Annotated in this window: 54 protein-coding genes and 1 riboswitch (2 of these 55 cut by a window edge); of the genes, 12 read left to right on the top strand and 42 right to left on the bottom strand. The window is 66.6% G+C overall.

Annotated elements, in window-relative coordinates; all coding sequences use genetic code 11:
- From MRBLMC3_RS21715 to MRBLMC3_RS21690, 6 genes are all read right to left on the bottom strand, one after another.
- Positions 1-150 carry the 5' portion of a BolA/IbaG family iron-sulfur metabolism protein gene (locus MRBLMC3_RS21715; RefSeq protein WP_056683730.1) on the bottom strand. Its footprint begins 84 nt before the window's first position, so only the first 150 of its 234 coding nucleotides appear in the window; its start codon is at positions 148-150; its stop codon lies off the left edge, out of view.
- 19 nt (positions 151-169) lie between these two features.
- A complete protein-coding gene (locus MRBLMC3_RS21710) occupies positions 170-493 on the bottom strand; it encodes a DUF1476 domain-containing protein (protein WP_025546988.1) in 324 nt (107 codons plus the stop codon).
- Between the two features lie 59 nt (positions 494-552).
- Positions 553-1,146 carry a 3-isopropylmalate dehydratase small subunit gene (leuD, locus tag MRBLMC3_RS21705; protein ID WP_363832268.1) on the bottom strand — a complete coding sequence of 198 codons (594 nt, stop codon included), beginning with the start codon at positions 1,144-1,146 and terminating at the stop codon, positions 553-555.
- Positions 1,147-1,255: 109 nt separating this feature from the next.
- Positions 1,256-2,710, bottom strand: coding sequence for a 3-isopropylmalate dehydratase large subunit (gene leuC / locus MRBLMC3_RS21700; RefSeq protein WP_363832266.1), 1,455 nt, complete (start codon positions 2,708-2,710; stop codon positions 1,256-1,258).
- A 119-nt stretch (positions 2,711-2,829) separates the two neighbouring features.
- On the bottom strand, positions 2,830-3,516 hold the full coding sequence (locus tag MRBLMC3_RS21695; RefSeq protein WP_363832263.1) for a glutathione S-transferase family protein: 687 nt from the start codon (positions 3,514-3,516) through the stop codon (positions 2,830-2,832).
- A 186-nt stretch (positions 3,517-3,702) separates the two neighbouring features.
- A complete protein-coding gene (locus tag MRBLMC3_RS21690) occupies positions 3,703-5,295 on the bottom strand; it encodes an isocitrate lyase (RefSeq protein WP_363739148.1) in 1,593 nt (530 codons plus the stop codon).
- A gap of 149 nt (positions 5,296-5,444) precedes the next feature.
- Between MRBLMC3_RS21690 and MRBLMC3_RS21685 the strand changes: the two genes are divergently transcribed.
- A complete protein-coding gene (locus tag MRBLMC3_RS21685; protein WP_363832260.1) occupies positions 5,445-6,854 on the top strand; it encodes a helix-turn-helix domain-containing protein in 1,410 nt (469 codons plus the stop codon).
- A gap of 12 nt (positions 6,855-6,866) precedes the next feature.
- Here the strand turns inward: MRBLMC3_RS21685 and MRBLMC3_RS21680 are convergent, their stop codons facing one another.
- Together MRBLMC3_RS21680 and MRBLMC3_RS21675 are read right to left on the bottom strand one after the other, a co-directional pair.
- Complete coding sequence (locus MRBLMC3_RS21680; RefSeq protein WP_133653675.1) at positions 6,867-7,070, bottom strand: hypothetical protein; 204 nt, start codon at positions 7,068-7,070, stop codon at positions 6,867-6,869.
- A gap of 98 nt (positions 7,071-7,168) precedes the next feature.
- Positions 7,169-8,107, bottom strand: coding sequence for a right-handed parallel beta-helix repeat-containing protein (locus tag MRBLMC3_RS21675; protein ID WP_363832257.1), 939 nt, complete (start codon positions 8,105-8,107; stop codon positions 7,169-7,171).
- A 231-nt stretch (positions 8,108-8,338) separates the two neighbouring features.
- On the opposite strand from MRBLMC3_RS21675, the gene MRBLMC3_RS21670 reads away from it, so the two are divergent.
- Together MRBLMC3_RS21670 and MRBLMC3_RS21665 are read left to right on the top strand one after the other, a co-directional pair.
- The gene (locus tag MRBLMC3_RS21670) at positions 8,339-9,853 is read left to right on the top strand and encodes an ABC transporter substrate-binding protein (protein ID WP_414714676.1); all 1,515 of its coding nucleotides are present in this window, start codon (positions 8,339-8,341) and stop codon (positions 9,851-9,853) included.
- A gap of 34 nt (positions 9,854-9,887) precedes the next feature.
- Positions 9,888-10,310: a DUF4112 domain-containing protein gene (locus MRBLMC3_RS21665; RefSeq protein ID WP_363739142.1), complete on the top strand. Its 423-nt coding sequence runs from the start codon at positions 9,888-9,890 to the stop codon at positions 10,308-10,310.
- On the opposite strand, the gene MRBLMC3_RS21660 is transcribed toward MRBLMC3_RS21665, so the two are convergent.
- Genes MRBLMC3_RS21660 through MRBLMC3_RS21640 form a run of 5 tightly spaced genes read right to left on the bottom strand, consistent with a single transcriptional unit; the run spans position 10,307 to position 14,609 of the window.
- Complete coding sequence (locus tag MRBLMC3_RS21660; protein ID WP_363832397.1) at positions 10,307-11,107, bottom strand: ribonuclease T2 family protein; 801 nt, start codon at positions 11,105-11,107, stop codon at positions 10,307-10,309. The two genes, MRBLMC3_RS21665 and MRBLMC3_RS21660, sit on opposite strands and share 4 nt — an antisense overlap.
- Positions 11,108-11,117: 10 nt before the next feature.
- Positions 11,118-11,966 (bottom strand): carboxylating nicotinate-nucleotide diphosphorylase, encoded by an 849-nt coding sequence (gene nadC, locus MRBLMC3_RS21655; RefSeq protein ID WP_363832394.1) that lies wholly within the window; start codon positions 11,964-11,966, stop codon positions 11,118-11,120.
- A gap of 32 nt (positions 11,967-11,998) precedes the next feature.
- Positions 11,999-12,985, bottom strand: coding sequence for a quinolinate synthase NadA (gene nadA, locus MRBLMC3_RS21650; protein ID WP_363832255.1), 987 nt, complete (start codon positions 12,983-12,985; stop codon positions 11,999-12,001).
- Between the two features lie 41 nt (positions 12,986-13,026).
- Positions 13,027-13,746 carry a DUF4230 domain-containing protein gene (locus MRBLMC3_RS21645; RefSeq protein WP_363832252.1) on the bottom strand — a complete coding sequence of 240 codons (720 nt, stop codon included), beginning with the start codon at positions 13,744-13,746 and terminating at the stop codon, positions 13,027-13,029.
- Entirely contained in the window at positions 13,731-14,609 is an 879-nt protein-coding gene (locus MRBLMC3_RS21640; protein WP_363832250.1) for an MBL fold metallo-hydrolase, read from the bottom strand. Before MRBLMC3_RS21640 ends, MRBLMC3_RS21645 begins: the two co-directional genes overlap by 16 nt.
- A gap of 168 nt (positions 14,610-14,777) precedes the next feature.
- Here MRBLMC3_RS21640 and MRBLMC3_RS21635 point away from each other — a divergent pair, with 168 nt between their 5' ends.
- Positions 14,778-15,674 carry a tyrosine recombinase XerC gene (locus MRBLMC3_RS21635; RefSeq protein WP_363832392.1) on the top strand — a complete coding sequence of 299 codons (897 nt, stop codon included), beginning with the start codon at positions 14,778-14,780 and terminating at the stop codon, positions 15,672-15,674.
- A gap of 55 nt (positions 15,675-15,729) precedes the next feature.
- Here the strand turns inward: MRBLMC3_RS21635 and MRBLMC3_RS21630 are convergent, their stop codons facing one another.
- The 4 genes from MRBLMC3_RS21630 to rsmI all read right to left on the bottom strand — a co-directional run bounded on the left by MRBLMC3_RS21630 (position 15,730) and on the right by rsmI (position 18,662).
- Positions 15,730-16,329 (bottom strand): DedA family protein, encoded by a 600-nt coding sequence (locus tag MRBLMC3_RS21630; RefSeq protein WP_363832247.1) that lies wholly within the window; start codon positions 16,327-16,329, stop codon positions 15,730-15,732.
- Positions 16,330-16,345: 16 nt separating this feature from the next.
- Positions 16,346-17,323 (bottom strand): glutathione synthase, encoded by a 978-nt coding sequence (gene gshB / locus MRBLMC3_RS21625; protein WP_363756637.1) that lies wholly within the window; start codon positions 17,321-17,323, stop codon positions 16,346-16,348.
- 113 nt (positions 17,324-17,436) lie between these two features.
- Positions 17,437-17,811: a YraN family protein gene (locus tag MRBLMC3_RS21620; protein ID WP_363832244.1), complete on the bottom strand. Its 375-nt coding sequence runs from the start codon at positions 17,809-17,811 to the stop codon at positions 17,437-17,439.
- On the bottom strand, positions 17,808-18,662 hold the full coding sequence (rsmI, locus tag MRBLMC3_RS21615; protein ID WP_363832242.1) for a 16S rRNA (cytidine(1402)-2'-O)-methyltransferase: 855 nt from the start codon (positions 18,660-18,662) through the stop codon (positions 17,808-17,810). Before rsmI ends, MRBLMC3_RS21620 begins: the two co-directional genes overlap by 4 nt.
- Positions 18,663-18,673: 11 nt before the next feature.
- On the opposite strand from rsmI, the gene MRBLMC3_RS21610 reads away from it, so the two are divergent.
- The gene (locus tag MRBLMC3_RS21610) at positions 18,674-19,891 is read left to right on the top strand and encodes a penicillin-binding protein activator (RefSeq protein ID WP_414714675.1); all 1,218 of its coding nucleotides are present in this window, start codon (positions 18,674-18,676) and stop codon (positions 19,889-19,891) included.
- Between the two features lie 46 nt (positions 19,892-19,937).
- Here MRBLMC3_RS21610 and MRBLMC3_RS21605 read toward each other — a convergent pair whose 3' ends face one another.
- Positions 19,938-20,717 (bottom strand): ABC transporter ATP-binding protein, encoded by a 780-nt coding sequence (locus MRBLMC3_RS21605; protein WP_133653663.1) that lies wholly within the window; start codon positions 20,715-20,717, stop codon positions 19,938-19,940.
- On the bottom strand, positions 20,711-21,706 hold the full coding sequence (locus MRBLMC3_RS21600) for a FecCD family ABC transporter permease (protein WP_363832239.1): 996 nt from the start codon (positions 21,704-21,706) through the stop codon (positions 20,711-20,713). Before MRBLMC3_RS21600 ends, MRBLMC3_RS21605 begins: the two co-directional genes overlap by 7 nt.
- A 110-nt stretch (positions 21,707-21,816) precedes the next feature.
- Here MRBLMC3_RS21600 and MRBLMC3_RS21595 point away from each other — a divergent pair, with 110 nt between their 5' ends.
- Complete coding sequence (locus MRBLMC3_RS21595; RefSeq protein ID WP_363832236.1) at positions 21,817-22,644, top strand: ABC transporter substrate-binding protein; 828 nt, start codon at positions 21,817-21,819, stop codon at positions 22,642-22,644.
- Between the two features lie 4 nt (positions 22,645-22,648).
- On the opposite strand, the gene MRBLMC3_RS21590 is transcribed toward MRBLMC3_RS21595, so the two are convergent.
- Positions 22,649-24,463 carry a TonB-dependent receptor plug domain-containing protein gene (locus MRBLMC3_RS21590; protein WP_363832234.1) on the bottom strand — a complete coding sequence of 605 codons (1,815 nt, stop codon included), beginning with the start codon at positions 24,461-24,463 and terminating at the stop codon, positions 22,649-22,651.
- Positions 24,464-24,632: 169 nt separating this feature from the next.
- A riboswitch (cobalamin riboswitch) is annotated at positions 24,633-24,846 on the bottom strand.
- Between the two features lie 83 nt (positions 24,847-24,929).
- Between MRBLMC3_RS21590 and MRBLMC3_RS21585 the strand changes: the two genes are divergently transcribed.
- Both MRBLMC3_RS21585 and mobA read left to right on the top strand, forming a co-directional pair.
- Positions 24,930-25,913, top strand: a complete 984-nt coding sequence (locus MRBLMC3_RS21585; protein ID WP_363832231.1) for a threonine ammonia-lyase — start codon at positions 24,930-24,932, stop codon at positions 25,911-25,913.
- Positions 25,913-26,449 (top strand): molybdenum cofactor guanylyltransferase, encoded by a 537-nt coding sequence (gene mobA / locus MRBLMC3_RS21580; protein WP_363832387.1) that lies wholly within the window; start codon positions 25,913-25,915, stop codon positions 26,447-26,449. Before MRBLMC3_RS21585 ends, mobA begins: the two co-directional genes overlap by 1 nt.
- A gap of 104 nt (positions 26,450-26,553) precedes the next feature.
- Here the strand turns inward: mobA and cobA are convergent, their stop codons facing one another.
- The 10 genes from cobA to MRBLMC3_RS21530 all read right to left on the bottom strand — a co-directional run bounded on the left by cobA (position 26,554) and on the right by MRBLMC3_RS21530 (position 40,812).
- Complete coding sequence (gene cobA, locus MRBLMC3_RS21575) at positions 26,554-27,348, bottom strand: uroporphyrinogen-III C-methyltransferase (protein ID WP_363832228.1); 795 nt, start codon at positions 27,346-27,348, stop codon at positions 26,554-26,556.
- Complete coding sequence (locus MRBLMC3_RS21570; protein WP_363832226.1) at positions 27,335-29,956, bottom strand: molybdopterin-dependent oxidoreductase; 2,622 nt, start codon at positions 29,954-29,956, stop codon at positions 27,335-27,337. The genes cobA and MRBLMC3_RS21570 overlap by 14 nt, the downstream gene beginning before the upstream one ends.
- The gene (gene nirD, locus MRBLMC3_RS21565) at positions 29,956-30,291 is read right to left on the bottom strand and encodes a nitrite reductase small subunit NirD (RefSeq protein ID WP_133653656.1); all 336 of its coding nucleotides are present in this window, start codon (positions 30,289-30,291) and stop codon (positions 29,956-29,958) included. The genes MRBLMC3_RS21570 and nirD overlap by 1 nt, the downstream gene beginning before the upstream one ends.
- Positions 30,292-30,296: 5 nt before the next feature.
- Entirely contained in the window at positions 30,297-32,822 is a 2,526-nt protein-coding gene (gene nirB, locus MRBLMC3_RS21560; RefSeq protein WP_363832223.1) for a nitrite reductase large subunit NirB, read from the bottom strand.
- A 297-nt stretch (positions 32,823-33,119) separates the two neighbouring features.
- Positions 33,120-34,376, bottom strand: a complete 1,257-nt coding sequence (locus tag MRBLMC3_RS21555; protein WP_363739113.1) for a nitrate/nitrite transporter — start codon at positions 34,374-34,376, stop codon at positions 33,120-33,122.
- 225 nt (positions 34,377-34,601) lie between these two features.
- Positions 34,602-35,804: an ABC transporter substrate-binding protein gene (locus tag MRBLMC3_RS21550; RefSeq protein ID WP_133653653.1), complete on the bottom strand. Its 1,203-nt coding sequence runs from the start codon at positions 35,802-35,804 to the stop codon at positions 34,602-34,604.
- A complete protein-coding gene (locus MRBLMC3_RS21545; RefSeq protein ID WP_133653652.1) occupies positions 35,804-36,382 on the bottom strand; it encodes an ANTAR domain-containing response regulator in 579 nt (192 codons plus the stop codon). The genes MRBLMC3_RS21550 and MRBLMC3_RS21545 overlap by 1 nt, the downstream gene beginning before the upstream one ends.
- 191 nt (positions 36,383-36,573) lie before the next feature.
- Complete coding sequence (locus MRBLMC3_RS21540; protein ID WP_133653651.1) at positions 36,574-38,103, bottom strand: DHA2 family efflux MFS transporter permease subunit; 1,530 nt, start codon at positions 38,101-38,103, stop codon at positions 36,574-36,576.
- 11 nt (positions 38,104-38,114) lie between these two features.
- The gene (locus MRBLMC3_RS21535; RefSeq protein ID WP_363832220.1) at positions 38,115-39,278 is read right to left on the bottom strand and encodes an EmrA/EmrK family multidrug efflux transporter periplasmic adaptor subunit; all 1,164 of its coding nucleotides are present in this window, start codon (positions 39,276-39,278) and stop codon (positions 38,115-38,117) included.
- Entirely contained in the window at positions 39,271-40,812 is a 1,542-nt protein-coding gene (locus tag MRBLMC3_RS21530) for an efflux transporter outer membrane subunit (RefSeq protein ID WP_363832217.1), read from the bottom strand. The genes MRBLMC3_RS21535 and MRBLMC3_RS21530 overlap by 8 nt, the downstream gene beginning before the upstream one ends.
- Positions 40,813-40,899: 87 nt before the next feature.
- Between MRBLMC3_RS21530 and MRBLMC3_RS21525 the strand changes: the two genes are divergently transcribed.
- Complete coding sequence (locus tag MRBLMC3_RS21525; RefSeq protein ID WP_363739104.1) at positions 40,900-41,565, top strand: TetR/AcrR family transcriptional regulator; 666 nt, start codon at positions 40,900-40,902, stop codon at positions 41,563-41,565.
- 53 nt (positions 41,566-41,618) lie between these two features.
- Positions 41,619-42,242 (top strand): response regulator transcription factor, encoded by a 624-nt coding sequence (locus MRBLMC3_RS21520; RefSeq protein WP_208108089.1) that lies wholly within the window; start codon positions 41,619-41,621, stop codon positions 42,240-42,242.
- A gap of 52 nt (positions 42,243-42,294) precedes the next feature.
- Here the strand turns inward: MRBLMC3_RS21520 and MRBLMC3_RS21515 are convergent, their stop codons facing one another.
- From MRBLMC3_RS21515 to argH, 5 genes are read right to left on the bottom strand one after another with little or no spacing between them, the layout of a single operon-like run.
- On the bottom strand, positions 42,295-43,248 hold the full coding sequence (locus tag MRBLMC3_RS21515) for a zinc transporter ZntB (RefSeq protein ID WP_414714679.1): 954 nt from the start codon (positions 43,246-43,248) through the stop codon (positions 42,295-42,297).
- Positions 43,245-44,003 carry a precorrin-2 dehydrogenase/sirohydrochlorin ferrochelatase family protein gene (locus MRBLMC3_RS21510; protein ID WP_363832212.1) on the bottom strand — a complete coding sequence of 253 codons (759 nt, stop codon included), beginning with the start codon at positions 44,001-44,003 and terminating at the stop codon, positions 43,245-43,247. The genes MRBLMC3_RS21515 and MRBLMC3_RS21510 overlap by 4 nt, the downstream gene beginning before the upstream one ends.
- Complete coding sequence (gene lysA / locus MRBLMC3_RS21505; RefSeq protein ID WP_363739099.1) at positions 44,003-45,280, bottom strand: diaminopimelate decarboxylase; 1,278 nt, start codon at positions 45,278-45,280, stop codon at positions 44,003-44,005. Before lysA ends, MRBLMC3_RS21510 begins: the two co-directional genes overlap by 1 nt.
- A 47-nt stretch (positions 45,281-45,327) precedes the next feature.
- Positions 45,328-45,594: a hypothetical protein gene (locus MRBLMC3_RS21500; protein WP_363832209.1), complete on the bottom strand. Its 267-nt coding sequence runs from the start codon at positions 45,592-45,594 to the stop codon at positions 45,328-45,330.
- Positions 45,591-46,970, bottom strand: a complete 1,380-nt coding sequence (argH, locus tag MRBLMC3_RS21495) for an argininosuccinate lyase (RefSeq protein ID WP_363832207.1) — start codon at positions 46,968-46,970, stop codon at positions 45,591-45,593. The genes MRBLMC3_RS21500 and argH overlap by 4 nt, the downstream gene beginning before the upstream one ends.
- A 58-nt stretch (positions 46,971-47,028) precedes the next feature.
- On the opposite strand from argH, the gene MRBLMC3_RS21490 reads away from it, so the two are divergent.
- Together MRBLMC3_RS21490 and MRBLMC3_RS21485 are read left to right on the top strand one after the other, a co-directional pair.
- On the top strand, positions 47,029-47,613 hold the full coding sequence (locus tag MRBLMC3_RS21490; RefSeq protein WP_363832204.1) for a TlpA family protein disulfide reductase: 585 nt from the start codon (positions 47,029-47,031) through the stop codon (positions 47,611-47,613).
- Between the two features lie 235 nt (positions 47,614-47,848).
- On the top strand, positions 47,849-50,470 hold the full coding sequence (locus tag MRBLMC3_RS21485; protein ID WP_363832202.1) for a TonB-dependent receptor plug domain-containing protein: 2,622 nt from the start codon (positions 47,849-47,851) through the stop codon (positions 50,468-50,470).
- Positions 50,471-50,553: 83 nt separating this feature from the next.
- On the opposite strand, the gene MRBLMC3_RS21480 is transcribed toward MRBLMC3_RS21485, so the two are convergent.
- From MRBLMC3_RS21480 to MRBLMC3_RS21450, 7 genes are all read right to left on the bottom strand, one after another.
- Positions 50,554-50,949: a hypothetical protein gene (locus MRBLMC3_RS21480; RefSeq protein ID WP_363739092.1), complete on the bottom strand. Its 396-nt coding sequence runs from the start codon at positions 50,947-50,949 to the stop codon at positions 50,554-50,556.
- A 95-nt stretch (positions 50,950-51,044) separates the two neighbouring features.
- Positions 51,045-51,629: a hypothetical protein gene (locus MRBLMC3_RS21475; protein WP_363739090.1), complete on the bottom strand. Its 585-nt coding sequence runs from the start codon at positions 51,627-51,629 to the stop codon at positions 51,045-51,047.
- Positions 51,630-51,637: 8 nt separating this feature from the next.
- Positions 51,638-52,189, bottom strand: a complete 552-nt coding sequence (locus MRBLMC3_RS21470) for a demethoxyubiquinone hydroxylase family protein (RefSeq protein WP_363739088.1) — start codon at positions 52,187-52,189, stop codon at positions 51,638-51,640.
- On the bottom strand, positions 52,186-52,671 hold the full coding sequence (locus MRBLMC3_RS21465) for a disulfide bond formation protein B (RefSeq protein WP_363739087.1): 486 nt from the start codon (positions 52,669-52,671) through the stop codon (positions 52,186-52,188). The genes MRBLMC3_RS21470 and MRBLMC3_RS21465 overlap by 4 nt, the downstream gene beginning before the upstream one ends.
- A gap of 134 nt (positions 52,672-52,805) precedes the next feature.
- Complete coding sequence (locus MRBLMC3_RS21460; RefSeq protein ID WP_363739085.1) at positions 52,806-54,155, bottom strand: S41 family peptidase; 1,350 nt, start codon at positions 54,153-54,155, stop codon at positions 52,806-52,808.
- Between the two features lie 78 nt (positions 54,156-54,233).
- Positions 54,234-55,223, bottom strand: a complete 990-nt coding sequence (locus MRBLMC3_RS21455) for a nucleotidyltransferase domain-containing protein (RefSeq protein WP_363832200.1) — start codon at positions 55,221-55,223, stop codon at positions 54,234-54,236.
- A protein-coding gene (locus tag MRBLMC3_RS21450; protein ID WP_363832197.1) for an HprK-related kinase A crosses the window boundary here: on the bottom strand, positions 55,220-55,470 show its 3' portion. It continues 613 nt past the right edge of the window; only the last 251 of its 864 coding nucleotides appear in the window; the start codon falls outside the window, past its right edge; it ends in the stop codon at positions 55,220-55,222. Before MRBLMC3_RS21450 ends, MRBLMC3_RS21455 begins: the two co-directional genes overlap by 4 nt.

Genomic DNA, 55,470 nt, shown 5'->3' with positions numbered 1-55,470 from the left:
CTGCGCGACGCGGCTCATGCCCCGAAAGCTCTCTGCCACGACCTTCGCCGCATAATGGTCCCCGTCGCCCGCAAGATCGGTGATCTCCACCTGCGCATCGGGGATGGCGGCGCGGATCATGTCGGCAATGTCATCGGCGGCCATCGGCATGGCGAAAGGTTCCTGACGCTTATTGGGCTTCGATGAACATGCGGCGGGCAATGACCTGCTGCTCGTCCAGCGCGGCGCGAACGCCCGCTTCGTCGATGTCGATGCCGGCCTGGGTCATGTCGCCCAGCAGCTTGCGGATCACATCCTCGTCGCCCGCCTCTTCGAAATCGGCCTGCACGACGGCCTTGGCATAGGCGTCCGTTTCTTCGGGCGTCAGGCCCATCTTCGCCGCCGCCCATTCGCCCAGCAGCCGGTTGCGCCGCGCCTGGATGCGGAACTGCATCTCCTGGTCATGCGCAAACATGTTTTCAAAGGCCTTTTCGCGGTCGTCGAAGGTGGTCATGCCTGTACCCTGTAAGAGGTGAAATGGATCATCGATCCGAAATAGGAAGATCGGGACGCTTACGCAACGGCGGGGACGAGCCAGGGACGCCTTCCGGCGTCCTTTGCCTCGAATGCGCTGATGGTGTCCGCCTGTCCCAGCGTCAGCCCGATTTCGTCCAGACCGCCAAGCAGGCAGTGTTTGCGAAACGGGTCGATCTCGAACTGGAAGCGATCCTGGAACTGCGTCGTGACCGTCTGATGTTCCAGGTCGACATGGATGGGGTCGGTGCGGGCAACATCCATCAACCGGTCGATTGCCTCCTGCGGCAGGACCACCGTCAAAATGCCGTTCTTGAATGCGTTGCCGGAGAAAATATCGGAGAAGCTGGGCGCGATCACGACCTTGATGCCCAGGTCGGCGAGCGCCCAGGCGGCATGTTCGCGGCTGGACCCGCACCCGAAATTGTCGCCCGCGATCAGGATCGGGCTGCCCGCATATTCAGGATCATCGAAGACATTGCCCGGCTCCTTGCGCAACACCTCGAAAGCGCCCCTGCCCAGGCCCGCCCGCGAAATGGTCTTGAGCCAATGCGCCGGGATGACGATGTCGGTGTCGACATTCTTCATCCCGAACGGATAGGCCCGGCCGTCGACGATCGTCAGCTTTTCCATCAATCCGCCTGTTTGCTCGCCGGGCGCGGCGTATCTTCCGCGCGTCCCAGGGTCGCCGCCATGGCGGCACTCGCCAGCGCGCCCAGCGCCAGCAGCCAGAATACCTTCTTCATGCGACCGCCTCTCCCCTTTTTTCACTCATCAGTTCGCGTACGTCCGTGAGATGTCCGGTGACGGCGGCGGCAGCGGCCATGACGGGCGAGACGAGATGCGTCCGCGACCCCGGCCCCTGCCGACCCATGAAATTGCGATTGCTGGTGGAGGCGCAGCGCTCCCCGGCCGGCACCTTGTCCGGGTTCATGCCAAGGCAAGCGGAGCAGCCCGGCTCCCGCCATTCGAACCCGGCCTCGGTGAATATGCGGTCGAGACCTTCGGCCTCCGCCTGACGCTTGACCAGCCCGGAGCCGGGAACCACCATCGCATGCTTGATGCCGCTGGCGATGCGGCGCCCCTTGAGCAGGTCCGCTGCGGCGCGCAGATCCTCGATACGGCTGTTGGTGCAACTGCCGATGAAGACATGCTCGATCGCGACATCTTCCATCCGCTGTCCGGCGGAAAGGCCCATATAATCAAGCGATTTCTGCGCGGCCGCCCGCTTGGACGCGTCCACGAAACTCTCCGGATCGGGCACCACGCCGGTCACCGGCACGACATCCTCCGGGCTGGTGCCCCAGGTGACGTTCGGCACGATGTCGGCGGCATCGATGACGACGCTCTTGTCGAATACGGCGCCTTCATCGGTCGCCAGCGTCTTCCAATAGGCGACGGCAGCATCCCAGTCGGCACCTTTGGGCGCCAGCGGCCGGCCCTTCAGATAGGCAAAGGTCTTTTCATCGGGCGCGAACAGGCCGGATCGCGCGCCGGCCTCGATCGACATGTTGGCGACGGTCAGCCGTCCCTCGATCGACATGTCGCGGAACACCGATCCGCGATATTCCATGACATAGCCGGTGCCGCCGGCAGTCCCGATCCGCCCGCAAATAGCCAGCGCAACGTCCTTGGGCGTGACGCCATAGCCCAACTCGCCCTCGACGACGACTTCCATCGTCTTCGACTGCTTGAGCAGCAGCGTCTGGGTGGCCAGCACATGTTCCACCTCCGACGTGCCGATCCCGAAGGCCAGCGCGCCCAGCGCACCGTGCGAGCTGGTGTGGCTGTCACCGCAGACCAGGGTGGTGCCAGGCAGGGTGAAGCCCTGTTCCGGCCCGACGACATGGACGATGCCCTGTTCGGGATCCGCGTCGCCGATCAGGCGGACGCCGAATTCCGGGGCGTTCCGTTCCAGCGCCGCCAACTGCTGCGCGCTTTCCGGATCGGCAATGGGAATGCGGTGGCCCGCCGCGTCGCGTCGCGCTGTGGTGGGCAGATTGTGATCCGGCACCGCCAGCGTCAGGTCAGGCCGCCGCACCTTGCGACCGGCAAGCCGAAGCCCCTCGAACGCCTGGGGACTCGTCACCTCATGCACGAGATGGCGATCGATATAGATCAGGCAGGTTCCATCGGGACGGCGTTCGACGACATGCGCGTCCCAAATCTTCTCGTAAAGGGTGCTGGGCTTGACCATAATGATTTCCCCTAGACCCAGACAGGGGAAGGGAAAAGGGTAAAAGCAGCCAATTTTTGCTGTTGTGGGAGATAATCGGCCGCGCCCTGCGTCCAGCCCGGCTCTCGGCCAGTCGCAGCTCAGGCGGCGCGATGGTCCGCCACGATGCGCCCGGCCGCTCCAAGCTCCGCTTCATGGCTTTCCTCGCGCCATGTTTCGGCAAGCGCCGCGCTTTCCCATTCCCGCATGGCGGGCAGCGCCAGCATATGCCCGACCCAGCCCAGCGCCGTCTGGCCGATGTTGAGGCCATAGGTCCGCACCCGAAAAGCGACCGGCGCATAAAAGGCGTCAACGGCTGTAAAGGCGGGTCCTGCCAGGAATGGTCCGCCGAAACGGGACAGTCCTTCCTCCCACAATTCGGTCAGCCGGGCGATGTTGCGGTTCAGTGCGGGCGAAGGCAAATGCGGCTCCACTCGCACGCCGACATTCATCGGGCAATCATTGCGCAGGGTGGCGAAGCCGCCATGCATTTCCGCCACGGCCGATTGCGCCCAGGCCCTCGCCGCCTCCTGCCTTGGCCAGACCTCCGCATGCCTGTCCGCCAGGTAAAGGGTGATGCCCAGCGAATCCCACACCGTCCTGTCCCCATCGATCAGGACCGGCACCTGGCCCGTGGGAGAAAATTCACGGAAAGCGACGTAGTTTTCGGCAGCGGCAAAAGGCTCCATCCGGTCGCTGAAGGGAATGGCCAGCGCCTTCATCAGCACCCAGGGGCGCAGCGACCAGCTCGAATAATTCCGGTTGGCGGTGACAAGGGTGTAGGGCATTGGCTCCTCCGGTGAACGTGGAACCGCAATAGCCCCGCCCGCCCGAATGCGAAACCCGGAACCGGCGAGGGTTTCACAAGCTGGCCATATAAAAAAACGACCCGGAGCACGAAGCTCCGGGTCGTCAAGTCCTTCCACCCTGATCGCGGGAACTGCACCCCCGCGACCCGGAGCGTTCAGCAGCCTTCAGGCTGCAAACTGATTCATCGTGTTGTGGGTGCCGCCCGCCTTCAGCGCCGCTTCACCCGCGAAATATTCCTTATGGTCGTCGCCAATGTCCGAACCGGCCATGTTCTGGTGCTTGACGCAGGCGATACCCTGGCGGATTTCCTTGCGCTGGACGCCTTCGACATAGCCCAGCATTCCTGCCTCACCGAAATATTCCCTGGCAAGATTGTCGGTCGACAGAGCGGCAGTGTGATAGGTTGGCAGGGTGATGAGGTGATGGAAGATGCCGGCCCGCGCCGCCGCATCCCTCTGGAAGGTGCGGATCTTCTCATCAGCCTCACGGCCCAGCTCCGTCGCGTCATAATCGGCGCTCATCAGCTTCGCGCGATCATAGGCGCTGACATCCTTGTCCTGCGCGGTCCATGCGTCGAACACCTGCTGGCGGAAGTTCAGCGTCCAGTTGAACGACGGCGAGTTGTTGTAGACCAGCTTCGCATTCGGCACGACCTGGCGGATGCGGTCGACCATACCCGCGATCTGTTCGACATGCGGCTTTTCCGTCTCGATCCACAGCAGGTCCGCCCCGTTCTGGAGCGAGGTGATGCAGTCGAGGACGACGCGATCCTCTCCGGTGCCCGAGCGGAACTGGAACAGGTTGGACGGCAGCCGCTTCGGACGGAACAGCTTGCCGCCGCGGGCCAGGACGACATCGCCGCGCAGCGTGTTGATGTCCGTGACCTCCTCGACATCGAGGAAGCTGTTATACTGGTCGCCCAGGTCGCCATCTTCCTTGCTGTAGGCGATCTGCTTGGTGAGGCCGGCGCCCAGCGAGTCGGTGCGGGCGACGATGATGCCGTCGTCGATCCCCAGCTCCAGGAAGGCGTAGCGGACCGCGCGGATCTTCGCGAGGAAGTCCTCATGCGGCACCGTGACCTTGCCGTCCTGGTGGCCGCACTGCTTTTCGTCCGAGACCTGGTTCTCGATCTGGATGCAGCAGGCGCCCGCCTCGATGAACTTCCTGGCCAGCAGATAGGTCGCCTCGGCATTGCCGAAGCCGGCGTCTATGTCCGCGATGATCGGGACGATGTGGGTCTCGTAATTGTCGATGTCGTGGCTGATCTTCTGCGCCCTGACTTCGTCGCCGGCTTCGCGGGCGGCATCGAGGTCGCGGAACATCATGCCCAATTCGCGGGCGTCGGCCTGGCGCAGGAAGGTGTAGAGTTCCTCGATCAGCGCGGGGACGCTGGTCTTCTCATGCATCGACTGGTCGGGCAGCGGCCCGAATTCGCTGCGCAGCGCCGCGACCATCCAGCCGGAAAGATAGAGATATCTGCCCTTGGTCGTGCCGAAATGCTTCTTGATGCTGATCATCTTCTGCTGACCGATGAACCCGTGCCAGCAGCCGAGCGACTGGGTGTAGTTCGCCGGATCCGCATCATAGGCAGCCATGTCGCGGCGCATGATTCCGGCGGTGTAGCGGGCGATGTCGAGGCCGGTGTGGAAGCGGTTCTGGAGACGCATCCGGGCGACCGATTCGGCCGCGATGCCGTCCCAATGGCCCTGACCCCCGATGATGGTGCCTGCCTTCGTGATTTCCTGCTGATAGGTCATGACTGCTCGATCCCATGAATGTGGCGGTGAATTGATGGCGTTTTCCTAGAAGCGATTTTGCGGGTGCGGCAGGGGGCGCGAAGTTCAGTTGTAGAACTTTACAAGATTTGCGTGTAAAGTTGTAAGGGCTGCACAGGAGCGCTTCACCAATGGCCAAGGATCGTCCGGTTTACATGGGCCCGCGCTTGCGCAGGTTGCGGCGCGAGCTGGGCCTGACGCAGGCCGACATGGCCGAGGATCTGGAGATTTCCGCCAGCTATGTGGCCTTGCTGGAGCGCAACCAGCGGCCGCTGACCGCCGACATGCTGCTGCGCCTCGCCCGCACCTACAAGATGGACATGAGCGAGCTGGCGGGCGACGGCGGCGCGGAGCAGACGGCGCGGTTGCAGGCCGTATTGAAGGATCCGATGTTCGCGGACATCGACCTGCCGGTGCTGGCGACCGGGGATGTCGCGGTCAACTATCCTGGGATCACGGAGGCTTTGCTGCGGCTGCACACGGCCTATCGCGAGGAGCAGCTGGCCCTGGCCGATCGAGGCCTGGAAGGCGGCATGGAGCGGGAGGAGGCGACGGAAGCGGCCGATCCGGTGGCCGAATCGCGACGCTTCCTGGGCGCGCGGCGGAACAGCTTTCCCCTGCTGGACGATGCGGGGGAAAAGCTGGCCCAGGAAATCGAGACGGCGGGCAGCCTTTCAGCATGGCTGAAGGCGAAGCACAACCTGCGCGTCCGGCGCCTGCCGCCCGACGTCATGGCGGGATCGATGCGGCGGCTGGACCGGCATCGCGACGCGGTGCTGCTGGACGACGCGCTGGATGGCGCGAGCACCCAGTTCCAACTGGCGCTGCAGGTCGCCTATCTGGAAATGCGCCGCGATTTCGACGCGCTGCTGAAGGACGGCCAGTTCGCCGGCGAAAGCGGGCGGCGGCTGACGCGACGGGCGCTCGCCAGCTATGGCGCGGCGGCGATCCTGATGCCCTATACCGCCTTTGCGCGGGCGGTGGAGGCGCGGCGTTATGATGTCGAGGCGCTGGCCCGGCAGTTCGGCACCAGCTTCGAACAGACGGCCCATCGCCTGACGACCTTGCAAAAGCCGGGTCAGGAGCGCGTCCCCTTCTTCTTCCTGCGCGTCGATCATGCGGGCAATGTCAGCAAAAGGCTGGACGGCGCGGGCTTTCCCTTCGCCCGCCATGGCGGCTCCTGCCCGCTCTGGTCGGTGCACCACGCGTTCGAGCGTCCTCGGGAAGTGCTCACCCAATGGCTGGAACTGCCGGACGGGCAACGTTTCTTTTCGATCGCACGCACGGTGACGGCGGGCGGCGGCGGTTGGGGCGCGCCGAAGATCGAGCGGGCGATCGCGCTATGCTGCGCGGCGGAGCACGCGCATCGGCTGATCTACACCGCGGGCGAGGCCGCAGCCGAACCGACGCCGATCGGCGTCACCTGCCGCCTGTGCCATCGCAGCCAGTGCATGGCCCGATCCGCGCCGCCGATCGGGCGCGACATGCTGCCGGAGGATTTCCGGCGGACCCATGCGCCCTTCGGCTTCGCGGCGGGGTGAGGCGGGAGGAAATCAGCCCTCCAGAAGATCGAGATAGGCGACGACATCATTGTCGGTGGCCAGGAACAGGCCGTCCTGCACGTCCTCCGGCTGCTGCCCGGCTATGCGCATGGCTTCGTTCAGCGGGCCGTAGAACAGGGTCGTCGCCCCGCCCCCGCCATCGGCATCGCTGAGATGATAGAGTCGAACGGTGGCTGAACCATAGGTGCTGCGCATGGGGCGGTTATCGGCGCGGGCGCGCCCGCTTGCAAGCCCGGTGCAGGAGGGATCACGCCATCCTGCCCCCCCATGCCGACGGCCGGCGGCCGGTTCCTTCAGCGCCGATCCGTCACCTTGATCCCGTTCGCCAGGCGGTTCGCGCCGATTTTCACTGCATCGTCGGTGAAATTGGCGACGAAGCTGCTGTTGCGCTGCAATCCGGGCACGAAGGAGGCGCTGTTGTTCGAGATGGAAAGGTTGCTGCTGTTCTGTTCCCGTCCCTCCGGCGCGACGGTGATGAAGGCGCTGTAATTGTCCTTGTCGCGGCCCTGCACCATCGCATTGCCGCTGATCGTGCCGCTGGCCCCGTTGGAGAGGTCGATCATGTAGTTGGTGAGGCGCCCGCCGCTGTCGTCGAAGCTGTTGTCGGTGATGGTGACCCGCGGCGTGCGGGTTTTCAGATAATGGCCGCCATCGCCCTGGTCGAACCGGGAATGGGTGACCGACAGGCTGCCATAGCGCCCCGCATAAATGCCGTGAGCGCAGGCGAGGTCGCGGTCGCAGCGCCCCAGATGACGGAAGGTCGACCTGTCGATGCTGATCCTGTTGCCGGGCGCGTCGCCGGTCAAAATACCTTCCTCGCTGTTGCGGAACAGGCTGTTGGTGACGGTCAGGTCGCCGCTTTCCAGCCGGATGCCCGCCCCATTGCCGTCCGGGACGCGCAGATTCTGGAAGATGAGGCCGTCGATGCTGCTCGACCGGCCGCGCAGGACCAGGGCCGCCTTCTGTTCGCAGGCGACGCCGTCGAATATGGCGGTGCCGGGCTTCTGCGCGCGGATGGTGACGTCGCCGCCCTGCTGTACCGCGCATTGCGCATAGCTGCCCGGCGCCACCAGAACCGTGCCGCGGCCATCGCCGATCGCCCTGATCGCGTCGCCCAGCGACGCATAGCTTCGCCCGCTTTCCGCCACGGTGAAGGGCGAAGTGACGCCCTGGGCCAGCGCCGTGGCCGTGACGGCGGCGGAGATGAGCAGGATTGTCGAGAAGAGGCGCATATCCGAGGATATAGAATGATGCGCGCGCCGGGCCAATGCGAAGTCATGGTTAACAAAATCCTGTACCGCTATGGGACAGGGGCAAACCTGGCTGCATCAGAGCGATTTCCAAGCGATCGGAACCGATCGCTAAGGCAGCGGCGGCAAAATCACGCCTGGCCGGAACTGAAGCAGCGGGTCGCGTGATGGTGGTTGGCGCGGGCGCCGTTGCGGGTTAAGCCCTGTCTGTACATGTTGTCCCTCCTTCCTCACCGGCTTCTTGCCCGATCACCGCTTGGCGGGCTGGTCATGATGGCCATGATGTTGGGAAGCTGTTCGGACGAGGGCAGCGGTCCGGTGACGGTCAGCGTGATCGGCGACCCCGCGGATTTCGCCAAGCCGCTGGAAAATCTGCCCGATCCCGGATCGAAGCTGTTCCTGGAAACCACCGCGCAGGGGCTGGTGGCATTCGACGCCGACGGGGAAATATTGCCCGCCCTGGCCCAGCGCTGGATCGTCGAGGACGATGGCCGCAGCTACATCTTCCGTTTGCGCCGGGCGTTCTGGCCGGACGGGCGCAAGGTGCTGGCGAAGGATGTCGGACGGCTGCTGATGGCGCGGATAGAGGCGCTGCGGCGGCTGGACCCCGCCGGGCCGCTGGATGCGGTGAGGGACGTCGTCGCCATGACGGGCGAGGTGATCGAGATCAGGCTGGCCGCGCCGCGCCCCTATGTGCTGCAGATGCTGGCCCAGCCCCAGATGGCGATCCTGTCGCGGGAGGGCGGGACCGGCCCCTATCGTCGTGAGGAGCGGGATGGTGTCCGCGCCGGGGCGCTGGTGCTGACCCCGGTGGAACGGGTCACGAATGAATCCGGCGATGAATTGCCCATACCCCCCTGGCAGACCCGGATCGTACGGGCCGAACGCGCGGCGCTCGCCATCACCCGATTTCAGCAGGACAAGGCCGATCTGGTCCTGGGCGGCCGTTTTTCCGACCTGCCGCTGCTGGTGCCCGCCGGTGTCGACCGCGACGATGTGCGGATCGACCCGGTGCAGGGCTTGCTGGGGCTGGCGATGATGAAACAGGACGGCGCCAACGGCAAACTGCTGGAGGACGACGGCGTGCGGCGGGCGATCAGCATGGCGATCGACCGCAGCCGCCTGCCGGTGCTGTTCCCCGTGGGCGGCTGGGCGACGACAGAGCAGATCGTGCCCGGTCAGTTCGACCTGCCCGGACCGCCGGCCGTGCCGGATTGGTCCGGCCTGCCGATGGAGGATCGCTGGGCGCAGGGACAGGCCATCATGAAACGATGGCGCAGCGATAATGGCGACCCCCCGACGCTGCGCGTGGCGCTGCCCGCCGGGCCGGGCTCCACCCTTCTCTTCGGCTTGGTGCGGCATGATCTGGGCATGATCGGGCTGGCGGTCGAGCGGGTCGACATGGCGGCCGATGCCGATCTGCGGCTGGTCGATGAAGTTGCCGCCTATGACAGCGCGATCTGGTATCTGGGCCGCATCGGCTGCGCGCGGAAGGTGCATTGTTCGGCAGAGGCGGAGGCGCAATTGCAGGCGGCAAGCCTTGCCAGCAGCCTGGACGAGCGCATGGCGCGGGTGGCGCAGGCGGAGGCGCTGATGCAGGCGCATAACGGCTTCATCGCCCTGGGCGCGCCGGTGCGCTGGTCGCTGGTGGCGCAGCGGCTGACCGGCTTCATGCCGTCCCCTCGCGCGCGGCACCCATTGAACCATCTGTTCAGGAGCACCAACTAGGACTTCAGGAAGCCGGGTGCCTGGAGGACAGTGGATGGCGATTTCGCAGGAACAGTTCGATCGGATCGTGCGCGACATGCCCGGATTCGGCCGTGATCCGGCGTCCGTGCGGCGGCGGATCGAGATGATGGAGGCGGTGCTGGAGGGGCTGTTCGTGCTGCCCGGCACCAACCGCAGGGTCGGGCTGGACAGCCTGGTCGGGCTGATCCCCGTGGTGGGCGATCTGGCGACGGCGGCGATGGGCGCATGGATCGTGTGGGAAGCCCGGAACCTGGGCATGTCGAAATGGCAGCTTACACGCATGGCCGCCAATGTCGGCTTCGACACGGTGATCGGCGCCATTCCCTTCGCCGGGGATATTTTCGATTTCTTCTACAAATCCAACAGCAAGAACCTGCGGATCATCCGCAGGCATCTGGACCGGCATCATCCATCGACGGTGATCGTCGAAGGCTAATCCTTATGTACCTCGGCCTGGGGGTCGAGGTCGAGGATCAGGCCGGGGCGCCGCGCCGGAACGGGCGGAGTGCGCCGGGGATTGGGGATGTTCGGTCCGGGCGAGATGCGCAGCGCCGCCCGGTCGTCCGCCCCGCCCTGATGAGCCGGGCAGCGGGCGAATTCCAGCGTCCGGTCCAGGCACAGCCACAGCTCGTTCAGGCCATTGTCCCGCGTGATCGTGACGCGCATCATGTCGGCGCGCATCCCCTTGTTGGCGGCGGCGAAGGCCTGGGCGAACTGCGCGACCGTCAGCGTCTTGCGACGGGCAAGCGCGGCCATGTCGGGATAGCGGATCGACTGGTAGAGGGCGCGGGAGAGGTTGAAATAAAGCTCCGGCTTCGTCGTCATGCAGGTGCCGTGCTTGGCCCATTCATGCTGGAGCAGCTGGGCGGACGGCGTGGAGCAGAGGTTCTGCCGGATGACCGGGCGCGGCAGCAGATCGGTGGCGCGGCAATATTGCGGCCAGTCCTTGCCGATGCCGTCCGGCCAGAGACCGTGCAGGGTGAAGCCGAAACGGCCGTTGCGGCCGCCGCACTGGAAGGCGTCGTCGCTGCCCTTCGCGCCCTTGCAATATTGCGGCGACCAGGTGAGCGCCAGCGTGTAGCCGCCAATCGGGAGCAGGCGGCGCGGCTGGTCGGCATTCGGCAGGTCGGGGCGCGGCCGGGGCATCTGGGCGGGCAGGCTGCACTGCGCCGACTGCGCCAGGGCGCCGGCCGGGGCCGCGAGCAGGAGCAATGGCAGCACCAGCCGCAGCAAGGGCGCGAACTCAGGCAAAGGCGAAATCCAGTCCGATGTCGGCGGCCGGGGCCGACTGCGTCAGGCGGCCGACGCTGATATAGGTGACGCCGGTTTCCGCCCGGGCGCGGATGGTGTCGAGCGTGACGCCGCCCGACGCTTCGGTGGGGACGCGCCCGCCGACCAGCGTGACGGCCCCGCGCAGGGTGGGCGCGTCCATATTGTCGAGCAGGAGGTGCGTGGCGCCCGCCGCGAGCGCCGGTTCGATCTGGTCGACACGGTCGACCTCCACGATGATGCTGGCGATCCCGGCGGCGGCGGCGCGGCGTACCGCTTCCTCGACCGATCCGGCGACCGCGACATGATTGTCCTTGATCATCGCCGCATCCCAAAGGCCCATGCGGTGATTGGTGGCGCCACCCATGCGCGTCGCATATTTCTCCAGCACGCGCAGGCCGGGAATGGTCTTGCGCGTGTCGAGCAGGGTCGCGCCCGTGCCCAGGATCGCGTCGACATAGGCGCGGGTCATCGTGGCGATGCCGGTCAGATGCTGCACGGTGTTGAGCGCGGACCGCTCGGCCGTGAGCATGGCGCGGGCCCGGCCGCGGATGCGCATGATGTCAGTGCCCGCCGCCACGCGGTCGCCGTCCTGCCGGAGCAGTTCGATCTCCGCATCGGGATCGAGCGCGCGGAAGAAGGCGGCGGCGATGGGCAGGCCGGCCAGCGTCACGGCATCGCGGCTGTCCATCACCCCCTCGAAGATCGCGTCGGCGGGGATCACCGCCTCGCTCGTGACGTCGCGGCCCTGCGGGCCAAGATCCTCCGCCAGGGTGGAGGCGACGAAGGCGTCGAGATCGAAGCCGGGAAGGGAAAAGCCGATGCTCTCCCCCAGCCCTTTCGCGATCATGTCCATCAGCGCGCGCCCAGGTCGCCCTGACCGACCGTGCCGCTTGCCATTTCCAGCATCCGGTCGAGGCTCTTCCTGGCGGCGAGGCGCAGCCCCTCCTCCATCTCGATCCGCGGCTGCAGGTCGCGCAGCGCGAGATAGAGTTTTTCCATCGTGTTGAGCGCCATATAGGGGCAGATGTTGCAGTTGCAGTTGCCGTCCGCGCCGGGTGCGCCGATGAAGGTCTTTTCCGGCACCGCCTTCTGCATCTGGTGGATGATATGCGGTTCGGTGGCGACGATCAGCGTGTCGCCGGGCATGGTCCTGGAGAATTCCAATATGCCGCTGGTCGACCCGATATAATCGGCATGGTCGACGATATGCGGCGGGCATTCCGGATGCGCCGCCACGGGCGCGCCGGGATGCTGGGCCTTGAGCTTCAGCAGTTCCGTCTCGCTGAACGCCTCATGCACGATGCAGACGCCCGGCCAGAGCAGCATGTCGCGGCCGAGCTTGCGCTTCAGATAGCCGCCCAGATGCTTGTCGGGGCCGAAGATGATCTTCTGCTCCTTCGGAATCTGCGCCAGGATCTTTTCTGCCGAGGAGGAGGTGACGATGATGTCGGAAAGCGCCTTCACCTCTGCCGAGCAGTTGATGTAGCTCAGGGCGATATGGTCGGGATGCGCCTCGCGGAACGCCTTGAACTGGGCGGGCGGGCAACTGTCCTCCAGGCTGCATCCCGCGTCCATGTCGGGCAGCACGACGATCTTTTCGGGTGAAAGGATCTTCGCCGTTTCCGCCATGAAGCGCACGCCGCAAAAGGCGATGACGTCCGCGTCCGTTTCCGCCGCCTTGCGCGAGAGTTCCAGGGAATCGCCCACGAAATCGGACAGGTCCTGGATTTCCGGCTTCTGATAATAATGGCCGAGGATGACGGCATTGCGTTCCTTGCGCAGCCGGTCGATCTCCGCGCGCAGGTCGATCCCCTGCGGGATTCCGGTGATGGCGTTCATGTCCCTACCCTGCTCCTTGAAGGGCCTTCATGCAGCGCCCCCTAACGGGCGTTGCGCCTGTTGGCCAGTACCTCGTTGATCGGCGTGGTCACGTCCCACCGTTCCCGGTCGCGGTTCGCGCGTTCCGGCGGAAAGGTCACGATCACCCGCGCATCGCCATAACCCAGCGCCCCCAGCGGCGCGCCGAGCAGCCTGCCGAGCGCGGCACGGCCATAATCGCGGGCCTGCGCCATGCGTTCGGGCGAGCGCGCCTCGCCTTGCGCGCGGGCCTGCGCATGGAGCGAGGTGCGGCGGCCGAGTTCCTCGCCCGCCTGCCGCGTCACGAACAGGCCGTTGGTTTCAACCAGCGTCCGGCGGCTTTCGTCGATATTGGGCCGCCCAGGCCTGACATCCGGCGCGTTGACGATGAGCGTCCGGCTGTTTGCGTTCCATTCCAGATCAGCGGCGTCGATGCCGCCCACGTCGATGAAATAATCGACCGAGAAGGGCATTTTCACCAGCTGATCGGACTTCAGCAGGCCGAAGCCGCGCACATCCTGCGCCGTGCTCTGGATCGTGCCGGACAGTTCCGACACCTTCAGGCTGGCGGCGCCGGCAAGCCGCCCGGCGATGATCCTGGTCACGGCTGAGCCGTCATCCTCCACGCTTACCACATAGTCGCGTTGATAGCGATGCCAGCCGACCAGCATGACCCCGCCCATGGCGAGCAGGACCAGCGCAGCGAGGACCGGCAAGGCCAGGCGTTTCAGCGCAACTGCCATCGTCCGTCCGCCGTCGCGGCGGCGATGCCGCGCCCGTCAAGGTCGATGAGATGCGCCAGCACCGAACGGCCCGCCGCGCTGTGAAGGCGCGGGTCGACGCCCTTGTACATCTCCAGCACCATGGCGGGGACTTCCGACGCGCCGTTGCGCTCCAGGAAGCGCACTATCTGGCCCTCGCGCTGCTTGCGGTGGCCCATCATGCCGCGCACCAGCCGCTGCGGACTGTCGACCGGATCGCCATGGGCCGGATAATAAATGGCGTCGTCACGGTCGAGCAGCCGCTGCATCGACGCCATATAGGCCGTCATGTCCCCGTCGGGCGGCGACACCACGCTGGTCGACCAGCCCATCACATGGTCGCCGGTGAAAAGAGCGCCTTCCTCCGGCAGGGCGAAGCAGAGATGGTTGGAGGTATGACCCGGCGTGGCGACGGCCATGAGCGTCCAGCCCATGCCGCCCACCCCCTGCCCATCGGCGAGCACGCGATCGGGCCGATAGGCGGCGTCGAAGGCGGCGTCGGCGCGGGGCCCGTCATCATCCATCGTCAGCGGCGCGCAGCCGATGACCGGGGCGCCGGTCAGCGCGCCGAGCGGCGCGGCGGCGGGACTGTGGTCGCGATGGGTGTGGGTGCAGAGGATCGCCCTGACCGGGCGCCCGCCAATCCCATCGACCAGCGCCGCCAGATGCGCCGCATCATCGGGGCCGGGATCGATCACCGCCACATCCTCCGCACCCACGATATAGGTCTGCGTGCCGGTATAGGTGAAGGGCGAGGGATTGGGCGCCAGCACGCGCCCCACCAGCGGGGAAAGCCGCATCAGCGCGCCTGTCGGCAGGTCGGCCAGGTCGAAGGGAGTTGCCATGTCGATTTCCATGTGCCCATTTTGGGGTGGTTTTCAAGGGCGGTCCCCCGCCCTGGAGCGGGTTCGATCTGACTGAAATCAGATCGCCGCTCTAGATTTCCTGTTTTTCGCGATTTCTTAACCAGCGATCGGTTCCGATCGCTTGGAAATCGCTCTAATGTGGACACCATGGCGGCTTGCGACGATCTTTGCGAACAATGGCGGCGGCATCTGGCGCTCGACCGGCGGCGATCGGTGCATACGGTGCGCGCCTATGTGGCGACCGCCGAACGCCTGCTGGCCTTTCTGGAGGAGCATCGCGGCGAAGCGGTCACGGCGACGATGCTGGCGGGCATCGGGCAGGCCGACCTGCGCGCTTTCCTGACGGTGCGGCGGATGGACGGCATCGGCAATGTCTCGGCCGCGCGGGAATTGTCGGCGGTGCGTGGTTTCCTGCGGTTCGTGGGTGGTGAGGATGCCCGCGTCCCGATGCTGAAGGGGCCGCGGGTGAAGCGCGGCCTGCCCCGCCCCATCTCGCCCGACGAGGCGGTGGCGCTGGCCGGGGACATTGCCGAAACCGCGCGGGAACCGTGGATCGGCGCGCGGGACTGGGCCGTGCTGCTGCTGCTCTATGGCGCGGGGCTGCGTATCGGGGAAGCGATGGGGCTGACCGGCGCTGTGCTGCCGCTGGGAGAAACGCTGCGGGTCACGGGGAAGCGGGGGAAGACGCGGATCGTGCCGCTATTGCCGCAGGTGCGCGAGGCGATGGAGGCTTATGTGGCGCTCTGCCCCTTTGCGCAGGAGAAGGATGGGCCGCTCTTTCGCGGTGCGCGGGGCGGGCCGCTTTCGCCGGCGCTGATCCGTCGCGCCGTGCAGGGCGCGAGGGGCCGGCTGGGCCTGTCGGACCGGACCACGCCGCATGCATTGCGCCACAGCTTCGCGACGCATCTGCTGGGGCGCGGTGCGGATCTGCGGTCGTTGCAGGAATTGCTGGGCCATGCCAGCCTGTCCTCGACCCAGATCTATACGCAGGTGGATGCCGCGCACCTGCTGGACATCTACCGCAATGCCCACCCCCGGGCATGAGGCCGCCGCGCCGTGATGGAGACGCGAGTGCTCCTGCGACCTGGCATATCCCGGATCAGCCCCTGGGCTTCCAGGTCGCCAGCCGCCAGAGATAGAAGAAGACCGCCCCCACCACGCAGGCCGTCGCCACTGGTCCCACATAGCGGTCGATGTCGCGGAAATTCTGACCCAATATGTAGCCCGCATAGGCAAGGATGATGTTCCAGATCAGCGCGCCGCCGCTGGTCCACAGCAGGAAGCGGACATGCCCCATGCGAAACAGGCCCGCCGGCAGCGATATCATCGTGCGGAAGACGGGCATGAAGCGGAAAACGAACACGACGATCTGCCCATATTTGCCGAAAATATGGTCGAGTGCCTCGACATCCTTCCATTCCAGCGTCGCCCAGCGGCCATAGCGGTCGACGATCGGCTTCAACCGGGCAAAGCCCAGGACATGGCCGACCAGATACCAGAAATAATTGCCGATGGTGGTGCCCACGGTGCCCGCGAACAGCAGCCATTCCATCGCCATCCGGCCCTGGCCGACGCGGATGCCGCCGATGCCCATGATGAGTTCGGACGGGATCGGCGGGAAGATGTTTTCCAGCACCATCAGGGCGAATATGCCCCAATAGCCGCCCGCGTCGATCAGGCGGAGAACCCAGTCGGTCATGGCGCTGGACGATCGCTCAATCGGCGGCCCGCGCCGCCAGCCGGGCGTCGATGGCGTCCCAGATCATGCCGCCGGTGTCGGTGCCGTTGAAGGCGTCGATGGAAACGATGCCGGTGGGCGAGGTCACGTTGATTTCCGTCAGCCATTCGCCGCCGATCACGTCGATGCCGACGAACAGCAGGCCGCGCCGCTTGAGTTCCGGACCCAGCGCTTCGCAGATTTCCAGTTCCCGATCGGTCAGTTCCGTCTTCGCGGCCGAGCCGCCCACGGCGAGATTGGAGCGGATCTCGCCCGCGCCGGGAATGCGGTTGACCGCGCCCGCGACTTCGCCGTCGACCAGGACGATGCGCTTGTCGCCCTCCGCAACGCCGGGAATGAAGGCCTGGACCATGAAGGGTTCGACCCAGGAGGCGTTGAACAGTTCCACCAGCGCCGACAGATTCGCGCCGGACCGCCCGACATGGAAGACGGCGTTGCCCGCATTGCCGTAGAGCGGCTTCACCACCACCTCGCCATGCTGGGCGAGGAAGGACTTCACCTCCGCCAGGTCGCGGGTGATCATGGTCGGCGGCATGAACCGGGCATAATCCAGCACGAACAGCTTTTCCGGCGCATTGCGGACGGCGCCGGGGTCGTTCACCACCAGCGTCTCCTGCTGCACCCGCTCCAGAAGGTGCGTGGCGGTGATGTAGCTGAGATCGAAGGGCGGATCCTGCCGCATCAGGACGACGTCGACGTCACGGCCAAGGTCCAGCATCTCCGGCTCCCCGAAGGCGAAATGATCGCCCTGCACCTTCTGCACCCGGACCGGGCGCGCCCGCGCCAGCACGCGGCCCTCGCGATAGGTGAGGTCGGGGGCGAGATAATGATAGAGCCGGTGCCCGCGCGCCTGCCCGGCCAGCATGATGTGGAAGGTCGAATCGCCACCGATCCTGATCCCCTCCATCGGGTCCATCTGTACGGCGACGGTGAGCGGGTTGAGTGCGGTGGTCATCGACTTGTTTTCCTGCCGTTCGGGCTGAGCATGTCGAGGCCCGGCCCTTTTCCTGAAGAAACTTGAGGCCCCTCGACAAGCTCAGGGCGAACGGAACGGGAGGATCGGATTGCTCACCCCCCATGCCAGACATTGGCCAGATGGCGCGGCGGACGGCCCGGCGCAAGGAGGATCACGTCGATTCGCATGTCGTCGCCCGGTTTGGCGAGGCCGTGGAACAGGATTTCCGCCGCCGCCGCCGCCACTCGCGAAAGGCGCCGCTCGTCTATGGCGAGGTCGAGATCGGCGCCGCGCGCGCGAGCCTTCACCTCGACAAAGGCCAGCATGGCGCCGCGCCGGGCGACCAGGTCCACCTCCCCCGCGGGCGTGCGCATGCGGCGGCCGACGATCTGCCAGCCCTTGAGGCGCAGCCACCAGCCGGCGATGCGTTCCGCCTGCCGCCCGCGCTTTTCGGCGGCCAGCCGGGCGCCCGAAGGCTGCGTCTTCACGCCTTGAGTTCCAGGGCGCGGTCGTAAAGCGCGCGGCGGTCCAGTCCGAGCTTCTTGGCGACCTCGCCTGCCGCCTTGGAAACCGGAAGCCGCTCCATCGCCTCCAGCAAGGCCGCGTCGGCATCCTCGGCGCTGGCGGGCGGTGCCTCGCCCGGCGGGCCGACGATCACGACGATCTCCCCCTTTGGCGGGGCGTCGGCATAGCGGGCGGAAAGTTCCGTGAGCGTGCCGGTCGCCGTCTCCTCGAACGCCTTGCTGATCTCTCGGGAGACGGCTGCGTCCCGGTCGCCCAGATGGGCGGCCATGGCGGCCAGGCTTTCCGACAGGCGCGGCCCGCTTTCATAGAAGACCAGCGTGGCGCGCAGGGCGGCGACTTCGTCCAGGGTGTCGCCGCGTGCCTTCTGCTTCGAGGGCAGGAAACCCATGAACAGGAAACGGTCGGTCGGCAGGCCCGACAAGGTCAGTGCGGCAATGACGGCGCTGGGGCCGGGGAGCGTCGTGATCCGGCGGCCCGCCGCCCGCGCATCGCGCACCAGCTTGTAACCGGGATCCGAGATCAGCGGCGTTCCCGCGTCGGAGAGCAGCGCCACCGATTCGCGCGCCATCCGATCGACCAGGCGCGCGCGCACCGCTTCGGCGCTGTGGTCGTGATAGGGGACCATCGGCCGGTCGGACCCGGCATGGCGCAGCAGGCGTGCGCTGACCCGTGTATCTTCCACGGCTATCACATCGGCCCGGCGCAGGACTTCCGCGGCGCGGGGGGTAAGGTCTCCGAGGTTGCCGATCGGCCCCGCAACGATGTAAAGCCCCGGTTCAAGCCCAGAAGCAAGATCAACAATATCAGTTTCCATAAGGACGCCAGATGACAGAGACGGATGCCCCCCGGCAAGCGGACTTGTTCGCCGTGATGAAAGGGGTGGGGATGAAAAGGGCCTGGCGGATCATGTTCGCCACGGCCGCGCTGCTGGTCGCCGCCTGTCAGTCGATCGTGCCCAAGGGCCCCGGCCCCGCCCAGCCCGGCGGCCCGGCGCAGACCGGCCCCGACGTCACCGAGGGCCTGCCCACCGACACGCTGCGCCACCGCGTCGCGCTGCTGGTGCCGATGAGCGGCCCCAATGCCGGTGTCGGCCAGTCGATCGCCAATGCGACCACCCTGGCGCTGCTGGACACAAAGGCGGACAAGGTCCGCATCACCACCTACGACACCGCCGCGGGCGCTGCGGCGGCGGTGAACAAGGCGCTGGCGGACGGCAACAGGCTGATCCTGGGGCCCTTGCTGGCGGAGGATGCGCGGATCGTCGGTCCGCTCGCGGCGCGGGCCAATGTGCCTGTGATCAGCTTTTCCAACGATACCAGCGTCGCCGGGAACGGCGTCTATATCATGGGCTACAACCCCAATCAGTCGATCGAGCGGGTGGTCGACTTCGCCAAGGGCAAGGGCCTGTCGAAATTCGCCGCGCTGGTGCCCAAGGGAACCTATGGCGAGCGGTCGGGCACGGCGCTGCTGCGCGCGGTCGAGAGCGCGGGCGGGACGGTCGTGTCGATGCAGACCTTCGACCGCAGCCCCGCCTCCATCACGGCGGCGGTCAGGAAATTGCAGGCTTCGTCCAGCTATGACGCGCTGCTGATCGCGGACAGCGGGCGGGTGGCGATGCAGGTCGCGCCGATCGTGCGGAAGAATGGCGGCGCGACGGCGCGGCTGCTGGGCACCGAATTGTGGAACACCGACAGCGGCCTGGCGTCCAGCCCGGTGCTGCGCGGCGCATGGTTCGCCAGCGTGTCGGATGGCCTCTACCGGCAGCTCGCGACCAAATATCGCGCGCGCTACGGCAATGCGCCGTTCCGGCTGTCGGCGCTCGGCTATGATGCGGTGCTGCTGACCGTGCGGATCGCGCGCGATTGGAAGCCCGGAACGCCCTTCCCGGCGGTACGGCTGCGCGATGCGGGGGGCTTTGCCGGGATCGACGGCGCGTTCCGCTTCGGCCGCGACGGCATTGCGGAGCGGGCGCTGGAAGTGTCCGAAATCGGTGCGGGAACCTTCACGGTGGTCGCGCCCGCACCCCGGACCTTTGGGGAATAGGACACGGCCTGTTCCTGCCGTCGCGGGAACAGGCGGCGAATAGCAGTCAGGATCTGGTCCGCCCCGTCGGCAGGACCAGCGGCCAGTCGCCGTTCGTTTCTATGCGAGCGGAAATGCCATACACCCTGGCGAGATTCCCCTCCGTCAGCACGTCCAGCGGCGCGCCGTCGGCCACCGGCGACCCGCGCTCCATCAGCACGAGCCGATCGCAATAGCGCGCCGCCATGCTGAGGTCGTGCAGCACGGCGACGACCAGCGACCCGGCCCGCGCCTCCGCCCGGAGCAGATCCATGACGTCGATCTGATGCCCCGGATCGAGCGCGGCCAGGGGTTCATCGGCAATCAGGGCAGGCGCGCCCACCGCCAGCGCGCGGGCCAGCAGCACGCGGGCGCGCTCGCCACCCGACAATTCGGTCGCCACCCTGCCTTTCAGATGCAGCACATCGGCCCGCGTCAAGGCGGCGTCGACATGCGCCTCATCCTGCGCGGAAAGGCGCGACAGCGGCCCCAGATGCGGCAATCGACCCAGCGCCACCAGCCGCTCCACCGCCAGCGGCCAGTGCAGCGTCTGTCCTTGCGGCAGATAGGCGATGCGCCGGGCGATCTCCCGCCGGCTGAGCCGCGCGCTGTCGTCGCCGTCGATCAGGACTGTCCCGCCCGACCGCCCGACCAGCCCCAGCAGCGCCCGGATCAGGGTGGACTTGCCAGCGCCATTGGGCCCGATGATGCCCACCAGCTCCCCCGGCTCCAGCAGGAGGTCGGCGTCGTTCACCGCCGGATGCCGGCCCAGCCTGACGGAAAGTCCCTGCGCGCGGATCGTCACCATAGCCGCCGCTCCCGCATCAGGTGCATCAGGAACACGGGAACGCCCAGCAACGCCGTCAGCACCCCCAGCTTGAGTTCGCTGCTGGTGGGTATCAGCCGCACGCCGATGTCCGCCAGCGTCAGCAGCACCGCGCCGCCCAGCATCGAGGGCAGCAGAATGGCGGAGGGCGAGCGGTCGGTCAGCGGTCGGACCAGATGCGGCACGATCAGGCCGACAAAGCCTATCGCCCCCGACACCGCCACGGCGCCGCCGACGCCTATGGCGACGCCCAGCATCAGGCGGATGCGCGCCCAGCGAAGATCGATGCCAAGCGCCTGCGCCCCATCCTCGCCCAGCGTCAGCGCGTCCAGCGTCCGCCCGTCGCCAAGCAGCAGCGCCGCGCCCACGGCGACGCAGGGCAGCGCGATCCAGACATGGCCATAGGCGCGGTTTTCCAGGCTGCCCATCAGCCAGCTCATGATCTCCATGGCGGCGAAGGGGTTGGGCGACAGGTTGAGCGACAGGCTGATCCCCGCCCCCGCGAGCGTCGCGATGGCGATGCCGGCGAGGATGAGCGTGAGCGGACTTTCCGCCGGGCCGGCGAGCAGGAACAGCGCGCCGATGCCGATCAGGCCGGTCATGATGGCGAGCGCGGGAAGCGCCAGCGGATGCGCCTGCGCCAGCCCGAAATAGAGCGCGCCGACAGCGCCGAACGCGGCGCAGTTGGACGCCCCCAAGACCGAGGGTTCGGCCAGCGGGTTGCGCAGATAGCCCTGGAGCGCAGCGCCCGCCAGGCCGAGCATCGCGCCGACGATCAGGCCCAGCAGCATGCGGGGCAGGCGCAGGTCGAGAAGGATGGCGCGGGCAACGTCGTCGCCGCCACCGCCGAGGACAGCGAGGATGCGGGCCGGAGAAAGCGGAACGGCGCCAAGCGCGAGGGAAGCCAGCGCGGCGAGCAGGGCCGATGCGATCAGCGCGGGGATGAGCAACGGGTGGCGGCGGGCGCTCATGGCTTGCGCGTTCCTCCCTGCTTGCTACAGCATCTGTCCAGGCGCTCCCTACTCCCGCGAGGGAGTGTGTCGAGGCACGATTTGTTGGGGCGCAGCACAGGGGCCACAGGGTGCGCAGAAGAATGATCCTTGCCGCATTTTGCGCCCTTTCGCTGACCGGTGCCGCGCCGGTTCCGCCAAAACGCATCGTGTCGCTTAACACCTGCGCCGACCAATATGTGCTCGCGCTGGCCGATCCGGCGCAGATCGCGGCGCTCAGCCCCTATGGACATGACCCGGAACTGTCGGCGGCGGTCGGCAAGGCCCGCGCCTTCCGCACCCTCAAACGCCCGTCCGAGGAAGTGCTGGCGCTTCGCCCCGACCTGCTGATCGGCTTTCCGTCGGGCGACAGCGTGGTCGGCGCGCCACCGGGCCGATGGCGGACCCTGGCACTGGCGAGCGCGGACAGCCATGCGATGATCCTGGCGCAGATCCGGCAAGTGGCGGCCGCGGTCGGCCATCCCGAACGGGGCGAGGCGATGATCGCCCGCATGGACCGGGATCTTGCCGCCCTGCCCCATCCGAAGCATCGCGGCGTCGCCGCCTATTATCAGCGGCGCGGCTATATGACCGGCACCGGCACGCTGGTCGACGACCTGATGCGGCGCGTGGGCCTGGTCAACCTGGCGGCCAGGCTGGGCAAGCCGGCACTGTCGCAGCTTTCGCTGGAGGAGATGATCGCCGCCCGCCCGGACTGGCTGATCGTCGAGGCGGGGAGCGAGAAGGTGGTCGATCAGGGGACGGAGATGCTGCACCATCCGATATTGCGCGCCATTCCGCGCATCCGCGTGCCGCAGGCGTGGACGGTGTGCGGCGGCCCCGCCTATGTCGACGCCGCAAGGAGCATCACGGCGCAGCTTGACGGCGCGGCGCAGATCAACGCCGCGCCACGCCCATAAGCCGTCAGAAGCGCACACGCACGCCGCCGAAGGCCGATCGCCCATAGGTGCCATAGCCATAGACCGTGGCGTATTTCGCATCGGTGACATTGTCGATGCGGCCATAGATTTCCAGCTTCTCCATGATCGGGAAAGACGCCCGGATGTTCGCTATCGCATAGCCGTCCAGCCGTACCAGATTGGTCGCGTCGTTGAAGCTGTCGCCCACCATCGTCACGGTGGCGCCGGTCGACAGGCCGAAGGGCCAGACATAATCCGCCGAAACGCTGACCGCGTCGGGGGCGCGGCGGGGCAGCCGGGCGCCGCTACTGCGGTCGCGCGCATCGACATGGCTGTAGGCGGCCGTGACGGTCAGCGCATCGACCGGCCTCAGCGTCAGCATCGCCTCCACCCCCTTGGCGCGGGTGCGGTCGAGATTATTATACCCGCCATAGAGGCCGATCGAATAATCATAGTTGATCTGGTTTCTGGTATCGCGGCGGAACGCCGTGACGGAGAGGATCGCCCGGTCGCCGTCGAGCCTCTGGTCAAAACCGATATCGTAGCTTTTCGACCGCTCGGGACGCAGGCCGGCATTGCCGACATCGGCGCCGTAAAGCTGGTAGAGCGACGGCGCCTTGAACCCCTCGCCATAGCTCATGCGGATATTGGTCGCGCCGGCATTGGGCGTGTAATTGGCGTTGGCGCCGAAGGTCGTCGCGCCGCCGAACTGGCTGTGATCGTCATGCCGCACGCCGCCGGTCAGCGACAGGCCGGCAAGGGGCTTGACGACGGCCAGCGCATAGACGCTGTCGATATCGGCCTTGTGGCGTTCGGTGGAACCGAAGCCGGAAAAGTCATAGTCGGGCCGCTCATGTTCATAGCCGAAGACCAGCTTCGCCTGATCCACCGGCTGGTAGATCCCTTCATATTCGAAGCGCAAATTGGTGCCGGAATAGGCATAAGGCCCGAAAGCAGACGTATAGTCGCGGTCGATGCGGAACCAGGTGACGGCCGCCCGATTGGTGAGCCTGCCGTCGAACAGCGCGAGGTTGAGGCCCGCATAGCCGACATATTGATCCGATTTCGAGGAGTCCGTGGTGCTGTCCACCACGCCATTGTCGGTATCCAGGTCGGCATGGATATAATAGCCGCGCAGGTCGAGGTTGAGGGTATCGGTGAAGGACAGCTTCAGCCTGGCATTGGCGGCGATATTCTCATAGCCGTCCCTTTCGGTGCCGCTGGCGGCGGAGGAAATGCCGTCGGTGTTGAAATAGGCGATGCCGACGCCGCCCGACGCGATGCCGCTGCCGCCCGAAACGTCCGCCTTCGCGTTCAGCGTATTGCTGTAGCCGTAATCGACGGAGGCATTGCCGGCAAAGCCGGTGCCGGGCGTTCCGGTCATGACGTTGACCACGCCGCCGATCGCCTGGCTGCCGTAGACGATCGAGTTGGAGCCGCGCAAAATCTCGATCCGCTGGATATTGCCGGTCAGCAGATTGCCGAAATCGTACATGTCGCCGATGCCGCTGGGGTCGTTGACCTTGACCCCGTCGATCAGCACCAGCGTCTGCGTCGTTTCCGCGCCGCGCAGCGAAACCCCGGTCACGCCGCCCAGGCTGCCGCTGCGGTTGAAGCGCACGCCCGGCGTGGTGGCCAGCAGGTCGACCACGCTGACGCTCTGGCGGGTGCGGATGGTGTCGGCGTCGATCACGGTGACGGCCTGGCCGACCTCGTCGCGCGGCTGTTCGATGCCCAGCGCGGTGACGATGATCTCATCCTCCGCCAGCGCAGGTGCGGCCGCGAGCAAGGCGGCGATGGAAACGGAAATCCTCAACATGTCTGTCTTCCCCCTGAGCGCGATGCAACATGGCTCAGGGCGTCCGCTCATGCGGCCGGACAGGGGAAAATGGCTGGCGCCCGCGCCCTCCCCCACACCGATGCGGCCCCGCGCCGCTTCGTCGCTCAGACGGAGAACACCGTGCCGTGGCCATACCCTGGACCAAGGCAAGAGCGACCATGCGCCGGCAGGTCTCCTGGCTCGCGGGTCAATGCGGCGATGCACGCCTTCCCGGACTTGCGTCCAGTGGCCGGCCCTGGGGGCCGAAGTGCATCGCGCTCACCGCTTACAGTTGCAGGGACAGCCGCGGATTGGGACGGCTTCCCGTCCGCACCGCATTCCCGTTTTCAGCCCTTCCGGGCACCGGCGCGATCTTCCTTGCGCGCAGGGGCTTTGCCCTGCCCGCGCCGGGCGCCATAAGGGAAAGCGGCGGCCATGCCAAGGGGCAGCCGCAGAAGGAGATTGCATGTCGTTCGCCATCAACGCCGCCGATGTCGAGGATGCGGCGCGGGTCATCGCCCCCGCCGCCATCCGCACCCCCCTGCTGGAAAATGCGGCGCTCAACGCCCGCTGCGGCCGGCGGGTGCTGGTGAAGTTCGAGGGCGCGCAGCACAGCGGATCGTTCAAGTTCCGCGGTGCCTACAACCGGCTGGCCCGGCTGGACGCCGGGGAGCGAAAGGCAGGCGTCGTCGCCTGGTCATCGGGCAATCACGCGCAGGGCGTCGCCTTTGCGGCGCGCTTGCTGGGGATCGCGGCGACGATCGTGATGCCGGCCGACGCGCCCGCGATCAAGACGGCGAACACGCGGGCGCTGGGCGCCGAAGTCGTTGCCTATGACCGCTTCACCGATAACCGGGAGGAGATCGCCACGCGGCTGGCGACCGAGAGGGGCGCGGTGCTGGTGCCGTCCTTCGACGATCCCTTCATCATGGCGGGCCAGGGCACGATCGGGCTGGAGATCATGGAGCAGGCCGCCGAAGCAGGCGCGAAGATCGGCCAGATCCTGGTCAATTGCGGCGGCGGCGGCATGGTGTCGGGGATCGCGACGGCGGTGAAGGCGCGCATGCCCGAGGTCAATATCCATGCGGTGGAACCGGAAGCGTTCGACGATACGGCGCGGTCCCTGGCCAGCGGCAAGCGGGAAAGCGTGTCGCCCGATGCGCGGTCGATCTGCGACGCACTGCTGTCTCCCACGCCGGGAGCGCTGACCTTTCCCATCAACCAGGCGCTGTTGTCCGGGGGCCTGGCGGTGAGCGACGATCAGGTGCGCGACGCGATGCGCTTTGCCTTTTCCGTGCTCAAGCTGGTGGTCGAGCCGGGCGGAGCCGCATCGCTGGCGGCCATGCTGGCCGGGATTGCTCCGCCTGCCGATGGGGCCGGCGTCGTGGTGCTTTCAGGCAGCAATGTCGATCCCGACAGCTATGCCCGGATCATAGGCGGCGGCGCATGATGCGGCTGATGGGGGCAGTGCTGGCTGGCGGGCGGTCCAGCCGGTTCGGCAGCGACAAGGCGCAGGCGATGCTGGAGGGGCGCACCCTGCTGGACCATGCGGTGGAGGCGCTGGGCCGCCATGTCGAAACCGTCGTGGTCTGCGGCCGGCAGGTGGAGGGCATGATCGGGCTGGCGGATCGGCCCGCCGCGGACATGGGGCCGTTGGGCGGCCTCAACGCGGCGCTGCATCATGCCCTGGCGCAGGGTTATGACGCCGTGCTGACGACCGGGTGCGACGTGCCCGCCTATCCGGACGGCCTGGCGCAGGCCCTGATCGGCCCTGAACCCGCCATCCTCAAGGGGCAGCAACTGGCCGGATTCTGGCCCGCTTCGCTGGCGGGCGAACTGGATGCCCATCTGGCGGAGGACAATAACAGATCGATCCGGGGCTGGCTGGAGCGGGTCGGCGCCCGGATCGTCGACCGGCCCGAATTCGTGCTGCCCAACATCAACCGGCCGGAGGATCTGCAGGCCCTCGCAAAGGACAGTCGATGAATGGAGTGCTTCCGCGAACGCACTTGAACGAGGCAAGCCGCGAGAGCGCCCCGTACCGACTTTGAACGGGCCTCCCGCCTTCGCGGGAGCATGCTGCGCTGTCGTTAATTGGTCAGGGCTACAGCCGCCATGGTCTCCACCGGCGCATGCGTCCCGGCCACCGCCTCCCCGATCAGCAGAAGCGTCGGGTCTTCGTCGCTGATCGTCCGCACCAGGAAGGCCAGAGCCGACAGCTTGCCCCGGATCAGCCGTTCGGTCGGCAGGGAGACATTGACCGCCACCATCACCGGCGTTTCGGGATCGCGCCCGGCGGCGATCAGGCAATGGCTGATCTCGCCCGCCGCGGCCCTGCCCATATAGATGCCGATCGTGCCGCCCGGACGGGCCAGCGCTTCCCAGTCCAGCTTCAGCGGTTCGCCCGCCTTCAGATGCGCTGTGACCAGCGTCAGCCCCCGCGCCACGCCGCGCAGGGTGAGCGAGGCATGGCCGCTCGCCGCCGCAGCGCTGGCCGTGGTGATGCCGGGGCAGATGCGCACGGAAACGCCCGCCTCCGCCAGATGCGCCATCTCTTCCGCCGATCGGCCAAAGACCGAGGGGTCGCCGCCCTTCAGGCGCACGACGCGCCTGCCCGTCCTGGCGGCCGCGAGCAGCAGGTCGTTGATGCTGTCCTGCGCCTTGGAATGGCGGCCCGAACGCTTGCCGACGCTGACCCGCTCCACCCCCGGGGGAATGAGGTCGATCACGCCCGGCCCGACCAGCGCGTCGTAGAAGACGACCTCTGCCGCGGCGATCAGCCTTTCCCCCTTGCGCGTGAGCAGGTCCGGATCACCCGGCCCCGCGCCGACCAGCCATACCTGTCCGGGCGCGATCAGGTCCTGGGGCAGTTCATTCGGCTGCATGAAGCGTCTCCTGCATGCTTTGGGCAAGGATATTGGCGAGCGCGGGGCGGCATGACCCGCAATTGGTGCCCGCGCCCAGCGCCTTGCCGATGGCGGGCACATCGACCAGTTGCTGTTCACGGATCGCGGTGACGATCTGGTTGAGGCCGATGTCGAAGCAGACGCAGATGGTCACCCCCTTGTCCGGCTGGCTGCCGGGTCCGCGCGCCGCAAGGACGGAACCGCCGACCCCCTCGACCAGCAACTGGCCGATCAGCCAGTCGCGCGAGGGCAGCAGGCCGGTGCGCGTCACGAACAGCACCCCGTTCAATCGGCCTTCGCCGATGGTCGCGATGCGCCGCGTTCCGCGTGAGGCGTCCATCGCCTCCACCCGGTCGCCCTTTGGAAGAAAGGCGTCGAGACGGGCAGGATCGCCATTGCCGGCAATTTCATAGAGCGCGCCGCCCGGCACGGCGATCCTGGTCGACCAGAGGCAGGGCAGCTTCACGGGCTGCCCGGTCGCAGCCTGATCGCGCAGGATGAGAAAGCCCTTCCATTCGGCGGCCACCTTCTCGACGCTGGCCGGGGTCGATTTGAAGCCCGGCTGGCCCGAATGGGGATCGACCAGCGGACGGGGCAGCAGGCCGGTGCGGCCCCCGCTCGACATCTGGTCCGTCCAGTGGATCGGGGTGAAGATGTCGCCGGGCCGCTGGCCCTCGCTCAGGCTGACGCGAAAGATGCTGTTGCCCTGCGCTGTCGTGACGCGGGCCAGGTCGCCGTCGACGATCCCCAGCACCCCGGCATCGCGGGGGTGGATTTCCACCAGCGGCTCCTCGCGATGGCGGGCGAGTTTCGGGGACAGGCCGGTTCGGCTCATCGTGTGCCACTGGTCGCGATAGCGCCCGGTGTTGAGCGTCATCGGCCATTGCCCCAGCGGCTCCTGAACCTCCATCTGCTTCGTCAGCACCAGCCGCGCCCTGCCGTCCGGCGTGGGGAAGCGGCCGTCGGCGAAGGCTGTGCCGCCCCAGCGGAACGGCTCCATGGCGTCATAGGCATCATTGCCGATCGCCGCCCAGGCGCGCAGGTTCAGCATCCGCTGCCCATCATTTCCATAGGCGGTAAGGCGTGCATGTTCGCGCCAGATGTCGGCGGGCCGGTCATAGGCGAAGGCGTTGCGCCAACCCATGCGGCGCGCGACTTCCTTGACGATCCACCAGTCCGGCCTGGCCTCTCCGGGCAGCGGCAGGAAGGGGCGCTGGCGGCTGATCGTTCGGTCCGAATTGGTGACGGTGCCGTCCTTTTCCCCCCAGCCGGCGGCGGGCAGGCGGACATGGGCATGGGTGCTGCTGTCGGTGTCGGCCATGATGTCCGAGACGACAAGGAACGGGACGGCTTCCAGCGCTTCGCGCACGCGGCCCGCATCGGGCAACGAGACGGCGGGATTGGTCGCCATCACCCAGAGCGCCTTGATCCGGCCTTCGTTGATGGCGCGGAACAGGTCGACGGCTTTCAGGCCGGGCTTCGTCGCCATCTTCGGCGCGGCCCAGAAGCGGCCGACGCGCTCCACATTGTCCGGGGCGAAGTCCATATGGGCGGCGAGGGTCGAGGCCAGCCCGCCGACCTCACGCCCGCCCATCGCATTGGGCTGGCCGGTGATCGAGAAGGGCGCCGCGCCCGGCTTGCCGATGCGTCGGCAAGCGAGGTGGACGTTGATGATCGCGTTCACCTGATCGGTGCCGCGGATCGACTGGTTGATGCCCTGGCTGAACATCGTGACCGTGCGCGGCGTGGCGGCGAACAGCTTGTAGAATTGCTCCAGCAAAGCGGGCGCGATGTCGCAGGTCCTGGCGGTCGTCCAGAGATCGTGGCCGGTGCGGATATGGTCCCAGAAACCTTCGGGCGCGCTGACATGATCGGCGACGAAAGCCGGATCGGTGATGCCCTCGGCGTCGCACCATGCCAGCAGCCCGTTCATCAGCGCGACGTCCGTGCCCGGCTTCACGGGCAGGTGCAGGTCGGCGCCCTCGCAGGTTTCGGTGCGGCGCGGGTCGATGACGACCAGCTTCGTGCCGCGCGCGGCGCGGGCCGCCTGGATCCGCTGATAGACGATCGGATGGCACCAGGCCGTGTTGGAGCCGACCAGCACGATCAGGTCGGCCTGATCCAGATCGTCATAGCTGGCGGGCACCACATCCTCGCCAAATGCGCGATTGTGCCCGGCAACCGCGCTCGACATGCAGAGGCGGCTGTTGGTGTCGATGTTCGCCGAGCCGATAAAGCCCTTCATCAGCTTGTTGGCGACATAATAATCCTCGGTCATGAGCTGGCCGGAGACGTAGAAGGCCACGCTGTCCGGGCCGTAACGATCAATGGTTTCGCGGAATTTCTTCGCGACGAGGTCAAGCGCCTTGTCCCAGTTCGCCTGCCTGTTGCCGATCATCGGGTGCAGCAGGCGACCCGTCAGGCCCACCGTCTCGCCCAGATGCGTGCCCTTCGAACAGAGCCGCCCGCGATTGGCCGGATGCGCCGCGTCGCCCGCGATGGTCGCGGAACGTGCCCCGCCGGGCGTGGCCACGATACCGCAGCCAACACCGCAATAGGCGCAGGTCGTGCGGACCGCATCCGCCATCAGGCCGCCGCCTTCAGGCCTGTCGGACGGGCGATCAGGATGCGGCCGCCCTCCTGCCTGACCTGGACGGTCGGCGTGCAACCCTCATCCGAGCCCTGCGCCTCGCCCGTCTTCAGCGCGATGTTCCAGTTGTGCAGAGGACAGGCGACGCTGTGGCCATGGACGATGCCCTGGCTCAGCGGCCCCTTCTTGTGCGGGCATTGATTGACCAGCGCGAAGACATGGTCGTCGCCGGTGCGGAAGACGGCGATTTCCTCTTCGCCGGCAATCTGCACCGTGCGGGCGCCGCGCTGGGGAATGTCGGCCAGCGTTCCGATGTCGATCCAGTCGGTCATGGGTGTTACTCCGCAGCGATGGCGATGGGGGCCAGGGGCTGGTGCAGTTCGGCATGTTGGCCGGCTGCGCGCTCGGCCCAGGGGTCGTCCTGGCTGAAGCTCTGCGAATAGAGGAAGCGGGCACGAAGCGCCTCACGGCCGGCCTCGTCCTCGACGATCCGCTGCTTGACATACTCAACCCCGACGCGCTCGATCCAGGGCGCGGTGCGCTCCAGATAGCGCGCTTCCTCGCGGTAGAGCTGGATGAAGGCGGCGCAGTGATCGAGCGCCTCCTGCTCGGTCGAAACCTTGCACAGCAGGTCGGTGGCGCGGACATGGATGCCGCCATTGCCGCCGACATGCAGTTCATAGCCCGAGTCCACGCAGACCACGCCGAAGTCCTTGATCGTCGCCTCCGCGCAGTTGCGGGGGCAGCCGGAGGCCGCGATCTTGAACTTGTGGGGCATCCACGATCCCCAGGTCATCCGCTCGATCTTGACGCCCAGGCCAGTCGAATCCTGCGTGCCGAAACGGCACCATTCGGAGCCCACGCAGGTCTTCACCGTGCGCAGCGACTTGCCATAGGCGTGGCCCGACACCATGCCCGCGGCATTGAGGTCGGCCCAGACGGCGGGCAGGTCTTCCTTCTTGATGCCGAAGATGTCGAGGCGCTGGCCGCCGGTGACCTTCACCATGGGCGCATCATATTTCTCGACCACGTCGGCGATGGCGCGCAGCTCACGCGGGTTGGTGAGGCCGCCCCACATGCGGGGCACGACCGAATAGGTGCCGTCCTTCTGAATGTTGGCGTGCATGCGCTCATTGACGAAGCGGCTCTGCTGATCGTCCTGATATTCGCCCGGCAGCGCGCAGAGCAGATAATAGTTGAGCGCGGGGCGGCAGGAGGAGCAGCCGTCCGGGGTGGACCAGTGCAGCTTCTGCATCACCTCCGGGATCGAGCGCATGTTCTGCGCGACGATCTCGCGGCGGACATCGTCATGGCCGAAGCTGGTGCATTTGCACATGGTCTTCGGTCCGGACTGGACGTCGTCGCCCAGCACCACGGCCAGCAGATTCTCGACCAGGCCGGTGCAGCTGCCGCAGCTTGCCGACGCCTTGCAGGTGGCGCGGACGGCATCCAGGCTGCACGCGCCCTTTTCGATGCAGGCGGCGACCTGGCCCTTGCTGACGCCGTTGCAGCCGCAGATCTCGGCATCGTCCGAGAGCGCCGCAACGGCCGCCTTAGGGTCCAGCGCGCCCCCTCCCGAGGCGAAGGCCTGGCCGAAGATCAGCAGGTCGCGAATTTCCGCGACATCCTCTTCGCGCTTCAACAGGTCGAAATACCAGCCGCCATCCGCCGTGTCGCCATAGAGGACGGCGCCGATGATCCTGTCATCCTTGACGACGACACGCTTGTACACCCCGCGCGAGGCGTCGCGCAGAACGATGTCCTCGCAGCCTTCGCCGCCCGAGAAATCACCGGCCGAGAAGACGTCGAGCCCGGCGACCTTGAGCTTGGTCGAGGTGACCGAACCCCTGTAGCCCGTGTGCTGGTCGGTCAGGCCGTCGGCCAGGCTGCGGCACATGTCCCAGAGCGGCGCGACGAGGCCGTAGACATTGCCGTCATGTTCGACACACTCGCCGACCGCCAGCACATCGGGATCGCTGGTGACCATATGGTCGTCGACCTTGATGCCGCGATTGACCTCCAGCCCGGCTTCGCGGGCCAGCGCGGTGGAGGGGCGGATGCCGACCGCCATGACGACCAGGCTGGCCGGGATTTCGCGGCCATCCTTCAGGCGGACACCCTCGACCTTGCCGTCGCCATAGATGCTGTCCGTGTTGGCGCCGGTCAGGATGGTCTGGCCCCGCGCCTCCAGCGCCGACTTCAGCAGCCAGCCCGCCGCCTCGTCGAGCTGCCGCTCCATCAGCGTGTCCATGAGGTGGATGACGGTCACCTTCATGCCGCGCAGGGAGAGGCCATGCGCGGCTTCCAGGCCCAGCAGGCCGCCACCGATCACCACTGCCCGTCCCTGTTCACCATTTTTGGCGCCCGCGTCCGCGGCGGCCAGCATGGTGTCGACATCCTTCATGTCGCGGAAGCTGATGACGCCGGGCAGATTCTTCCCCGGAACCGGGATGATGAAGGGGTCCGAGCCGGTGGCGATCAGCAGCTTGTCATAGCCCATGGTGCGACCCGATTGGCTCGTGACGGTTTTTCCGGCGCGGTCTATGGCCGTCACCGGATCACCGGCGATCAGTTCGATATTATTTTCCGAATACCAATCGCGGCTGTTGATGATGATGTCGTCGAAGCTCTTTTCCCCGGCCAGGACCGGAGAGAGCATGATGCGGTTGTAATTCACATAGGGCTCTGCGCCGAAGATGGTGATGCGATAACGGTCCTTGTCCCGCGCCAGCAATTCCTCCACCGCGCGGCAACCGGCCATGCCGTTGCCCACCACCACCAGATGCTCGCGAACATCGTCAGAAGGCATGAAGAGATCCTCTTCATTCGCCGTCTCCGGTCCCGCGTTGTTCTGAAAATCCATCCCTCGACTCCAGAAAAGAAAAAAGGCCGCCATCCGGACCCCCGGTTCTGAAACCGAAGGTCTGGATGGCGGCCTTGCCATCATAACGCCTTGATCGTCCGTCCCTGGACCATCGCGGCTATGGAAGAAGAACAACCCTGTCCTTTGCATTGCAGCATAGGCCGAATCGATATGCGGTCAAGCGATTCCTCGTAGCACGATGTATTTTTGGTCGGCCGGGGCGCAAGCGTATCGCAGACGCGAAAAGGGCGGCGGCCTGTCGTGGGCCGCCGCCTCCCTCTCCTGGACGTAAACCGGTCAGATGCGCGCGGCGCTGGTCCAGGTCGCGCGCCAGCGGGCACGGACCAGCGCGATGCCGAGGAACGCGACCAGGGCAAGACCCGCGAAGATCAGGAAGCCGGGCGCGAAGCTGCCGGTGAACTGCTTGGCGATGCCCAGCGACGAGGCGAGATAGAAGCCGCCAATACCGCCCGCCATGCCGACCAGCCCGGTCATGACGCCGATTTCCTGCGCGAAACGCTGCGGCACGAGCTGGAAGACCGAGCCATTGCCAACGCCCAGCGCCAGCATCGCGACGATGAAGAAGCCAAGGGCGGAGAACAGCGTGGGCGCATAGGCGACGCCGGCCAGAGCGAGCGCCGCCGCGACATAGACCATCATCAGCGCCTTGACGCCGCCGATCCGATCCGCCAGCGCGCCGCCGATCGGCCGGACCAGCGATCCGGCGAAGACACAGCCAGCCGTGCAATAGCCCGCAACCACCGGGGTCAGGCCGAATTGATCGGTGAAATAGATCGGCAGCGAGGCGGCCAGTCCCACGAAACCGCCGAAGGTCACCGAGTAAAAGCCCATCAGCCACCAGGCGTCGGCGCTCTTCAGCGGGTGGAAATAATCGACCAGCTTCTTGGGCGCGGGTGCATTGGGCGCGTTCCTGGCCATGATCATGTAGATGATGAAGACGATGGTGAGCGGAATGCAGGCAAGGCCCAGCACCGCGTTCCAGCCGAACAGCTTGGCCAGTATAGGCGCGAAGAGGGAGGCCAGCACCGTACCCGAATTGCCCATGCCGGCGAGGCCCATGGCCTTGCCCTGATGTTCGGCGGGATACCAGCGGCTGGCGAGCGGCAGCGCGATCGCAAAGCTCGCCCCGGCAAAGCCCAGGATCACGCCCAGCGCCAGCGTACCGCCGAAGCTGTCAACGCCCATGAACCATGCGGTCGCGAGGCCGAGGATCACGATCACCTGGCTGATCGCCCCCGCCTGCTTGCAGCCGATCCGATCGACCAGCAGGCCGTTGACGACCCGCAGCACCGCACCCGCCAAGGTCGGGACAGCGACCATCAGGCCCTTTTCAGCCGGCGTCAGCCCCAGCGTCTTCGAAATGGACGGCGCCAGCGGTCCCAGCAGCACCCACACCATGAAGGCGAGGTCGAAATAGAGGAAAGCAGCGATAAGCGTAGGCGTGTGCCCTGCCTTCCAGAAACTGGTCTGGCCGGCCTCCCCTTCAACCCCCGGAGCCTGTCCTTCCGGGCGCTCCCAATACGCAGTTGCCATGATGACGTCCCTCGAATCTTGTGAAATGGACATGAAAAAAGCCGCGCCCGGACCTCGCATCCTGCGAAATCCGGCCAGCGGCTTTGCTGTAAAATCGGAGGGAGAACGCGATCCCGACCTTGGGAAGGGCTCATCCCGAAAACGCGCCTCGTCGCGCGACTCTCATCTTATCTCGCGATTCGACCTATGTTGCAAGGCACAAAATTTGCGGGTGCGGGTGCGCCCTCAGAAGCTGGCCAGGAAGTCCTCGATCCGTTCCGGATCGAACACCCGGCCGTCGAAGAAGCGGTCCGGGCCCAGCGTCAGTTCGCCCCGCTTCGATCCCACGGCCAGCGGGGAGGCCACAGCCCCTTCCACCTTCATGCTGGCGCCCGGCATCGCCACATCACTGTCCGCCAGTGCCCGGCGGAATATGTCCGGCCGGAACACCGAGGCGGCCTTGGCCGCATTGTCCGCGCTATGTTCCACCATTTTCCAGCGGACAAGCTGCGAATAGATCCAGAGCGCCTGGCTGCGCCAGGGAAAGGGCGTCGCCTCCCGCGAGAAGAGCATGAAATCAGGCATGGAGAGGGGCGCCATGTCGACGCGCGGCACGATGCCGCCCGACAGCGCGCGCAGGATCACATCGGCAGGCTGGTCCACATATTGGGGGCGCGAGAGAAGATGCGCCAGCGCCTCATGATGCTGCGGATCGTCGCACCAGGCGGCCGCCCGCACCAGCGCCCGCAGCAACCGGTCGACGCTGTCGGGATTCTCCTCCAGCCAGGGCGTGCGGAAAGCCAGTATCTTCTCCACCCCGCGCCGCCAGATGCGTTCGCCGATCGCCACCGCTTCGGCCAGCCCCGCATCCACGGCCGCGCTGCCCCAGGGTTCGCCCGCGATGAAGCCGTCTATCTCCCCGGCCCCGATCGCCTCCACCGTCAGCGAGGGCGGGAGCACGCGCAGGATGACGTCGCGATCCGGGTCGACCCCCGCGCTCGCCAGCCAATAGCGCAGCATCACCGAATGGCTGGAAAAGCGATGGACGACGCCGATCACCGGCTTGCGCTTCCATAGGCCGATGGCGGCCGCGAAATCATGCGCGGTGCCCAGCGGATCATCCAGCCGCGCCGCTATGTCAGGGTCCAGCGCCTGCGCGAATGCGCTTGCCATCACCAGCATGTTGCCGTTGACGTTGAGCTTATAGGGGGCGGCAAGCGGCGCGGCCTGCTGGCTGAGGCCCAAGGTCACGGCGACGGCGAGCGGCGCCAGCATGTGCGCGGCCTGCACCTGCCCGAACACCAGCCGGTCGCGCAAAGTCGCCCAGCTCGTGGTGCGGACAAGGTCGAGGTGCAGCCCCTCCTCCTCAGCAAAGCCCTTTTCCCGCGCCACCGCCAATACGGCGGCGTCGGTCAGCGGCAGGAAGGCGATGCGCAGGTCGGTCGTCATCACATCCCTCCCAACAAATCGCTGGCCGTGATGAGGGCCTGGGCGACGTCCACGATCTTCTTCCCCTGATTCATCGCGCTCGACCGCAGCAGTGCATAGGCATCCGGTTCCGAAAGGCCACGCTGGCTCATCAGGATCGATTTGGCCCGGTCGATGATCTTGCGGTCGGAAAGCGCGGTGCGCGCCTCGTCCAGTTCGGACTGCAGCTTGGCAAAGGCGTTGAAACGGCGCACCGCCAGTTCCAGCACCGGCTTCACCCTCTCCTTGCGCAGCCCGTCGACGACATAGGCGGATACCCCCGCGTCGATGGCCGCGCCGATCATCGTCTCGTCGGACTGGTCGACGAACATGGCGATGGGGCGGGCGAGCGCCCTGCTGACGGTCAGCATCTCCTCCAGCGTGTCGCGGCTGGGGCTGCCAAGGTCCATCAGCACGACATCCGGGGCCATGCGCTCCAGCCGCGCGACGAAGCCGCCGCGCGGGGGGACGATGTGAATATCGTCATAGCCCGCCTCTCGCAGCCCTTCCTCCAGAACGGTCGCGCGCAGGCCGCTGTCGTCGATGATGACGATTCGCATGAGACCCCAAGCCTTTTTTTGCCACTCAGTGGCCGGGATGTTGCGCCGCGTCAATCATGGGCGAAACGATGCCCGTACTCAAGGGGCCGCCGCCGCCTTCGCGATGTCGGCTTCGGGGATGAATGCCGCGATGGGCAAGTCCTTGATCGCAAGGTTGAAATGTCGAGCGTCCGACGCAACCGGATGCTTCCTCAATGCGCCGCCGACAAGTCCACCTTCGCCGTGGGGCGCGGCGCCAGCCACACCACGGCGGCGGCCAGGAAGAGAACCAGCGAGGCGATGAAGAAGACATGGTCCATCGACACCACCATGGATTGCGCATCGACCATGTTGGCGATCATCTGCCGGGCCTGATCCTGCGTGAAGCCGCGACTCGTCAGGTCGGCCAGGGTTGCGTCCGGATGCAGCGTGCCGACCATCTCGTTGCGCGAAACGCGCTGCCCATTGCCCCAGCCGGTCAGCACGATGGAGGTCGAAATGGCGATGGCGAGGGTGCGCAGGAAATTCTGCATTCCCGCAGCCGAGGCGGTCTCCTCCGGCCGGACCGACCCCAGCGTCAGCGTGGTCAGCGGGATCATGAACAGGGGCATGCCGAACCCCTGAACCAGTTGCGGCAGGGCAATCGTCCAGAAATCGGCATCGGTCGTCCAGTGCGCCCGCCACAATGTCATGATGCCGATCCAGGCGACCGAGCCGGAAATCATGATGCGAACGTCAACCTTGTTGACCAGCCGGCCGGCAATGGGCGCGACCAGAATGGCGGTCATCGCCGTGAAGGCGGTCGCATAGCCCGCCCAGGCAGCAGTGTACCCCATCGAAATCTGCAACCATTGCGGGATGACGACGATGCCCGCGAAATAGGCGCCGAAACACAGCGCCAGCGTGAACACCCCGGACGTGAAGCCGACATGGCGGAACACGCGCAGATCGACGATCGGATGCTCCTCCGTCAGTTCCCATATGATGAACACGCAAAAGCCGATCGCCGCGAACACCGCCAGGATCACGATCAGCGGATCGCCGAACCAGTCACGGTCGCGACCGATGTCCAGCATGATCTGAAGGCAGCCAATCCAGAAGATCAGCAGGCCCAGGCCCATATAGTCGATCGGCAGCTTCACCCGCGGCGTTTCCACCGGGCGCAGCAGCGCCATGGTGGCAAGCACGCACACGACCGCGATCGGCACGTTTATGAAGAAGATCCAGTGCCAGCTCCAATTGTCGCTGATATAGCCGCCGAAGATCGGACCCAGGGCCGGGCCGAGCAGCGTCGTCATCGCCCACAGTCCCATCACGCGGGCGCGCTGATCGGGCGGGAAGACGCGCATCAGCAGCGTCTGCGACATCGGCATCAACGGCCCGCCGCACAGGCCCTGGCCGATACGGCATGCCACGATCATGCCCAGCGTCATGGACAGGCCGCACAGCAGCGAGAACAGGCCGAAGCCGAGCATGCCGAAGGTGAACAGCCGCACCGCGCCGAAACGCTGCGCAAGCCATCCGGTCAGCGGCACGCAGATCGCTTCCGCCACCGCATAGCTGGTGATGATCCACGTCCCCTGATCAGCGGAAATGCCCAGATTCCCGGCGATATGCGGCACAGAGACATTGGCGATGGTAAGGTCGAGCACGACCATGAAATTGCTGAGAGCCAGGACCAGTCCCGCCAGCAGGCGATGACGGGGCGACAGCAGCGTCAATGTTTCGGCCGGGCGGCTCACCACAGGCCTCCTTACCGGCCCGAAAGGTCGATTTCGGCTTCCATGGAAAGCCCGACGCGCAGCGGATGCTCAGCCAGTTCCTTCGGATCGAGCGCAATGCGCACGGGCACGCGCTGCACGACCTTGATCCAGTTGCCGGTGGCGTTCTGCGCCGGGATCAGCGCCATCGACGCGCCGGTGCCGCCGGAGAAGCCAACGACCTTGCCATGATAGACGACATCGCCGCCATAAAGGTCCGATGTGACGGTCGCTGGCATGCCGACCTTCACCCGGCCAAGCTGGCGCTCCTTGAAATTGGCGTCGACATAGACCTGGGCGAGCGGGACGATGCTCATGATCGGGCTGCCCTGCGCCACGCGCTGGCCGACCTGCACCGACCGCCGGGTCACGACGCCGTCGATCGGCGCGCGGATGACGGTGCGGTCCAGATCGAGCCTTGCACTGTCCAGCTTCGCCTTGGCGGCGAGCACGGCGGGATCGGTGTCGATGGTCGATCCGCGCACCAGCGCGTCATTGGCGGCGAGTTGCCCACTGGCAGCGCCGCGCGTCGCTTCGGCCGTCGCCACCCCGGCCTTCGCCAGGTCGAGCGCCGCCTGCGCCGCGGCATAGCCCTTGCGCGCGCTGGTCAGTTCCTCACCGGAAACGGCGCCATTGGGGGCCAGCGCCTCGCGCCGGCGAAGATCGATGCGCGCCTTGTCGAAATCGGCCTGCGCACTTGCGAGCTGTGCCCGCGCCTGGTTGATGTCGGCGCCGCGCGCCTCCACCTGCGCGGCCAGCGAACCGCTGGTCGCGACGGCCTGGCGGAACCGGCGACGGGCCTCGGCCAGGTCGGCCTCCGCCTGGGCGATGGCGATGCGGGCGTTGGTGGGGTCGAGCTTCACCAATATGTCGCCGCGCCGGACGGCCTGCGTATCCGTCACCAGCACCTCGGTCGCCTGGGCGGAGATGAGCGGCGTCACCTGCGCCACGTCCGCATTCACATAGGCATTGTCGGTGCTGACATGGTTGCGCCCGATCAGCAGGTACCAAAGAGCATAGGCCGCGCCGAGGATCAGCACGGCCAGCGCCAGCCGCACCAGCCATTTCTTGCGGATTGCCTTGCGCTGGGCGGCGGCTTCGGCCGCATCGTCGGCCTTGCTCGCATCGGACGTGAATTCGGGCTTGGCGTCAGCCATGGGGCGTATCCTTGGACAACTGGAGCTGTGTCTGCGCGCCGTCCGCGGCAAAGCCGCCGCCCAACGCGCGAATAAGGGCGATGTCGAGCGTGAAGGCGCTCGCCTCCAGCTCCGCGACGGCCTGACGCGCGGCCAGAAGCTGGTCCTCCACGTTCAGCACGTCAAGATAGGTGTTGAGGCCGCCTTCATAGCGCTGGCGGACAATGCCATAGGCTTCCTCCGAAGCCGCCAGCGCCGCGCGCGCATCGATCAGCCGCTGGTCCAGCGCCCGCCGTCCGGTCACCGCATCGGCCACCTGCTGATAAGCGCCAAGCACGGTCCGGTCATAGCTGGCCACCGCCTCGTCATAGACGGCGCGTGCGCCGCGATACTGGCCACTCAGCGCACCACCGTGAAAGATCGGCAGGCTGATCGCGGGACCGGCATTGCCGAACAGCGAATCCTTCTTGAACAGCGTGTCCGCGAAGGAGCTTGGCCCGCCCGCGAAAGCGCCATTCTGGAGCACCGTCTGATAGCCGAGCGATTGCACGCCGATCAGCGCGCTCAGGCGAATGGCCGGGAAGAAGTCGGCCCGCGCCACCTTGACCCGCTTCGCCGCCGCTTCGGTCCGGGCCAGCGCCGCGGCGACATCGGGCCGACGCGCCACCAGATTGGTGGTGACGTCCGCAGGCAGGCCGAGCGGGCCCGGCTTGCCGAGCTGCGGCCGGGCAATGGCAAGGCCCCGGTCCGGCCCGGCGCCGATCAGGGCGGCAATCTGATGCTGGCGCACCGCAATCGCCTGGTCCGCGGCGGCAAGCTGCGCCTTGGCGGACGAGACGGTCGCGTCGGCCTGCCGTTCGCTGCCGCGCGTTTCCAGCCCGTTGGCGCGGCGATCCGCCACCAGCTTCTGGCTGGCGGTCCGGATTTCCAGCGCCCGCGCCTGAATATCGCGCTCATCATATAATCGGGCCAGGTCCGCATAGGCGTCGGCCACGCCGGTCGCCAGCGCCAGCCGCGCCTGCCGCGCGTCGATCTCCGCCGCGCGCGCTTGGGACGTTGCCGCCGCCAGCGCCGCCCGGTTCCTGCCCCAGAGGTCGAGGTCGAAACCGAAATTCAGCGCCACGCGGCCCGTGCCCAGCCAACCCTTGGGTACGAATTCCTTCGGCATGCCCATATTGTAGCTGGACTTGGTCGCACCGCCGCTGGCGTCGAGGTCGATCGAGGGCAGCAATGGCGCGCCCGCCTGCTGCGCGGCGGCATTGGCCTGGGCGAATCGGGCGGCGGCGGCGCTGACGTCCGGCGACCCTTTCAACCCTTCCTCCACCAGCGCATCCAGTTGCGGATCGCCATAGGCCTTCCACCAGCCGTCCGATGGCCATTGCACGGCATTGTCGGCCTGAAGGCTGCGCTCCGCCGCGATACTGTCGGGCGCCCGCACAACCGGCTGCGGACCAAGCTTTGGCACCGCAGCGCAGCCCGACAGCAGAACCGCGCCAGCAAGAAGCAGGGCGCGGGCGGAAGAAGACAGGAAATCGGGATGACGACTCATGAGCATAAAATCGTACCACTTAGTATGAAATCGGCCTTTGCGCCGGTTGCAAATCCTTGTCAACCAAATTATCGTACTATATGGTACGATATCATGACAGTGCCTGATCCCCTGCCGAATCCCCGGCCCGACCCCCCGTTCAGCCGCAGGGAAGCCCGCCGCCTGGACCGGCGGAAGGCCATATTGGCGGTGGCGTCGCGTTCATTCCTGGAGGACGGCTATGCGGCGACCACCATGTCGGGGATCGCCGCGACGCTTGGCGGTTCAAAGGGTACGCTCTGGAGCTATTTTCCGTCCAAGGAAGCATTGTTCGCCGCCGTCCTGGACGAAGCCACCACCGCCTATAAGGCGCGCCTCGCGGAAATACTCGATCCCGATGGCGACCTGACGGAAACATTGCGGACGCTGGGGCTGGGCATGCTGACGAAGATCACCGCGCCGGAAAGCATCGCGCTCTACCGGCTGGTGGCGTCCGAATCGGGGCGCTTTCCCGAAATGGGAAGGATCTTCTACGAACATGCACCGGGCGGTGCGCGGCGGCTGGTATCCGCATTTCTGGAAAGGGCGATGGATCGCGGCCTGCTGCGCCGGGCCGACCCCGACCAGGCGGCGCGCACCTTCACCATGCTGATGCTTTCGGGCTGTCATCAATCGCTGGTCTGGGGACAGATCGAACAGGCAGGCGCTGACCAGATCAAGGCCGATGTCGAACATGGGCTGGACTGTTTCCTGCGCGCCTATGCGCCGGACATGCGTTAACCATTTCTTTGCGCGCCGATCCTATGCTGCGCGGTGGCAAGAGGTGGGACGTCATGCAATTCTGGAAACGCGACAGCATCAGCAGGCCACAACGGGCACAGGCTGTGGAACAAGGCCGAACGCCCCGGCGCCTGCGGCTGCTGATGGTGGATGAAGACGCCACCTCCCGCGCTGTCGTCGCGCGCCGGCTGTCGCACCTTGGCTATGATGTCGCGCTGGCGGAAGACGGCTTCGCTGCATTGACGATGCTGGTCACGCGGCCGGTCGACATCATCCTGATCGACATGGGGCTGACCCTGTTGCCCAGCCTGACGACGATGCGGAAGATCCGCGCGGCGGGGCTGGCCGGCAATGCCTGTTTCGTGATGATCGGCGGAGCGCAGGACGCGATCTCCGCTGTCGAGGCGCTGGATGCAGGTGCCGACGATCATGTGGTGAAGCCCTTTGATTTTGACCTGCTCGACGCCCGGCTGCGCCATCTCTGGGCGCGGGCCGAAGAGATCGGCACCCTGACCCGGCACAATGCGGAGCTGGACGCCCGGATCGCCCGCCGCGCACTGGAACTGGGGGAAACGCGCGATGCGCTGGCGGAGATGCAGGCGGATCGTGCGCGGCTGGTGTCCTCCATCCAGGCACTGCATGACGAAATCGCGCGCCTGAACGCGGTGCGGAATTAAGGATTAATCCTCCCCATCGTCCCTTGGAGGACCGGGCAAGGGCGCTTGCATCTCATTTCAGCCACTGGGTCGCGGCGAACCATCCGCCGATCCCGGCCGCCATGACGACGCACACCCCCACCACCCCCCAAAAGGCCCAGGATTCATGGGCAAAGGGGATCCCGTCGACATTCATGCCCAGCAGCCCGGTCAGGAAGGTGAGCGGCAGGAACACCAGCGCGACGACGGAGATGAGCAGCGCCTGCCGGTTCATCTGTTCCGCGCGCAGGTCGGTCAATTCTTCATGGGCAAGCGCCGACCGCTCACGCACCGCCTCCAGTTCCTCCGCCATGCGGGCGCAACGATCCGCCGCTTCCTGAAGGTGCAGCCGGTCGTCAGGCTCCAGCCATGGCGCATCGGCGGTCGACAATCTTTCCAGCGCCTGCCGCTGCGGGGCGATGAAGCGGCGGTAGCCGATCGCCGTCGCGCGGATTTCCGATACCCGCCGCCGCGCCTCGGCCGGTCCATATTCGATCAATGCGCTTTCAATGTCGTCCAGGCCATCGCCCAGTTCAGCGACTTCCGGGTCGAGCGCTTCGGTGATCTGCTGCGCCAGGGCGGCGATCAGGTCGCCGGGGTCGCGAATGAGGCCGCGCAGCATCTGCTGCCGGACCGGCTCGATCGCCGCGAGCGGACGATAGCTGACGGAAATGACCCGCGCCTCTTCCGCCCAGAGGCGGATCGACACCAGCGGATCGCCGATATCATCCTCTCTGGTCCCAAGCCCGCGCAGGTTCACCAGCGCGCCATGGGCCATCAGCGTGCAGCGCGGCCGCGTCTCCTGCGCCAGCAGGGCGGACAGAGCCGCTTCGGGCATATGGTCGCAGCGGGACGCGACCAGCCGGGCATCCTCCTGCCAGCCATCGGCATGAACCCAGCTGAACGGCGCGTCCTGCGTCCGCGCGCAGAAATCGTCGAGCGACACTTCCTGCGTCCGCGCGCCGTCGAAAAGAAATACCCGGCTTATGGCATCATCTCCAACCAGAGCGACAGCCCCGCCCCCGGCTTTTCGGGCGCGGCGCTGGCCGCGATCCGCACCGCATCGGCCCGCGCCCGGTCCAGGATCGCGTCGGGCACGTCGGGCGCGTGATACAGGCGATCGGCCTCGCCCAGCAGGCGGGCGGCGCGCAGCGTGAGGTCATCGGGATCGCGCGAGAGCAGGCGGACGGTTTCCAGCCGATCGGCCCGTGCATCCCCGGCATCGGCCAGCCAGTCCGGCAGGGCATTCACCGCCCCCTCGGAAAGCGGATCGATAAGGCCGCCCTGGGCAAGTCCCGCATCAATCGCCCTTCGCCGCGCCGCCGCGTCGGGCCAACGGCGGCGGATGGCGGTGCGCGCATCGTGAAGCGCCGTCGCCAGCGACCCCAATCGGGCCGGCAGCATGGCTTCGATCCGCTGGCGCAACGCCTTGGCCAGGCCGGCCGATGCGCCCCCGGTCCCAATGGCGACCAGAACCGGCTCGCGGTCGACTATGGCGGGCAGGGTGAAGTCGCAAAGCTCCGGCCTGTCGGTGGCGTTCACCAATATGCCCCGCGCGCGCAGCCGCTGCACCGTCGCCTCATCGCCGTCCGCGACGATCGCCAGCGCGGCATGCTCGCCCTCGTCCACGACGCGGGCGCCCGCCCGTTCCAGCAGGCGTCGCTTGGCGTCCGCCGCCTCGCCCACGCCTGTCAGGATGACGGCCCGCCCTTGCAACCGCAGGTAGACGGGCAGGCTGTGCATTATTCCGTCGCGCCTTCCGCGACCCAGGCCGGAATGCTGTCGCCTTCGATCAGCGCCTCTATGGGCGGGCGGGCGCGGACCACGGCCCATCGGTCCCCCGACACCAGCACTTCGGGGGTCAGCGCGCGGCTATTATAGGTGCTGGCCATGGTCGCGCCATAGGCGCCCGCGGTCATGAACGCGACCAGGTCGCCCGCCGCCACCACGTCCATGTCGCGATGCATGGCGAAGGTGTCGCCCGTCTCGCACACCGGGCCCACGACATTGGCGGCGGCGCGATCGCCCTTCGGATGGACGGCGCGAATGTCGTGCCAGGCATCGTAGAGGCTGGGCCGCAGCAGGTCGTTCATCGCCGCGTCGACGATCACGAAGGGCGCCTGCGCGCCCTGCTTCACGCGCACCACCTGCGACAGCAGCACGCCGGCATTGCCGACGATCAGGCGGCCCGGCTCGAACATCAGGCGGACGTCCCAGCCCTGCGTCACCCGCGTCACCATCGCGCCATATTCAGCGGGGCTCGGCGGCAGCGGCTGGGAGGGATCATAGGGCACGCCCAGCCCGCCGCCCAGGTCCGCGGTGCGGATGTCGTGGCCTGCCTCACGCAGGCTTGCGATCAGCGCGCCCACCTTGACGAAGGCGGCTTCCAGCGGCTTGAGATCGGTCAACTGGCTGCCGATGTGCACCGCCACGCCCTGCACATCCAGGCCCGGCAGGTCGCGGGCGGCGGCATAGCTGGCAAGGGCGCGGTCATAGGGGATGCCGAACTTGTTTTCCGACTTGCCGGTCGAAATCTTGGCATGGGTTCCTGCGTCGACATCCGGGTTGATGCGATAGGCGACCGGCGCCTTCCGGCCCATGGACAGCGCCACCTGGGACAGCATCTCCGCCTCGGGCTCGCTTTCCAGATTGAACTGGTAGATGCCCTTTTCCAGCGCGATGCGCATTTCATCCGCCGTCTTGCCGACGCCCGAAAAGACGATGCGGTTCGCCGGAATGCCGGCCGCCAGCGCGCGCAGCAATTCGCCCGCCGACACGACGTCCGCGCCCAGACCCAGCTTCGCCAGCGTCGCCAGCACGGCGGCGTTGGGATTGGCCTTCACCGCAAAGGCGATCAACGGATCGGCAAGCTGCGACAGCCCATCGCGGAACACGCCGACATGGCGGCTCAGCGTCGCTGTGGAATAGATATAGACGGGCGTGCCGACCTGCGCCGCGATCTCCGCCATCGACACCTGCTCCACCTGCATGGCGCCGTCGACATAGTTGAAATGGTCCAAGGCTGTTATCCTAGTGAAATCCTGGCGCCGGGATCCAGCGCCAAACGCTATTGCAGTTCGCTTTCGGGCGGCAGGTCGAATTTATCGTCGTCGCGTTCCTTCGACTGGGTCAGCAGTTCGACGTTGCGTTCCGGCCGCGCCTGAATGGAGGGCGCAGTAAGCTGCGCCGCCGTGGGCGCCGTCGCCGCGCCGACCGGCACGGCGGGCAGGCGCTGGCCCTGAACGGGCTTGAGCGGCTGGCGGCCGCCGCAGGACGCCAGAACCAGCGCCACGCTGGCCAGGGCCACTCCCGCGGCAATTCGTGCGACTGTCATTGTTTCTGCCCTTTCGCGTTCTGCCGGGCCTGCGCGATCCGCGCGCGCACCTGGTCGGGCGCGGTGCCGCCATGGCTCCTGCGGCTGGCGACCGAGGCATCGACCGTCAGCACCGCATAGATACGCTCATCGATGCGCGCATCAATGGCCTTGAGCGTATCGATGGGCAGGTCGGCAAGCTGCACGCCCGCCGCTTCCGCCGCCGCGACGGCGCGGCCGGTGATATGATGCGCCTCGCGGAAGGGAATGTCGCCTTCGCGCACCAGCCAGTCGGCAAGGTCGGTCGCCGTGGCGAAGCCGCTCTCCGCCAGTCCGCGCATCCGGTCGGTGCGGAAGGTCACCGTCTCGATCATCCCAGTCATCGCGGCGATCGAAAGGCCCAGCAGGTCATGCGCCTCGAACACCGGCGGCTTGTCGTCCTGCATGTCCTTCGAATAAGCGAGCGGCAGGCCCTTCATCGTCACGCAGAGCGCGTTCATGCAGCCCATGATCCGCCCGGCATGGCCGCGCACCAGCTCGGCGGCGTCGGGATTGCGCTTCTGCGGCATGATCGAACTGCCGGTCGAATAGGCATCGGGCAGTTTCACGAAGCCGAAGGGCTGGCTCGCCCAGATGATGAACTCCTCCGCCAGGCGGGAGAGGTGCAGGCTGCACTGCGTCGCCGCCATCAGGTAATCGAGCGCGAAGTCCCGGTCCGACACGCTGTCGAGGCTGTTGTCGGTCGGCTTGGCGAAACCCAGCGCCGCCGCCGTCGCGTGGCGATCGATCGGAAAGCCCGTTCCCGCCAGCGCCGCCGCGCCCAGCGGACATTCGTTGAGCCGCGCCCGCGCATCGGCGAAGCGGCTGCGGTCGCGGCGAACCATCTCATGATAGGCCATCAGGTGATGACCCAGCGTCACCGGCTGGGCGGATTGCAGGTGGGTGAAGCCGGGCATCACCGCATCGGCATGCTCCTCCGCGCGGGCGAGCAGCATGTCGGACAGGCCCTGCAGCCCCATCTCGACCTCATCGATGGCGTCCCGCACCCAGAGGCGGAAGTCGGTCGCCACCTGGTCGTTGCGCGAGCGCGCCGTGTGCAGCCGTCCCGCCGCCGGACCGATCAGTTCGGCAAGGCGCGACTCCGTCACCATGTGGATGTCTTCCAGGTCCAGGTCGACCGGCACGCCGTCGGATTCATATTCCGCGGCGATGCGGTTCAGCCCCTCGGTGATCGCCTGCGCGTCCTCGCCATCGACGATGCCCTGCTTGGCCAGCATCGCGACATGCGCCTTCGATCCGGCGATGTCCTGCTTCCACAGGCGCTTGTCGAACGGGATCGAGGCATTTATCTCCCGCATGACCGAAGCCGGACCGGCCGCGAAGCGTCCGCCCCACATGCTGTTGGAGCTTTTTCCCGTGCGATCTTCCCCGTTCCGATCTTCCTTGCGCTGCGTAATGACACTGCTCCTGCTGGCTGGCCTTGGCGCGTGCGATAAGCAATCGCCGCCCGCCGGGCAAGGCCCGAACGCCAGCGAGGAGGCGACGGGACCGGGACAAAGCGACGCTCCGGGCAAGGGAGGCGCGTTCAGCTATACGATCGACCGATCAAAGGCCGGAACCCCCGCACCCGATTTCACCTTCCAGAACCCGGACGGCAGCGACGCCGCGCTCAAGGATTTCGCGGGCAAGCCGATGCTGGTCAACCTGTGGGCCACATGGTGCGCGCCCTGCGTGGCGGAAATGCCGACTTTGGACGCGGTCGCGGCGGAATATGGCAAAAAGGGGCTGGCCGTCCTCACCATCTCCCAAGACAGCCAGGGAGAGACGGTGATCAAGCCCTTCTTCGAAAAGCATCCCCTGCCGCATCTGAAGGGATGGATCGACCCGGAAAACCAGTTCGGCTTTCATTACAATACCGGCATGCTGCCCACCACCGTCATCTATGACGCGCAGGGCAAGGAAATGGCGCGTGTGGTTGGCGCCATGGATTGGAACAGCAAGGAAGGGCGCGCGCTGATCGACGCGGCCATGGCAAGCTGACGCAGGACGCTCCTTCCCCTGCCCGCGCCGCCCGCCTCCTGCAAAATGCGGCTGATCCCACGCACCTTGGCGAACTTTCATTCCGCTCCGCAGCATGGAAGTTTGCCGCCACTTCCCTTCAGAAATGAAGCAGAAACGTTTCTTCCCTTATAATTTTTGTGCAGCGCAATAGCGGTTTCCCCGACACAGTCCGTTGAACCCCCTGTCATGAACAAGTGCAAACAGGGGGCATTAGATGACAGGAATATCCGCTCTTCGCCTTTCATTGGTGCTGGCCTCGTCATGGTCGGCCTGCGCGATGGCGCAGGAGGCACAGACAGCGCAGGCCGATGAAGGCGCCGCCATCATAGTGACCGGCACGCGCGCCGTGGGCATGCAGGCCGCCGAAAGCGCCGCGCCGATCCAGGTGCTGAGCGAGGAAGCGATCAGCCATGTCGGCCAGCCCAACCTCAACCAGGTGCTGACTCAGATCGTGCCGAGCTTCACCGCCCAGACGCAGGGCACCGACCTTTCCAGCTTCTCGCTGTCTGCCCGGCTGCGCGGCCTCAGCCCCAACCACACGCTGGTGCTGGTCAACGGCAAGCGCCGCCACGGCAACGGCATCCTCCAAGTGATCTCCGGCGCGTTCCAGGGTTCAGCCGCGCCCAGCATCGACCTGATCCCGCCGGACGCCATCGCCCGCGTCGAAGTGTTCCAGGAAGGCGCGGCGGCCGTCTACGGCACGGACGCGATCGCCGGGGTCATCAACTTCATCCTCAAGGACAACAACGAAGGCGGCAGCTTCAAGGTAACCGGCGGCCAATATTATGACAGCGAGGGCGAGTTGTTCTCCGTTTCCGGCAATATGGGTTTCAAGCTGGGCGAGGACGGCTTCTTCAACCTCAGCCTGTTCCACCGCCGCCAGGACTACACCACCGTCGGCACCGGACAGGTGCAGATCACCCGGCCGGACGGCACGCTGCAATCCAACACGCCCGCCCAATGGTCGAACCTGGCGGGCGACGCGCTGTCGGGGATCAACGGCGGCCAGCCCAAGACCTATCTGACCGAAGCCTTCTACAATATGGGCTATGATTTCGGCGGCGTCGAACTCTACAGCTTCGGCGATTATGCCCGCCGCATCGGCTATGCCAAGCAGGGCTACCGTCATCCCAAGCGCATCTGCTACGAAACCGGCAATCTGGGCGGTGGCATCACGCCCGCGGCCTATGATCCCAGCATCTGCTATGGCGATACCGGCATCTGGGGCATGGTCCCGCTTCAGCATGTGATCGAGGACGAATACAGCTTCACCGTCGGCGCCAAGGGCGAGGTGTCGGGCTGGAACTATGACCTCAGCACCACCTATGGCCACCAGAAGGACGACATCTGGACCGAAGCGTCCGCCCATCGCGAAGTCTGGCAGGAAAGCTATGCCGCATCGCTACAGGGCATCGGCAAGCCGAACACGGTAGACAAGGCCTATGACGGCGGCTTCCGCCTGAGTCAGACCACCGTCACCGCCGACATCCGCAAGGAATATGAGGTCGGGCTGGCCAGCCCCCTCACCTTCGCCTTCGGCGGCGAATATCGCCGGGACACCTATGAGATCGTCGCAGGCGACTATTATTCGACCTACAGGACCGGCGTTCAGTCCTTCCCCGGCTACAAGGCGACCGACGCGGGCAAGTTCCACCGCAGTTCGAAGGCCGGCTATATCAACCTGATCGCGGAGCCGGTCGAACATTGGTCCGTCGACCTTGCCGGCCGTTACGAGGATTATACCGACTTCGGCAACACCACCATCGGCAAGATCACCACGCGCTACGACTTCAGCCCCGCCTTCGCGCTGCGCGGCACCGTCAGCACCGGTTTCCGCGCCCCGACGCTGGCGGAGCAGAAATATTCGACGATCAACGTCGGCCCGACCAGCGCCGTCGCGCAGCTTCCCGCCGGCACGCCCGCCGCGGCGCTGCTGGGCTTCAACGCGCTGAAGCCTGAAAAATCGAAGAACTTCTCGGCAGGCGTCGTGCTGCGGCCGGTGTCCAAGCTCGCCATTACGGTCGACGGCTACATCATCAAGATCAAGGATCGCATCACCGGCACGGCGGCCCGCAACGCCGTCCTGAACGGCGTTGCCCAGCCGGGCGGCGCCGATATCCTGAACGCCCTGAACGCGGCGGGCATCGTCCTCGACAGCGCGCTGTTCACCAGCGGCACGATCGGCGTGTCGAGCTTCACCAACGGCATCGATACCCGCACCTGGGGCATCGACTTCTCCGCCGCCTACCCCGTCGCGCTGGACTTCGGCACGCTGAACCTGTCGCTGACGGCGAACTACAACAAGACGAAGATCACCAACAACAAGGTCGGCTATCCGATCTTCAACGCGGCGTCGGAAAGCAATATCGAACGCTCCAACCCGGACTACAAGATCGTGGCCGGCGCCTTGTTCAAGAGCGGGAAATTCTCGCTCAACCTGCGTGAAACCTTCTACGGCAAGACCAGCGTGCTCGTCCGCCCGGCCTTCACGCCCGCTGGCGGGTTCATTCCCAGCGGCGGGTTCCTGATCGCGGACGGCGCCATCGTGAACGGGGTCAACGCCAACCAGCTCTACTTCAACGGCGTGGTCAAGGCGACGGCGCTCACCGACCTGGAGGCGAGCTACGACTTCACCGATGCCGTCACCTTCTCGGTCGGCGCGAACAACCTGTTCAACAAGCGGCCAGAGGTGCCCGCGATGATGCAGGGCGTCACGCCGGGTGCGGGCGTTTCGCCCTTCATCAACGGTGCCGGCGCCTATAACGCCTATTTTGGACATGGTCCCTATGGCACGTCGGGCGGCTATTATTACGCGCGGCTCGACTTCAAGTTCTGAAGCGTCACGAAGGGAAGGGCCGGTCTCGAAAGGACCGGCCCTTTTATGCCGTGGGAAACTTTATGCCGGCGGAAACCGGGGTCTCAGGGTTCGCCCTTCGATTCCTGCATCCGCCGTTCGGCAAACCATTGTTCCAGCATCTTGGCGGTGCAGCCTGTAAAGCCGTTGCTGCCGATGGCGGAGCAACTGCCCGGCAGGGTCTGCCGCTGCACCTCCTCCATCGTGGCGACCTGGCTGCCCCAGCCCGGTCCGCCCGCCGGCTCCGGCTTTTCGCGCAGCTTCTTGGGAATGCGGTATCGTTCGGCTTCCGGCTTGCGAGCGCAGACGATGATCTCGTCGCCCTCGCCCTTGGGACAGGGATCATCGCCATAGACGACCAGGTTGAAGATCTTTTGCGGCGGCTCGGCACGGGCCGCGCCCCCGAAAGTCAGCGGAACCAGCGCGACGGCGGCCAGGGAAAGGGCGGGGAAGAGACGCATCGATCCATATTCCTTCTTCGTCCCCTGTCCCGCCGTCCGGATTGCCCGGTTGCCGACGGCCTTATTTTCAAGACGCCGGCGACCGGCCCTTGCCGTCACTGCTGCGGCGGCGTTCCCTGTTGCGCGCCTGCCGCCCCGCCTTGCTGCTGTTGCTGGGCAGCCTGCGTCCTTTCCTCGGCAACGGCGCGCGCCTCGATCGCCTTGCTGTCCGCGTCGATGGTGGAGAGGCGCCGGGCGCGTTCCGCCGCGACCAGATCCTTCCAGCCTGCGCTGTCCGCCGCCTGCCGTTCCGCCTTGGCGAGCCGCGCCAGTTGCGCGAAGCAGCCCGTGGCGCCGCCGCCGCCCACCGGCGAGCAGCTTTCGGTGCCGCTGCGGCCGACATATTCCATCGATCTCACCCGTTCGCCCCAGGCCTGGTGGCTCGGCTGGTTGGGGTCGCCGCGCAACGGCTCGGGAATGCGGTAGCGCTCTTCCTCGCCCTTGCGGGCGCAGACGACGATGTCGCTGCCCTGGCTTTGCGGGCAGGGGTCATCGCCATAGACGATGACCAGATTGACGCGTTCCGACCCGGTTTGCGCGGCAGGCGCCTCCTCCTTCGGCAAAGTCGGCCCCTGCTGTGCCAGCACGGGGGAGGCTGCGCCCAGCAAAAGCATGGCGGCGATCAGGCTGGTCTTCATCATGCTTCTCCTCAGATGCGCTTCGAAAGGGCGATGGCAGCGCGACAGCCCAGTCTGATGGCGCCGGACAACAAGGGGTAGGCCGGGGCCTGCTCCGCGCCATGGGCGATGGCGGCATCGCGATGCTCGACCTCCTCCGCCTGGAAATCCGCGATGGCAGTGGAGAGTTCCGGATCGTCCTGCCCCAATTGCTCGAGCTGTTCGGCATAGTGGCGGTCGATCTCCGTCTCGATCGCCGCGGTGCAGGCCATGGCGGCGCGCGGCCCGATGGCAGCCGTTACCGCGCCCAGCGCGAAGCCCGCCACATTCCAGATCGGCTGGAGCGCCGTCGGCCGGCCGCCCCGGCGCGCGATCATCGCGTCGAAATGCTTGCGGTGCCGTTCCTCCTGCGCGGCCATGCCGGCGATCAGGCGGGAATCGGGGTGCCGGTCGCCCATGACGGCCAGTTGCCCGGCATAGATGCGCGTCGCGCCAAATTCCCCCGCCTGGTCGACGCGCAGCATGGAGGCGCGCTCCGCATCGGTCACGCGGCGACCGGGGCGTGGAAAGTCCTTTGCGCTCATGCCTTGCTCCCTTTCCCAAGCAGCAATGCCAAGATGAGGAGCGCCGCCGCCCCCGACAAGAGGCCGTTATAGCCCGCCATCGAAATGCCGAACAGGCTCCAGGCCGCCACATCGCATCGGGTGATCGGCGTCGCCATGATCTGGTTGAGGATATCCGCGGGATTGCCGGCGGTCGGGCTGGTCGAGCAGGCGGTAAGGCCCTGCCACCAGCCATATTCCACCCCGGCATGGAACAGGCCGATGCCGCCGCTTATGCCGATGGCAAGGCCGGCAAGGCCAGTGAACAGCGCGCTGAAGCAAGCCCGGCCGCGCAGCGCATAGGCGATCAGCGCCAGCGGAATCGCGGCGAAATGGGCGTAACGCTGCCACCAGCACATCTCGCAGGGGTGCAGGCCGCCAAGGAACTGAAAGGCGTAGGCGCCGCCCAGCATGGCCAGGGGAAAGATCAGCGCCAGCGCGCGGGCAAGGGGCAGTGATTTCATATCGCCCGCTTAAACCGTCTCGCGCCTTTCGTCATGCTGAACTTGTGGCGGGGAGCCTGTGAAGTGAAGCAGCGTGACGCATCGGCTTCATCCGACCTGCTCCTGCGAAGGCAGGAGCAGGTTGGTTTTCGCTATCAGCGCGTCGCCGGCTTGCGGGCAGGCGCTGCCTGGGCGACGGCCGCCCCCGGCTTTGCCGCCAGCCGTGCCAGCGTCTTCAGCGCATAGTCGAGCTGGAAATCGTCGATCCCCTTCTTCTTCAACTCCTCGGCCGTGGCGGCGAAGCGCGGATCCTCCTTGCCGTCCTCCTCCAGCGCCGCATTGTCGGTCTTGATCTCGTTGATCAGATGGCGGCGCAGGTCGCTTTCGCGGAATTTCGGCCGGTTCTTGTAATCGGGATCGCTCAGCTGCGGCACCTTGACGTCCGGCTCGATCCCGCCTTCCTGCACGGAACGGCCGGAGGGCGTGTAATAGCGTGCGGTGGTGAGCTTGAGCGCGGTGGTGCTGCTGAGCGGCAGCATGGTCTGGACGCTGCCCTTGCCGAAGCTGCGCTCGCCCATCACCAGCGCGCGATGCTGGTCCTGAAGGGCGCCCGCGACGATTTCCGATGCGGAGGCGGAGCCCGCGTCCACCAGCACGATCACCGGCAGGCCCTTCGCATCGTCGCCCGGCTTGGCATAATAGCGCTCGACATCGCCCTTGTTGCGGCCGCGCTGCGACACGATCTCGCCCCGTTCCAGGAAGGTGTCGCTGACCGACACAGCTTCGTCCAGCAGCCCGCCGGGATTGGAGCGCAGGTCAAGGATATAGCCGGTGGGCCTATGGCCCAGGCTCTTGTCGATGCTGCGGATCGCCTGGCGAACGTCGGCGCCTGTATTGGCCGAGAAGCTGACGATGTTGATGACGCCGATGCCGTTCTTCACTTCCCATTTCACGGGCTTCAGCTGGATGATCTCACGCGTCAGGGTAAGGTCGATCGGCTTGTCGCGACCGGGGCGGACGATGGTCAGCTTGATCTGCGTGCCCGGCGCGCCGCGCATCTTGTCGACCGCCTCGTCCAGCGTGCCGCCATAGATGAGCTGCCCGTCGAGATGGGTGATATAGTCGCCCGCCTTGATCCCCGCGCGCCAGGCCGGGGTATCCTGCGTCGGCGCGATCACCTTGACCGCGCCGTCCTCCTGCGTGACGGAAAGGCCAAGGCCACCATAGCTGCCCTCCGTCTGGGTCTTCAAATTCTGGAAATCGCGCGCGTCGAGGAAGCTGGAATGCGGGTCCAGGCTGGCAAGCATGCCGTCGATCGCGCCCTTGATCAGCTTTTCATCGTCGACCTTCTCGACATAATCGCTGCGGACCTTCTGGAACACGTCCATGAACTCGTCGAGCGCCTTGTAGCTGCTTGCCTCCCCATCGGCGAGCGCCGCGGTGGTGGCAGGGATGAGCGCGAGCGCGCCAAGGGCGACGGCGCCCCGGAAGAAATTGGATTTCATGCGTGTCCTGAGTCCTGGCATCGAAGCGGCAGTATAGGGCATTTCCTCGCGGACGCAAAAATCTTGCGCATGCCCATGCTAAGCCGGCCGATGCCCCTTGCGCCATTTGGTGAACAGGTGCCGCGCCAGCATCGCGGGCGGCATCCTGAGCCAGTGGGACCGCAGATAGAAGGCGAAACGCAGCAGCTTTCGCCTTTCCCGGCCCCACCCGTCACGCGCCAGCAGCCGGGCCACGACGATCCGGTCCCAGAACGTGAGCCGCGCCCCTTCGCCATAGAGCGCCATGGCCATGCGTCGCGCCTGCCGCACATGGGGCAGCAGGCCATGCCGCGCCGCCCGCGGCTCCAGCGCCGCTTCGTCGACGCCGTCGAGCAGGCAATATATGTCCCAAAGGTTGCGAAGTCCCCCGGCCAGGTCGCCATCGGCCAGCAGATGCGCCGCCGCGTGACAGACCCGGTCCTCGGCGGACAGAATGGATAACTCGTTGGTAATGGAAACCGCCTGCGCGATCATCGCCGCCACGTCGGGCGTCGGCCGCGCCGTCAGGGGCAGGACGGTATGATGCACGTCGATCATCCGGTCCCGCGCCGCATGGATCATCGGCGGCAGTTCATGCATCCATTGCCGGTAATAGGCATCGTCATAGGGGTCGTCCTTGACCCATTCCCATCCCGCGCCGATCAGCGCCTGCTCCACCCGATCCATGGCGTCGCGCGGCACCAATATGTCGAGATCGCCGATGAAGCGCCCCTGCCCGGCGCGCAGCCCCGCCGCCGCATAGGCCGTGCCCTTGAGCAGCACGACGGGCAGGTCCAGGCCGGCAAGCGCCTCCGCCGCGCGATCCGCCTCCCACAATGCCTGCCGGCCCTCGCGCTCCGCATCCAGCCGGGCGTCCGCCAATATGGCGCGCACCGCCGGGGGCACGGGCCGATCGCCGATCCGCAGGGCGAGCGTGCCGATCAGCCGCTCTGCCCTGGCCATGGCGACCAGGGCGTTCCACCCGGCCGCATCCAGCGCCGTCACCCCGCCAGGGTCGCGCAAGGCCCGCGCCAGCAGCCGGGCGCTCATGCCAGTTCCTCCCAAAGCCGCTCGACAAGGGCGATGGCCTCTTCGCCCGACGGAAAGTCGATGGCGCGCGCGGGGACATTGCGGACGAAACCACTCAATGCCGCGAAACCCGGCTCGCCCAGGGCGACATAGTTGGTCGATGCCTGGGTCAGCCGCATGAAGACTTCGCCCTGGCCGACCGACCGCACATCCGCTTCATGGCCAAAGCGCGGGAACAGCAGCATGGCAGGCTGCGCCCCCTCCCCCA

The sequence above is a fragment of the Sphingobium sp. LMC3-1-1.1 genome, assembly GCF_040676285.1.
Taxonomy (GTDB): domain Bacteria; phylum Pseudomonadota; class Alphaproteobacteria; order Sphingomonadales; family Sphingomonadaceae; genus Sphingobium.
The sequence above is the reverse complement of the archived record's forward strand: the minus strand, read 5'-3'. Positions and strand labels throughout refer to the sequence as shown.

Bases quoted from the DNA above. Each gene is read 5' to 3' on its own strand.
- MRBLMC3_RS21455 (WP_363832200.1), bottom strand. From the start codon at position 55,223: ATGAGCGCCCGGCTGCTGGCGCGGGCCTTGCGCGACCCTGGCGGGGTG.
- MRBLMC3_RS21480 (WP_363739092.1), bottom strand. From the start codon at position 50,949: ATGCGTCTCTTCCCCGCCCTTTCCCTGGCCGCCGTCGCGCTGGTTCCG.
- MRBLMC3_RS21530 (WP_363832217.1), bottom strand. From the start codon at position 40,812: ATGCTCATGAGTCGTCATCCCGATTTCCTGTCTTCTTCCGCCCGCGCC.
- cobA (WP_363832228.1), bottom strand. From the start codon at position 27,348: ATGCAGCCGAATGAACTGCCCCAGGACCTGATCGCGCCCGGACAGGTA.
- nirD (WP_133653656.1), bottom strand. From the start codon at position 30,291: ATGACCGACTGGATCGACATCGGAACGCTGGCCGACATTCCCCAGCGC.
- MRBLMC3_RS21460 (WP_363739085.1), bottom strand. From the start codon at position 54,155: ATGAAATCCAATTTCTTCCGGGGCGCCGTCGCCCTTGGCGCGCTCGCG.
- MRBLMC3_RS21550 (WP_133653653.1), bottom strand. From the start codon at position 35,804: ATGACGACCGACCTGCGCATCGCCTTCCTGCCGCTGACCGACGCCGCC.
- MRBLMC3_RS21555 (WP_363739113.1), bottom strand. From the start codon at position 34,376: ATGGCAACTGCGTATTGGGAGCGCCCGGAAGGACAGGCTCCGGGGGTT.
- MRBLMC3_RS21670 (WP_414714676.1), top strand. From the start codon at position 8,339: ATGTTGTCCCTCCTTCCTCACCGGCTTCTTGCCCGATCACCGCTTGGC.
- MRBLMC3_RS21600 (WP_363832239.1), bottom strand. From the start codon at position 21,706: ATGAGCGCCCGCCGCCACCCGTTGCTCATCCCCGCGCTGATCGCATCG.
- MRBLMC3_RS21610 (WP_414714675.1), top strand. From the start codon at position 18,674: ATGACAGAGACGGATGCCCCCCGGCAAGCGGACTTGTTCGCCGTGATG.
- MRBLMC3_RS21485 (WP_363832202.1), top strand. From the start codon at position 47,849: ATGACAGGAATATCCGCTCTTCGCCTTTCATTGGTGCTGGCCTCGTCA.
- MRBLMC3_RS21605 (WP_133653663.1), bottom strand. From the start codon at position 20,717: ATGGTGACGATCCGCGCGCAGGGACTTTCCGTCAGGCTGGGCCGGCAT.
- leuD (WP_363832268.1), bottom strand. From the start codon at position 1,146: ATGGAAAAGCTGACGATCGTCGACGGCCGGGCCTATCCGTTCGGGATG.
- MRBLMC3_RS21645 (WP_363832252.1), bottom strand. From the start codon at position 13,746: ATGGCAGTTGCGCTGAAACGCCTGGCCTTGCCGGTCCTCGCTGCGCTG.
- mobA (WP_363832387.1), top strand. From the start codon at position 25,913: ATGCGGCTGATGGGGGCAGTGCTGGCTGGCGGGCGGTCCAGCCGGTTC.
- MRBLMC3_RS21535 (WP_363832220.1), bottom strand. From the start codon at position 39,278: ATGGCTGACGCCAAGCCCGAATTCACGTCCGATGCGAGCAAGGCCGAC.
- MRBLMC3_RS21665 (WP_363739142.1), top strand. From the start codon at position 9,888: ATGGCGATTTCGCAGGAACAGTTCGATCGGATCGTGCGCGACATGCCC.
- nirB (WP_363832223.1), bottom strand. From the start codon at position 32,822: ATGGATTTTCAGAACAACGCGGGACCGGAGACGGCGAATGAAGAGGAT.
- MRBLMC3_RS21510 (WP_363832212.1), bottom strand. From the start codon at position 44,003: ATGCACAGCCTGCCCGTCTACCTGCGGTTGCAAGGGCGGGCCGTCATC.
- MRBLMC3_RS21640 (WP_363832250.1), bottom strand. From the start codon at position 14,609: ATGGCAACTCCCTTCGACCTGGCCGACCTGCCGACAGGCGCGCTGATG.
- MRBLMC3_RS21590 (WP_363832234.1), bottom strand. From the start codon at position 24,463: ATGTTGAGGATTTCCGTTTCCATCGCCGCCTTGCTCGCGGCCGCACCT.
- argH (WP_363832207.1), bottom strand. From the start codon at position 46,970: ATGTGGGGCGGACGCTTCGCGGCCGGTCCGGCTTCGGTCATGCGGGAG.
- MRBLMC3_RS21525 (WP_363739104.1), top strand. From the start codon at position 40,900: ATGACAGTGCCTGATCCCCTGCCGAATCCCCGGCCCGACCCCCCGTTC.
- MRBLMC3_RS21470 (WP_363739088.1), bottom strand. From the start codon at position 52,189: ATGAGCGCAAAGGACTTTCCACGCCCCGGTCGCCGCGTGACCGATGCG.
- MRBLMC3_RS21680 (WP_133653675.1), bottom strand. From the start codon at position 7,070: ATGCGCAGCACCTATGGTTCAGCCACCGTTCGACTCTATCATCTCAGC.
- MRBLMC3_RS21635 (WP_363832392.1), top strand. From the start codon at position 14,778: ATGGCGGCTTGCGACGATCTTTGCGAACAATGGCGGCGGCATCTGGCG.
- MRBLMC3_RS21465 (WP_363739087.1), bottom strand. From the start codon at position 52,671: ATGAAATCACTGCCCCTTGCCCGCGCGCTGGCGCTGATCTTTCCCCTG.
- MRBLMC3_RS21585 (WP_363832231.1), top strand. From the start codon at position 24,930: ATGTCGTTCGCCATCAACGCCGCCGATGTCGAGGATGCGGCGCGGGTC.
- MRBLMC3_RS21570 (WP_363832226.1), bottom strand. From the start codon at position 29,956: ATGGCGGATGCGGTCCGCACGACCTGCGCCTATTGCGGTGTTGGCTGC.
- gshB (WP_363756637.1), bottom strand. From the start codon at position 17,323: ATGACCACCGCACTCAACCCGCTCACCGTCGCCGTACAGATGGACCCG.
- MRBLMC3_RS21695 (WP_363832263.1), bottom strand. From the start codon at position 3,516: ATGCCCTACACCCTTGTCACCGCCAACCGGAATTATTCGAGCTGGTCG.
- MRBLMC3_RS21475 (WP_363739090.1), bottom strand. From the start codon at position 51,629: ATGATGAAGACCAGCCTGATCGCCGCCATGCTTTTGCTGGGCGCAGCC.
- MRBLMC3_RS21675 (WP_363832257.1), bottom strand. From the start codon at position 8,107: ATGCGCCTCTTCTCGACAATCCTGCTCATCTCCGCCGCCGTCACGGCC.
- MRBLMC3_RS21690 (WP_363739148.1), bottom strand. From the start codon at position 5,295: ATGACCTATCAGCAGGAAATCACGAAGGCAGGCACCATCATCGGGGGT.
- MRBLMC3_RS21490 (WP_363832204.1), top strand. From the start codon at position 47,029: ATGACACTGCTCCTGCTGGCTGGCCTTGGCGCGTGCGATAAGCAATCG.
- leuC (WP_363832266.1), bottom strand. From the start codon at position 2,710: ATGGTCAAGCCCAGCACCCTTTACGAGAAGATTTGGGACGCGCATGTC.
- MRBLMC3_RS21630 (WP_363832247.1), bottom strand. From the start codon at position 16,329: ATGACCGACTGGGTTCTCCGCCTGATCGACGCGGGCGGCTATTGGGGC.
- MRBLMC3_RS21545 (WP_133653652.1), bottom strand. From the start codon at position 36,382: ATGCGAATCGTCATCATCGACGACAGCGGCCTGCGCGCGACCGTTCTG.
- MRBLMC3_RS21710 (WP_025546988.1), bottom strand. From the start codon at position 493: ATGACCACCTTCGACGACCGCGAAAAGGCCTTTGAAAACATGTTTGCG.
- MRBLMC3_RS21685 (WP_363832260.1), top strand. From the start codon at position 5,445: ATGGCCAAGGATCGTCCGGTTTACATGGGCCCGCGCTTGCGCAGGTTG.
- MRBLMC3_RS21500 (WP_363832209.1), bottom strand. From the start codon at position 45,594: ATGACAGTCGCACGAATTGCCGCGGGAGTGGCCCTGGCCAGCGTGGCG.
- MRBLMC3_RS21520 (WP_208108089.1), top strand. From the start codon at position 41,619: ATGCAATTCTGGAAACGCGACAGCATCAGCAGGCCACAACGGGCACAG.
- nadA (WP_363832255.1), bottom strand. From the start codon at position 12,985: ATGAACGCCATCACCGGAATCCCGCAGGGGATCGACCTGCGCGCGGAG.
- rsmI (WP_363832242.1), bottom strand. From the start codon at position 18,662: ATGGAAACTGATATTGTTGATCTTGCTTCTGGGCTTGAACCGGGGCTT.